At 66.2% G+C, this 54,435-nt stretch carries 58 protein-coding genes and 1 pseudogene (1 of these 59 only partly in view); 10 read left to right on the top strand and 49 right to left on the bottom strand.

Annotation, left to right across the window (positions count from 1 at the left end):
* The 8 genes and pseudogenes from IHV84_RS10575 to IHV84_RS10540 form a co-directional block, all read left to right on the top strand.
* Positions 1-168: the final stretch of a helix-turn-helix domain-containing protein gene (locus tag IHV84_RS10575; protein WP_003050245.1), read on the top strand. Its footprint begins 303 nt before the window's first position; the window shows 168 of its 471 coding nt (coding positions 304-471); its start codon lies off the left edge, out of view; the stop codon is at positions 166-168.
* Positions 165-740, top strand: a complete 576-nt coding sequence (locus tag IHV84_RS10570; protein WP_003109777.1) for a PIN domain-containing protein — start codon at positions 165-167, stop codon at positions 738-740. Before IHV84_RS10575 ends, IHV84_RS10570 begins: the two co-directional genes overlap by 4 nt.
* A 17-nt stretch (positions 741-757) precedes the next feature.
* Entirely contained in the window at positions 758-1,672 is a 915-nt protein-coding gene (locus IHV84_RS10565; protein WP_003105629.1) for an AAA family ATPase, read from the top strand.
* The gene (cap8, locus tag IHV84_RS10560) at positions 1,669-2,139 is read left to right on the top strand and encodes a type III CBASS phage resistance system CD-NTase-associated protein Cap8 (RefSeq protein ID WP_003105626.1); all 471 of its coding nucleotides are present in this window, start codon (positions 1,669-1,671) and stop codon (positions 2,137-2,139) included. Before IHV84_RS10565 ends, cap8 begins: the two co-directional genes overlap by 4 nt.
* A complete protein-coding gene (cap7, locus tag IHV84_RS10555) occupies positions 2,136-2,636 on the top strand; it encodes a type III CBASS phage resistance system CD-NTase-associated protein Cap7 (protein ID WP_003090159.1) in 501 nt (166 codons plus the stop codon). The genes cap8 and cap7 overlap by 4 nt, the downstream gene beginning before the upstream one ends.
* Positions 2,636-3,538, top strand: coding sequence for a CBASS oligonucleotide cyclase (locus IHV84_RS10550; RefSeq protein WP_198846824.1), 903 nt, complete (start codon positions 2,636-2,638; stop codon positions 3,536-3,538). The genes cap7 and IHV84_RS10550 overlap by 1 nt, the downstream gene beginning before the upstream one ends.
* A 38-nt stretch (positions 3,539-3,576) precedes the next feature.
* Positions 3,577-4,302: a CBASS effector endonuclease NucC gene (gene nucC, locus IHV84_RS10545; RefSeq protein ID WP_003050273.1), complete on the top strand. Its 726-nt coding sequence runs from the start codon at positions 3,577-3,579 to the stop codon at positions 4,300-4,302.
* Between the two features lie 9 nt (positions 4,303-4,311).
* Positions 4,312-6,936 (top strand): annotated as a pseudogene (locus IHV84_RS10540) (AAA family ATPase).
* A 40-nt stretch (positions 6,937-6,976) separates the two neighbouring features.
* Here IHV84_RS10540 and IHV84_RS10535 read toward each other — a convergent pair.
* From IHV84_RS10535 to IHV84_RS10505, 7 genes are read right to left on the bottom strand one after another with little or no spacing between them, the layout of a single operon-like run.
* Positions 6,977-7,726, bottom strand: coding sequence for a TIGR03747 family integrating conjugative element membrane protein (locus IHV84_RS10535; protein WP_003109778.1), 750 nt, complete (start codon positions 7,724-7,726; stop codon positions 6,977-6,979).
* Complete coding sequence (gene traD, locus IHV84_RS10530) at positions 7,723-9,915, bottom strand: type IV conjugative transfer system coupling protein TraD (protein ID WP_198846823.1); 2,193 nt, start codon at positions 9,913-9,915, stop codon at positions 7,723-7,725. Before traD ends, IHV84_RS10535 begins: the two co-directional genes overlap by 4 nt.
* 4 nt (positions 9,916-9,919) lie before the next feature.
* Positions 9,920-10,468 carry an integrating conjugative element protein gene (locus IHV84_RS10525; RefSeq protein ID WP_003050285.1) on the bottom strand — a complete coding sequence of 183 codons (549 nt, stop codon included), beginning with the start codon at positions 10,466-10,468 and terminating at the stop codon, positions 9,920-9,922.
* The gene (locus IHV84_RS10520; RefSeq protein ID WP_003109780.1) at positions 10,465-11,055 is read right to left on the bottom strand and encodes a transglycosylase SLT domain-containing protein; all 591 of its coding nucleotides are present in this window, start codon (positions 11,053-11,055) and stop codon (positions 10,465-10,467) included. Before IHV84_RS10520 ends, IHV84_RS10525 begins: the two co-directional genes overlap by 4 nt.
* Entirely contained in the window at positions 11,037-11,774 is a 738-nt protein-coding gene (locus IHV84_RS10515; RefSeq protein ID WP_042178587.1) for a TIGR03759 family integrating conjugative element protein, read from the bottom strand. Before IHV84_RS10515 ends, IHV84_RS10520 begins: the two co-directional genes overlap by 19 nt.
* A 12-nt stretch (positions 11,775-11,786) precedes the next feature.
* The gene (locus IHV84_RS10510) at positions 11,787-12,416 is read right to left on the bottom strand and encodes a hypothetical protein (protein ID WP_198846822.1); all 630 of its coding nucleotides are present in this window, start codon (positions 12,414-12,416) and stop codon (positions 11,787-11,789) included.
* Positions 12,413-12,979, bottom strand: coding sequence for a PilL N-terminal domain-containing protein (locus IHV84_RS10505; protein ID WP_198846821.1), 567 nt, complete (start codon positions 12,977-12,979; stop codon positions 12,413-12,415). Before IHV84_RS10505 ends, IHV84_RS10510 begins: the two co-directional genes overlap by 4 nt.
* Positions 12,980-13,344: 365 nt before the next feature.
* On the opposite strand from IHV84_RS10505, the gene IHV84_RS10500 reads away from it, so the two are divergent.
* Both IHV84_RS10500 and chrA read left to right on the top strand, forming a co-directional pair.
* The gene (locus IHV84_RS10500; protein WP_198846820.1) at positions 13,345-14,280 is read left to right on the top strand and encodes a chromate resistance protein ChrB domain-containing protein; all 936 of its coding nucleotides are present in this window, start codon (positions 13,345-13,347) and stop codon (positions 14,278-14,280) included.
* The gene (chrA, locus tag IHV84_RS10495) at positions 14,277-15,647 is read left to right on the top strand and encodes a chromate efflux transporter (protein ID WP_198846819.1); all 1,371 of its coding nucleotides are present in this window, start codon (positions 14,277-14,279) and stop codon (positions 15,645-15,647) included. The genes IHV84_RS10500 and chrA overlap by 4 nt, the downstream gene beginning before the upstream one ends.
* 93 nt (positions 15,648-15,740) lie before the next feature.
* Here chrA and IHV84_RS10490 read toward each other — a convergent pair whose 3' ends face one another.
* From IHV84_RS10490 to IHV84_RS10285, 42 genes are all read right to left on the bottom strand, one after another.
* On the bottom strand, positions 15,741-16,796 hold the full coding sequence (locus IHV84_RS10490; RefSeq protein ID WP_233099948.1) for a DMT family transporter: 1,056 nt from the start codon (positions 16,794-16,796) through the stop codon (positions 15,741-15,743).
* Between the two features lie 25 nt (positions 16,797-16,821).
* Positions 16,822-17,217: a hypothetical protein gene (locus IHV84_RS10485; RefSeq protein ID WP_198846818.1), complete on the bottom strand. Its 396-nt coding sequence runs from the start codon at positions 17,215-17,217 to the stop codon at positions 16,822-16,824.
* A 96-nt stretch (positions 17,218-17,313) separates the two neighbouring features.
* Entirely contained in the window at positions 17,314-20,475 is a 3,162-nt protein-coding gene (locus IHV84_RS10480) for an efflux RND transporter permease subunit (RefSeq protein ID WP_198846817.1), read from the bottom strand.
* Positions 20,476-20,485: 10 nt separating this feature from the next.
* A complete protein-coding gene (locus IHV84_RS10475) occupies positions 20,486-21,622 on the bottom strand; it encodes an efflux RND transporter periplasmic adaptor subunit (protein WP_198846816.1) in 1,137 nt (378 codons plus the stop codon).
* Positions 21,619-22,275, bottom strand: coding sequence for a hypothetical protein (locus IHV84_RS10470; protein WP_198846815.1), 657 nt, complete (start codon positions 22,273-22,275; stop codon positions 21,619-21,621). Before IHV84_RS10470 ends, IHV84_RS10475 begins: the two co-directional genes overlap by 4 nt.
* Entirely contained in the window at positions 22,272-23,543 is a 1,272-nt protein-coding gene (locus IHV84_RS10465; RefSeq protein WP_198846814.1) for a TolC family protein, read from the bottom strand. The genes IHV84_RS10470 and IHV84_RS10465 overlap by 4 nt, the downstream gene beginning before the upstream one ends.
* A 148-nt stretch (positions 23,544-23,691) precedes the next feature.
* A complete protein-coding gene (locus IHV84_RS10460) occupies positions 23,692-24,042 on the bottom strand; it encodes a hypothetical protein (RefSeq protein ID WP_043376303.1) in 351 nt (116 codons plus the stop codon).
* A 55-nt stretch (positions 24,043-24,097) separates the two neighbouring features.
* Positions 24,098-25,066, bottom strand: coding sequence for a CDF family Co(II)/Ni(II) efflux transporter DmeF (gene dmeF / locus IHV84_RS10455; protein ID WP_198846813.1), 969 nt, complete (start codon positions 25,064-25,066; stop codon positions 24,098-24,100).
* A gap of 37 nt (positions 25,067-25,103) precedes the next feature.
* Positions 25,104-25,376: a metal/formaldehyde-sensitive transcriptional repressor gene (locus IHV84_RS10450; protein ID WP_198846812.1), complete on the bottom strand. Its 273-nt coding sequence runs from the start codon at positions 25,374-25,376 to the stop codon at positions 25,104-25,106.
* Between the two features lie 194 nt (positions 25,377-25,570).
* Complete coding sequence (locus IHV84_RS10445; protein ID WP_198846811.1) at positions 25,571-27,850, bottom strand: helicase-related protein; 2,280 nt, start codon at positions 27,848-27,850, stop codon at positions 25,571-25,573.
* A gap of 103 nt (positions 27,851-27,953) precedes the next feature.
* On the bottom strand, positions 27,954-29,087 hold the full coding sequence (locus tag IHV84_RS10440; protein WP_370541250.1) for a DUF6094 domain-containing protein: 1,134 nt from the start codon (positions 29,085-29,087) through the stop codon (positions 27,954-27,956).
* 40 nt (positions 29,088-29,127) lie between these two features.
* Complete coding sequence (locus tag IHV84_RS10435; RefSeq protein WP_198846809.1) at positions 29,128-29,778, bottom strand: hypothetical protein; 651 nt, start codon at positions 29,776-29,778, stop codon at positions 29,128-29,130.
* Positions 29,779-29,854: 76 nt separating this feature from the next.
* A complete protein-coding gene (locus IHV84_RS10430) occupies positions 29,855-30,115 on the bottom strand; it encodes a hypothetical protein (RefSeq protein WP_198846808.1) in 261 nt (86 codons plus the stop codon).
* 16 nt (positions 30,116-30,131) lie between these two features.
* Positions 30,132-30,539, bottom strand: coding sequence for a hypothetical protein (locus IHV84_RS10425; protein WP_198846807.1), 408 nt, complete (start codon positions 30,537-30,539; stop codon positions 30,132-30,134).
* Between the two features lie 106 nt (positions 30,540-30,645).
* The gene (locus IHV84_RS10420; RefSeq protein ID WP_003050341.1) at positions 30,646-30,984 is read right to left on the bottom strand and encodes a hypothetical protein; all 339 of its coding nucleotides are present in this window, start codon (positions 30,982-30,984) and stop codon (positions 30,646-30,648) included.
* A gap of 94 nt (positions 30,985-31,078) precedes the next feature.
* The gene (locus IHV84_RS10415) at positions 31,079-31,768 is read right to left on the bottom strand and encodes a DUF3275 family protein (protein ID WP_198846806.1); all 690 of its coding nucleotides are present in this window, start codon (positions 31,766-31,768) and stop codon (positions 31,079-31,081) included.
* 56 nt (positions 31,769-31,824) lie between these two features.
* Positions 31,825-32,742, bottom strand: a complete 918-nt coding sequence (locus IHV84_RS10410; RefSeq protein WP_198846805.1) for a DUF3577 domain-containing protein — start codon at positions 32,740-32,742, stop codon at positions 31,825-31,827.
* Positions 32,743-32,804: 62 nt separating this feature from the next.
* On the bottom strand, positions 32,805-34,313 hold the full coding sequence (locus tag IHV84_RS10405; protein WP_370541249.1) for an IS66 family transposase: 1,509 nt from the start codon (positions 34,311-34,313) through the stop codon (positions 32,805-32,807).
* 71 nt (positions 34,314-34,384) lie between these two features.
* The gene (tnpB, locus tag IHV84_RS10400) at positions 34,385-34,717 is read right to left on the bottom strand and encodes an IS66 family insertion sequence element accessory protein TnpB (protein WP_157896472.1); all 333 of its coding nucleotides are present in this window, start codon (positions 34,715-34,717) and stop codon (positions 34,385-34,387) included.
* On the bottom strand, positions 34,714-35,109 hold the full coding sequence (locus IHV84_RS10395; RefSeq protein WP_094098297.1) for a transposase: 396 nt from the start codon (positions 35,107-35,109) through the stop codon (positions 34,714-34,716). The genes tnpB and IHV84_RS10395 overlap by 4 nt, the downstream gene beginning before the upstream one ends.
* Before the next feature lie 453 nt (positions 35,110-35,562).
* A complete protein-coding gene (dmeF, locus tag IHV84_RS10390; protein WP_198846803.1) occupies positions 35,563-36,513 on the bottom strand; it encodes a CDF family Co(II)/Ni(II) efflux transporter DmeF in 951 nt (316 codons plus the stop codon).
* 47 nt (positions 36,514-36,560) lie between these two features.
* The gene (locus IHV84_RS10385; RefSeq protein ID WP_198846802.1) at positions 36,561-36,833 is read right to left on the bottom strand and encodes a metal/formaldehyde-sensitive transcriptional repressor; all 273 of its coding nucleotides are present in this window, start codon (positions 36,831-36,833) and stop codon (positions 36,561-36,563) included.
* 317 nt (positions 36,834-37,150) lie between these two features.
* Positions 37,151-37,495: a DUF3085 domain-containing protein gene (locus IHV84_RS10380; RefSeq protein ID WP_198846801.1), complete on the bottom strand. Its 345-nt coding sequence runs from the start codon at positions 37,493-37,495 to the stop codon at positions 37,151-37,153.
* A gap of 94 nt (positions 37,496-37,589) precedes the next feature.
* Positions 37,590-37,808: a hypothetical protein gene (locus tag IHV84_RS10375; RefSeq protein ID WP_198846800.1), complete on the bottom strand. Its 219-nt coding sequence runs from the start codon at positions 37,806-37,808 to the stop codon at positions 37,590-37,592.
* Positions 37,805-38,617: a GTPase gene (locus tag IHV84_RS10370; RefSeq protein WP_198846799.1), complete on the bottom strand. Its 813-nt coding sequence runs from the start codon at positions 38,615-38,617 to the stop codon at positions 37,805-37,807. Before IHV84_RS10370 ends, IHV84_RS10375 begins: the two co-directional genes overlap by 4 nt.
* A 285-nt stretch (positions 38,618-38,902) precedes the next feature.
* On the bottom strand, positions 38,903-39,181 hold the full coding sequence (locus IHV84_RS10365) for a uridylate kinase (protein WP_198846798.1): 279 nt from the start codon (positions 39,179-39,181) through the stop codon (positions 38,903-38,905).
* Between the two features lie 90 nt (positions 39,182-39,271).
* On the bottom strand, positions 39,272-39,988 hold the full coding sequence (locus IHV84_RS10360) for an ABC transporter substrate-binding protein (protein ID WP_198846797.1): 717 nt from the start codon (positions 39,986-39,988) through the stop codon (positions 39,272-39,274).
* Positions 39,989-40,063: 75 nt separating this feature from the next.
* Positions 40,064-40,750 (bottom strand): hypothetical protein, encoded by a 687-nt coding sequence (locus IHV84_RS10355; protein WP_198846796.1) that lies wholly within the window; start codon positions 40,748-40,750, stop codon positions 40,064-40,066.
* Positions 40,751-40,921: 171 nt separating this feature from the next.
* Complete coding sequence (locus IHV84_RS10350) at positions 40,922-41,314, bottom strand: hypothetical protein (RefSeq protein ID WP_198846795.1); 393 nt, start codon at positions 41,312-41,314, stop codon at positions 40,922-40,924.
* Positions 41,315-41,336: 22 nt separating this feature from the next.
* Positions 41,337-41,558 carry a hypothetical protein gene (locus tag IHV84_RS10345; RefSeq protein ID WP_003120032.1) on the bottom strand — a complete coding sequence of 74 codons (222 nt, stop codon included), beginning with the start codon at positions 41,556-41,558 and terminating at the stop codon, positions 41,337-41,339.
* A 334-nt stretch (positions 41,559-41,892) separates the two neighbouring features.
* Positions 41,893-42,450 (bottom strand): hypothetical protein, encoded by a 558-nt coding sequence (locus IHV84_RS10340; protein ID WP_058160822.1) that lies wholly within the window; start codon positions 42,448-42,450, stop codon positions 41,893-41,895.
* Between the two features lie 243 nt (positions 42,451-42,693).
* Positions 42,694-44,304, bottom strand: a complete 1,611-nt coding sequence (locus IHV84_RS10335; RefSeq protein ID WP_198846794.1) for a DNA cytosine methyltransferase — start codon at positions 44,302-44,304, stop codon at positions 42,694-42,696.
* A gap of 531 nt (positions 44,305-44,835) precedes the next feature.
* On the bottom strand, positions 44,836-46,860 hold the full coding sequence (locus tag IHV84_RS10330) for a DNA topoisomerase III (protein ID WP_198846793.1): 2,025 nt from the start codon (positions 46,858-46,860) through the stop codon (positions 44,836-44,838).
* Between the two features lie 276 nt (positions 46,861-47,136).
* On the bottom strand, positions 47,137-47,589 hold the full coding sequence (locus IHV84_RS10325; RefSeq protein WP_003120036.1) for a single-stranded DNA-binding protein: 453 nt from the start codon (positions 47,587-47,589) through the stop codon (positions 47,137-47,139).
* Positions 47,590-47,662: 73 nt separating this feature from the next.
* Positions 47,663-48,190: a DUF3158 family protein gene (locus IHV84_RS10320; protein ID WP_198846792.1), complete on the bottom strand. Its 528-nt coding sequence runs from the start codon at positions 48,188-48,190 to the stop codon at positions 47,663-47,665.
* Positions 48,187-48,981, bottom strand: a complete 795-nt coding sequence (locus tag IHV84_RS10315; RefSeq protein ID WP_003090099.1) for a PFL_4669 family integrating conjugative element protein — start codon at positions 48,979-48,981, stop codon at positions 48,187-48,189. The genes IHV84_RS10320 and IHV84_RS10315 overlap by 4 nt, the downstream gene beginning before the upstream one ends.
* 312 nt (positions 48,982-49,293) lie before the next feature.
* Positions 49,294-50,532, bottom strand: a complete 1,239-nt coding sequence (locus tag IHV84_RS10310) for an STY4528 family pathogenicity island replication protein (protein ID WP_040277056.1) — start codon at positions 50,530-50,532, stop codon at positions 49,294-49,296.
* Between the two features lie 3 nt (positions 50,533-50,535).
* Positions 50,536-51,096, bottom strand: a complete 561-nt coding sequence (locus IHV84_RS10305) for a DUF2857 domain-containing protein (RefSeq protein WP_003090097.1) — start codon at positions 51,094-51,096, stop codon at positions 50,536-50,538.
* Between the two features lie 14 nt (positions 51,097-51,110).
* Entirely contained in the window at positions 51,111-52,790 is a 1,680-nt protein-coding gene (locus tag IHV84_RS10300) for a ParB family protein (RefSeq protein WP_198846791.1), read from the bottom strand.
* Positions 52,783-53,052, bottom strand: coding sequence for a hypothetical protein (locus tag IHV84_RS10295; RefSeq protein ID WP_040277058.1), 270 nt, complete (start codon positions 53,050-53,052; stop codon positions 52,783-52,785). Before IHV84_RS10295 ends, IHV84_RS10300 begins: the two co-directional genes overlap by 8 nt.
* On the bottom strand, positions 53,036-53,911 hold the full coding sequence (locus IHV84_RS10290) for a ParA family protein (protein ID WP_198846790.1): 876 nt from the start codon (positions 53,909-53,911) through the stop codon (positions 53,036-53,038). The genes IHV84_RS10295 and IHV84_RS10290 overlap by 17 nt, the downstream gene beginning before the upstream one ends.
* Positions 53,912-53,953: 42 nt before the next feature.
* Positions 53,954-54,166, bottom strand: a complete 213-nt coding sequence (locus tag IHV84_RS10285) for an AlpA family transcriptional regulator (RefSeq protein WP_003090093.1) — start codon at positions 54,164-54,166, stop codon at positions 53,954-53,956.
* Positions 54,167-54,435 lie beyond the last annotated feature (269 nt).

Genomic DNA, 54,435 nt, shown 5'->3' with positions numbered 1-54,435 from the left:
GTCAAGCTGCTCGAAGATGGGGTGTTGGCATTTCATCGCACCGGCAAGCACCGCAGGGTGAGGTTCGCCGATCTGATGCAGTACAAGGAAGCGCGCGAGCGCGCCAGTGAGCAGGCGATGGCCGAACTCGCTCAGCAGTCGCAAGAGTTGGGAATGGGATACGAATGAGGCATTCCCCATTCACCGCCGTCTACGACGCGTGCGTTCTATATCCCGCGCCACTGCGGGATTTCCTGATGTGGCTCGGCCTGTCTGGCCGCTTCCGGGCGCGGTGGAGCCAAGCCATTCATGAGGAGTGGAAACGCAACCTGTTGATCAACCGCCCCGATCTCACCCGGGTTCAGGTCGACAGGACGTCGGATCTCATGGACCGGGCAATTCCGGACGGCTTGGTGGAGGGCTACGAAGCGCTCGTGGCAGGCCTGACATTGCCCGATCCGGACGACCGGCACGTCCTGGCTGCGGCGATTCGCTGCGGTGCGAGCGTGATTGTGACGTTCAACGAACGGGATTTCCCGAACGATCTGCTGGCTCCGTACGGCATCGAATCGCAGCACCCCGATGAGTTTGTGGACAACCTACTGGATCTGGACGCGGCCGCCGTGGTGTCGGCTGCGCAGCGCCAGCGTGCCCAACTCAAGCATCCGCCGATCGAGGTGGACCGCTATCTCGAAATCCTGCTGCGCCAAGGCCTTGTGCAAACGACCAAGGTGCTGGCGACCTATCGCACCATTCTCTGACCCGCCGAGAGCCACGGATGACCAAGAATCCTTCATCAGACGCCACTTTGCCGAAAGGCATCCATCGAAGCTGGAAGCTGCCGGACACGTCGCTGGGCGCCCTGTGGGATTCCATCGTCATGGACGAAGCTCTCAAGAAGCAGTTGCTGTCACAGGCGATCGTCAACTTCACGGTGCGCCCCAAGGTGGAGCGCACGGTACTCCCCCTGCACGGCGTGATCTTGTTGGTCGGCCCGCCGGGGACTGGGAAGACCTCCTTGGCACGGGGCTTGGCGCATCGTGTGGCCGAATCTTTTTCTTCTGCGAAGTTTCGATTGCTGGAAGTAGAGCCTCACACGCTGACGAGCTCTGCAATGGGAAAGACTCAACGCGCCGTGGCAGACCTGTTCTCGCAATCGATCGCAGAATCCGCAGCGGCGGGCCCGACGATCGTCCTTCTGGACGAGGTCGAAACGCTTGCGGCTGATCGAGCCAAGCTCAGCCTGGAAGCCAACCCGGTTGATGTGCACCGGGCCACCGACGCGGTGTTGGTGCAGTTGGACATGTTGGCCGAACGCAACCCGCATCTGCTGTTCGTGGCCACCAGCAACTTCCCACAGGCCGTCGACAGTGCCTTCCTATCTCGTTGCGACATGGTGATGGAGGTGCCACTGCCCGGCAAGGATGCCTGCAAGCAGATCCTGGTGGACTGCCTGAATGGCCTGGCAAAGACATTTCCGGGGATTGGCAAGCTTTCCTCGGCTCACCAGTTCGACGCGTGCGCTGGCGAGTGCGTCGGATTGGATGGTCGGGCCATTCGCAAGGTCGTAGCCAACGCCCTCGCGGCCGACCCGCAAGTGGCTATCGATCCGAACAAGCTTTCCGTAGAGCACCTGCGCAGTGCGATACGACAGGCAACGCAAATGCGCCTTCAAGGAGGGAAGCAAAAATGACCACCGTTGTCAGCCGGACGTTTCGCAGCTCGCCGCACCGCGATGCGTTGCAGACGTGGGATGCCATTGTCGAACTGCTCACTCAGGGCAAGGACGGCACGGCTCGCTCTGAACTCAGGGCCGTGGCGGGCGTGGCCGCCAGCTTGATCGCCGACCAGGCACCCAAGAGCGCGCCCATCGTTGCGACATGCGATGGACCACGGACCAGGATCTACTGCCTCTTCGACGAAGACGCGATCGATGGTGATGATGCCAACGAAGAAGTCTTGGGGTTCGAGCCGTTGAAGGGAGACTGGGGAGTCTCGCTGCCGTGTCCGAAGGAGCAGCTCGGCTGGGTGCAAACCGCGCTCAAAAAGCACAGTTCTCGCATCATTGCACGGGACTTGAGCCAAGGAATTGCCACGCAGGCGCAGGCCGATGCTGGACAAGCGCTGTCGCTCGACCTCGGAGGTTTCCTCAAGTCATGAGCACCGTCGCCACCTACTCGTACACGCACTCGGTTACCTATGTGACCGACAACATCCTCAAGAGCTTGAAAGACATCATCCTGCTCAGTGGGCTGGACCCCGAGCACTTCGCGGATCGCTGGGAGAGCAATACCCGAGCCATCAAGACGTGGCTCGGGACCGGTGATCTGCGCAAGGTGATTCTGGAGATCTACAACCCGGCAACCGACAAACTCGTGACCCGATGGGATATCGACATCGTGTATGGGTGGTCCGATGGCGACGGCAGCTTCTGGACAGATACCGAGCAGTTGAAGTACGCGATCAAGAAAGCTGGGCTGCTGCCATCGCAGGCCAAGTACAAGTTAATGCTCGATACAAAGCCAGGGCGGCCTGATGTGGAGGGGTGGAGCAAAGGAAGTTATCGCTCGACGGATGGAATGGTCAAGCAGAGCCTAGGCTCGACTGTCGAACACAGCGGCCTGGCGGGTCAGGCCGGATATTGGAGGCAACGCTGATGCTGTCGATCGATGAAGCTTTTCGCAAGTTCAAGTCGCGTCTGGAACTCAACGAACGCGAACAGAAGAATGCCTCGCAACGCCAGAACGAAGTGCGGGACTACCTGCAGACCAAGTTCGGCATTGCGCGCAGCTTCCTGACCGGGTCCTATGCTCGATACACGAAGACGAAGCCGCTCAAGGATATCGACATCTTCTTCGTGCTGAAGGACTCGGAGAAGCATTACCACGGCAAGGCCGCATCGGTAGTGCTGGATGATTTCCACTCTGCATTGGTGGAGAAATACGGTTCGGCGGCCGTGCGCAAACAGGCGCGCTCGATCAACGTGGATTTCGGTGTTCACATCGACGCGGAGGACAACACGGACTACCGGGTGGTCAGCGTGGATGCGGTGCCCGCATTCGACACCGGCGACCAGTATGAGATCCCCGATACGGCGTCCGGAAAGTGGATCAAGACGGACCCGGAGATCCATAAGGACAAGGCGACCGCAGCGCACCAAGCCTATGGCAATGAGTGGAAAGGTCTCGTGCGCATGGTGAAGTACTGGAACAGCAATCCCAAGCACGGCGATCAGAAGCCGGTGAAGCCCTCGTTCCTGATCGAGGTAATGGCCCTTGAGTGTCTTTACGGCGGCTGGGGAGGATCGTTCGATCGCGAGATCCAGTCGTTCTTTGCCACGCTTGCCGATCGTGTTCATGACGAGTGGCCGGATCCCGCCGGACTTGGCCCGGCGATCAGCAACGATATGGATGCCGCGCGCAAGCAGCGCGCGCAGCAGCTGCTGTTCCAGGCGAGCCAGGACGCAAGCATCGCCATCGACCACGCGCGTCGTGGTCGCAATATCGAAGCGCTTCGCGCCTGGCGCGCACTGTTTGGCCCCAAGTTCCCACTGTCCTGATTCCATCGGCTTCCATACACGTCCCATCGAGGTACAGCATGTCCCAGTGGTCGCTTTCCCAGCTCCTGTCGTCCCTGCATGAAGACATCCAGCAGCGCTTGTCCGTAGTACGCAAGACCTTCGGTCACCCGGGTACGAAGGGGGATGCGAGCGAGAACGTCTGGATCGACATGCTGGATACCTATCTGCCCAAACGGTACCAGGCGGCGAAGGCGCATGTGGTGGACAGCCTGGGGAACTTCAGCCAGCAGATCGATGTGGTGGTGTTTGATCGGCAATATTCGCCTTTTATCTTCACCTACGAGAACGAGACGATCATTCCAGCCGAAAGCGTGTACGCCGTGTTCGAGGCCAAGCAGACGGCTGACGCGGGGCTTGTGGCCTATGCCCAGGAGAAGGTCGCCAGTGTGCGCAGGCTGCACCGCACGAGCCTGCCGATCCCGCACGCTGGCGGGACCTACCCAGCGAAGCCGTTGATTCCGATTCTGGGTGGCTTGCTCACCTTCGAGAGCGAATGGAGTCCTGCATTGGGCCCATCCATGGACAAGGCGCTGAACGCAAACCTCACCGAGGGGCGTCTGGACATCGGATGCGTTGCCGCCCACGGGCACTTTTTCTATGACCAAGCCAGCGGCGCGTACAGCTACACCAACGAAAACAAGCCGGCGACCGCGTTTCTTTTCAAGCTGATCGCGCAGCTTCAGTTCAGTGGAACGGTCCCCATGATCGATGTGGAGGCTTACGGTCAGTGGTTGACCAAGTGAGGGGTCGCTGTGGCAAGCATACGTTCGGAGTACCACCGGTTCCTGGCGCACTTGACGCAGCGGCACGTGCACGACGACGTGCGCCGGCTGGCGCACCTGGTGCTCGATCACCTGCAGCCACTGGCCGAGGTCGGTGCTGCACGCCGGGGGCGCTCCACGCGCTTGGCGCCGCTGGCCATCGCGCATCTGGCGCAGATGCCTGTCGCCTACGACGGGGACGCGCGCGGCCCCGAAAACGGGCCGGCGCTCGGGTGACTGCACCAGCTCGAAGTCGGGCCGTTTCGAGGATTCATGCGGCAGGAGACGTTCGACCTCAGCCATGACATCACCTTGGTCTACGGTGCCAACGGCACCGGCAAGAGCAGCTTCTGCGAAGCCTTGGAAGTGGCGATGCTCGGTTCGATCAGCGAAGCGCAGGCCAAGCGGGTCGACCAGCGGACGTACTGCAACAACGCTCGCCTGCGCCGCCACATCGCGCCAGTCCTGTCGTCTACGGCGGCGGGCGAGGCGCAGGCCGTCCAGCCCGACGAAGCTGAGTATCGCTTCTGCTTCATCGAGAAGAACCGCCTCGACGATTTCGCCCGAATCGCCGCGCGGACCCCGAGCGATCAGCGCCAGCTCATCGCCACCCTGTTCGGCGTGGACCAGTTCAGCGAGTTCGTGCGCGGCTTCAACCCCTCGCTCGATCAGGACCTGATGCTTGCCGGCGTGCAGGCGGCGCAGCTGGCGCAGCGTCGCCTGCAGTTGGCGAACTCCGAACAGACCATCGCCGCCTACCCGCAGAAGATCGCAGCGGTCGAGGGCCTGGAACAAGCTTTGGCGCAGCGCATGTCACCTGGCGCGACCTATCAAACCTGCGTGGACTGGCTGCTGGGTACGCCGCAGCAGCAAGGACGGCTACCGTATGTCCAGGCTCAGCTGGACGCCAACCCGCCTGCCATTCACGAGGTGACCCAGGCCCGCCTGCAAGCGTTGCTGGCAGAGGCCTACCGCGTCCAGGGACTGTGGCAAGCGTCTTCCGCGCAACTCGCGGCCCGCGCCGGCGAGGTGTCGTACGCGAAGCTCTACGAGGCCGTGCAAGCGTTGGCGGACGGGGCGACCGCGTGTCCGGCATGTGGAACCGAACTGGCCGCCGTGGCGCAGGACCCGTTCGCCAGGGCGCGAATGGGCCTGGAGCAGCTCGCGCAACTGGCCGTCCTGCAGCAGCAGGAGGCCGGGCATCGGACGCAGTTGAGCGAGGCGGTCCGAGCGCTGTGTGACGAAATGCGCCGCGTGGTGGCGGCGGCTGGGGTCGCTTGTCCTGCCGAATCGCAGGCCGCGGGCCTGCCACTGCTGCCTCCCACGTCGGCGGGCAATTGGCTCGGCGGCGGGGTGAATGGGGACCAGCGCGCCTGGCAAGCCCTCTTACGGATCGCACAGATCATCGAAGGCTTCGACGCGCAGGCGCGCGACGTGAATGCCCAGCGCGGCGCGATGGCCCAGGAGCGGGACCGCCTGCAACAGCATCAGCTGGAGATCGAACGGCTGCGGACCATGCGCACGACTGCGGATCAGGAGCTGGCGGCCGCCCGCCAAACCGTGGCCCAATTCGACGACGCGAACCGCGGCCTAATCCAGGCGGCCACGGACGAAATGCCGGTGGTGGTGCACCATCAGCGGGTCAAGGCCGCCTACGACGGCTTCCTGCCCGAGATTCAGGCATACCTAACCGCTCTGCCGGGGGTTCTGCTACAGGGGCTGGGAGACCAAGCCCGCCATCTCTACAACGCATTCAACCGGGCCGATCCGCCCGGCGATCTGCTGCACGCGCTGTGGTTGCCCGTGGCCGAGAACGGCAAGATCGAGGTGGAGTTCGCCGGCGAGCCGGGCGCGCGCTACGACGCGTTGATCGTCTTCAGCGAAGGGCACATCAAATGCCTGGGCCTGGCGATTCTGCTTGCCAAGAACCTCGCGCAGGGCTGCCCCGTGGTCATATTCGATGACGTCGTCAACGCGATCGACGACGACCATCGCGATGGCATCTGGCGTACCTTCTTCGAGGACGGTTTGCTCCACGGCAAGCAGGTTATCCTCACCTCGCACGCAGAGGAGTTCCTGCACCGCATCCAGCAGGAGTTGGGCGTGCGCCGCGCCGCGGCCATTAAGCGCTACAAGTTTCTCCCGCATCAGGGAGAGCACGAACTGCGGGCCGACAGCGACCCGCCAGCGAAGAACTATGTTCTTCTGGCCCAGCAGGCGTTGGCGGCTGACGAGAAACGCGAGGCACTGCGTCAGGCCCGGCCGGCGCTGGAGAGTCTGACGGACCGCCTGTGGACGTGGCTGGGTCGGCGGGCGGACGGCCGGATCGACATCAAGCTGAGCGGGCCCCGCGCGCCTTGGGAGCTGAACAATAAATGCACCAAGTTGCGGTCGGCCGTCGAGCGTATCGCGGCGCAACATGCGGGTGCGCCGGATGCCGTAGGGGCGTTGGTCCGGCTGCTCAATGTCAGCGGTACGAGTATTGAATGGGGTTACCTCAATAGCGGTGTGCACGACGCTCAGCGCGATCATGAGTTTGATCGGGCGACGGTAAGAACGGTCGTCGAGGCGGTTACGGCGTTGGATGCTGCTCTTGATACCCTGCAGAACCGATGAACGGCACACGGCTTTGCAGAGCCGTGCCGCCCGTGTCACCTCATAAGTACTTCTTGAAGCTGCCTGCGGTCAGGCTGACTGCCATCCCCAGCAACGCCGCGCTGGGCAGCAGGATGACCAGAGGATGCACCGATATGGGCAGAGCGAGATAGGTGACCCAAGGCAGCACGGCCAACGGCATCAGGCTGGCCTTCGCGCGGTGGTAGATGAAGCCGGATTCGCGGCCCGCGCCGAACCGGCGCACATCCCGTCGCACCAGGCCGTCAATCAGGCCGACGAATGCCGCCGTGAGGATCAGCGGCAGCGTGAGCACCAGGACCAGCAGGCGCACCAGGAAGGTGAGCGTCGTGAAGGCCGCAGCGATCAGGTAGCTTTCGGCCCAGACATAGACTTGGCTGATGTAGTAGCGGAAGTTGCGGCTCTGCCCGTGGCTGGGCGCGCGGACGCGCTCGGCGGTCTGGCTCATGCGCTCCAGCAACCCCGAGCGCACGAACACCCACTCGTACCCGGTATCCACCAACTCGTGCGCCGTGCGCCCGGGCTCCTGTACCACCACGCTGCGCGTGAAGTGGTTGGACAGGTGCCCGAGTTCGTACCGCAGCATCTGCTGGGAGTGGCGCCAGCCCTGGTCCTTCCAGAACAGGTGCATGCCGGCGCACTCCACCACGATCGAAAACAGCAGCGAGCCAATGAGCACCCCGAGCAGCCGGAACGGTAAGGTGATGGTGCCGACGATCAAGCCTTGGCGATGGTTCTGCTCCCGCTGCGCGGTCGAGGCGGCATCCTTCATGGCACGGCCTCGTTGCCCGCGCCATCGTCGGCGCCGGTGGCCACCGCGCCGGGCTCGGCCGCAGCGGCATCGTCCAGCAGGTCGTCGGGCAAGGCCGCATCCTGCAAGGCCGACGAGCTGGTGAACTCCCACCACTGCGTGGCCTCGCTGTAGCTCTGGCGCATGTACCCGGCCAGTTGCTGCAGGTCCGCCGGCATCACTTCATCCGGGTCCGGCGCCGGCAGCGGCATACGCACCTTCCAGAGCTGGCCGCCCTGCAGCAGCGCGAAGCACTGGCCCTTGGGCAGGCCGACGACGTGTGACGGCTCGATCATCGGCACGCTGGCCATGCTGATGCGGTCCTGGGTGTTCGACGTGAAATCCGTCGCGCCGCGGATGTCTGAGCTGTCCGTCGCGCCCGAGACGATGGTGGTTGTATAGACCTCGACCTTCGGCAACTGCCTCGTCAGCAGTTCCGCGGTGGCCGTCTCGCGCACGCGCAACATGAATAAATTGTTGAAATTCCCGATCACTTGGGCGGCCTTCGCGCGATTTCCGATGCGGGCCTCGATGTCCGAGAGCGTCTGCGTGTACGCCGTGACTTGCAGGCCGGCACCGCCGCCCTTGTTGATGAGCGGGATGAATTCATCGCCCATCAGTTCATTGAATTCGTCCGCGTGCACGTTGATCGGCACGCGAGCGCCAGCCACTGCGCCGGGCAGGCCATCGTCGATTCCGTGCTTGTAGATGTGTCCGGCCACCGAAACCAGGTCAGAGAACATCGAATTGCCGACCGCTGCGGCGACCTCGGCGTCAGACAACGCATCCAGACCCACATAGACGATGGCCCGCTTTCGGATGACCTGCATCCAGTCGAAGATCGGGCGCGGGTCGGCCAGGTCGGAGTAGTTCGGCGCCAGGAGCTGGGCGATCTTGCCGCTCGTGAGCTTCTCCAGCAGCGGCAGCAGCGATGCAACGATCTTGTCGAAGTAGGTCTTGTCGTAGCGCACCGCCGAGCGCAGGCCATCGAGCACAGGGTCGTAGTTGCGCGCCTGGGAGAGGTATTGCTCCAGCGCCACCACACGCTTCTCGCGCCCGATCATGTTCCTTGGGATGTTCTTCTCGTTGAGCTTGGCCTCGATCTGGACGATCACCTCCCAGGCCTTGGGCTCCGTCTTGGCAAAGTAGTGCTGGGCGTACTCAATGAACAGCGCGTCGATGTTGATGACGTGCCGCTGGATCAGCATGTAGTCCGGGCGCTGCCCCAGCTCCACCAGGGCGCGGGCAATGATGTTCACGAAGCGCCATGCGAACTCGCGGAACGCCGCGCTGTTGCCTTCGCCGGAGAGCTGCCCCGCCACCCGGGTCGCCACTTCGCTGATGCGGCCGAAGCGGCCCACCGCGTTGTAGCGCGCCGAAATGTCCGGCCAGCCCAAGTGGAAGACGTAAAACTCGCCTTCACGGCCCGCGCGCTGGGCCTCGGCATACATCCGCTTGAGCAGGTCCGCGTCCCCCTTGGGGTCGATGACGATCACGACCTCGTGCTCGCCTGCGGCGTTCTTGCGGCGGATGTCCTGCGTGACGAACAACTCGGCCAGCCGCGTCTTGCCCACCCGCGTGGTGCCCAACACCAGCGAGTGTCCGACGCGCTCCCCCAGCGGCAGGCTGACGTCCACCTCGTCGGGCTCGATGCCATGCAGGCGCGGCAGGCCGCCGACAGGCGGCAACGGGCGCACGGGGTTGAAAGGCACGTCCCAGCCCGTGAGCGCGGGCAGCCGGGACAGCGGGAACGGCGCGAACTCCAGCCGTTCCTCCAGGCGCCTGGCCAGCCGGTAGGCCGGCGTCGGCTCGACGTAGCGGCGAAACTCCGGCCGGTACGTCTGCATCAGCCTATGGGTGTGCTTCTGCTCCCAGAGAAACCCGCGCCCCACGAACAAGCGCTGCTGGCTGACCGGCACGTCCTTGCTCGTCATCACGTACCGCGGCAGGCGGCGGATGTTGTGCCGGTAGCGCAGAATGACGCGGGCATCGCGGTAGCGGATCGCGCCGTAGGCACCGAATGCCAAGGCGCTGCCGACGCCCATCGAAGGGCTCAGCGCGAGCGACCATGGGGCCACCAGGCACAGAAACGCGGCGCCTGCACACGCCGCGATGGTGTATAGCTCCACCGCTGGGCGTAGCAGAACCTCGACCGGCTGTTTCCCCGACATGGCTTCATTGCTCGATGCCAGTGGCCGTGATCAGCGCCGGGTAGTGCCGCAGGCCCAGGCGATCGGCCAGGTCGTCGCTGGCAACGGGGGCGAGCGGCAAGCCTGGCGCCAGCGCGCGCAGCCGCGCCAGGCCCTGCGCGGTCTCGACGTTGACCACCAGGCCGACCGCGCCACGTTCGCGCAAAGCGGCGGCGCGGCGCTGCAACCAGGCCCGGGAAGCCTCGTCGTCGCCGATGACCACGAACGGCCGCAGGCCGGGCGCTTCAATCACACGCCGCGCGACGGTGCCAGGCGTGAGCTTGGCGCTGCGCACCGGCAGCATCGCGGCTTCGTCCGCCGGTGTGGCAGGAAGCTGGGGCGTCGGGATGGACGGCCGCGCCGGTGCGTTGGCGCGCGGCTGGAGATTCAGGGCTTCGTAGTACGGCAATGCCGACGTGCCGCCACGGTCCTCGACAACGATCAGTGGCTCGCCGGCACGCGAGGCCAGCGGCAGGCCTGACAGCAGCATGAGTAGGCCCGTGAACGCGAGATGGGCGGGATGGGGTTTCGTCATGGGGAGGTCTCCTGGCGCGCCGCGAGGACCGCGGCGGCTGGTCGCGTGCCCTGCACGCGGGCAAGGTGGCGCGACACGCTGCGCCGATAGCGGGCGGCGGGCTCGCCGCCTGCGGGGCGGTGGTAGCGGCCGATCGCCAGCAGCCAGTCCTCGCCGGGGGTGTGCTGCTCCTTCAGGATCTCGGCGGCAACGGCCAGGTTGCGATACGGATCCAGCAGGTCGCACGCGCCGGTAAAGCGGTGCTTGTGGTAACCGAGGTTGATCTGGCCCAGGCCCGCATCAATGCGCGTGTGCGGCGTGGCGCGCATCGCCTGCTGCAGGCCAGCGCAGGCGTCGGCGCGCGTGGCGAAGCGGCGCGACTGGCCGGCGACGTTGAGGGACCACGGCCACGGCACCAGGCGCCCGTTGCGCCGGATGCCGCTCTCCTGCAAGGCCACGGCGTAGAGCACGGTCGAGGGGATGCCTGCGCGCTGGGCGGCAAGCTGGTAAGCCGGTGGCGGAACCTCCTGGGCCAGGGCGGCAACGGCATACAGGCCGGCAGTGAGCACCAGTGCGCGCAGGGGCATGGCTACGGCTGGCGCTGCCATTGGCCGTTCACTTCGCGCACGGCGGCGGGCAGATCGCCGGGCAGGCCCAGCGACAGCCAGCGGCCGCCGTCGTGGTTGAGCGTGATGCTGCCGGCGCGCACGCGCGCCGGGTCGATCTGCGCGCGCTTGGCCCAGTCGCGGATGCGCGCGTCATCCTGGCGGCTGCCCACCATGTACAGGTCGAACTCCGCGCCCGAGGATTGCAGGCGCTGCACGAGCTGTCCGCAGGCTGCGCAGCCGTCCTTGACGAACACCGCCATGCGGCCGCTGCCGCGCAAGGGACTGCTGGATGTGCCGGCGCCCGGCTTGTCGTCGGGCAGGTTCACGCGCTGCATCCCCGGATTCAGGCGCTGCCAGGCCTCGTCGTAGGCGCGCTGGTAGGCGAGCAGCTTCTCGACGCGGCGCGCTTCCACCTGCACCTGCAGTTCCGCATAGCGGCGCCGTTCTTCGTCCGTGCGAGCTTCGATGCCCAGGGCGGACAGCGGGTCCAGGTTGGGCGAGTAGATACCCAGCGGCCCATCCATCAGCTCGCGGTAGCGTGCCCATTCTTGTGGCTGCAAGCCCCATTCGGTTGCCACCCGGTCGTCCAGCACGCGGGCGGCCAGCGGGCGCTCCTGGCTCTGTGCGTTGCGCGCCGAGGTCGTTGCGGGCTGCTGCGCCCAGGCGGGCCATTGCGACGACGCCACCAGGACCGCGAAAAGGAGGATCGACGGCTTCATGGGGTGCTCCGGTCAGGGAATCGTCACGCGGCGGGTCTGGTTGCCGGCCTGGAACACTGCGGTGTTGCCCTCGATCGCCTGCAGGCGCCACGGGCCGACCGCATCCCCGGGCAGCAGCACCTGAAGTTGGGCGGGCGTGAAGTCCCCGATGCTCGGCGCGACGGACACGCTGCGCTGGCCGGCGCGCAGTTCGGCCCCGACAACGCGGAATGGCAGCGGCGGCGGTTCGGGCTTGCTTGGTGTGCGCGGCTGGGCGGGTGCTGCGGCACGCGCAGCGGTCTGGCGTGCCTTGATTTGCTCGACCTTCGCGCGCAGCGCCTGAAGGTCGTCGGCAGTTGCATGGCCGCCTAGCGCCTGCTCGAATTGGGCAATGCGGGCCTCCAGAGCCTGACGGACGTCTTGCAGGCCTGTGGCGGTCGCGGCTGCGGGCCGCTGCTGCAAGGCCTGGGTGGTTTCGGCCAGACCGGCTACCTGCGCTTCGACGCGTTGCAGGCGGGTATCGAGCCGCTCCTGGTCGGCCAGGTCGCTCATCGTCTGATAGCCTAGGGCCACGAGGACGCTGAGGCAGATCAGCCAAAGCCAGAGCAGGCACTGCACCACCACGGCGGCGGCCGGGCGCCGGGAAGACTGCGAAGCGTTCATGGCTGGCCTCCCGCGAGCGGGAACGTCTGCGCCGCGTCGGCGGCGGGCGGTTGAAGAATCGGGTCGGTCCCATCGGGTTCGCCGATCCGCTCGAAGCAGACTTGGCGCGTGCGGTCATTCGCGTGCGGTCCCCAGGCCGGTCCGACCAGGGTGAGCAACGCATCGCGCAGGCTCATGGGACCCAGATGCAGGTGCGCGGCTGGCAGCGGCAGCGCGTACAACTCGATCACGGCATGCGCCGTCTCGCAAAGCTGATAGCCGCTGCGCTTGAGCACATGCCGCAGCCCGTCGCCAACCGTGGCGCGGGCATCCTCGGGCATGGACACGTCGATCGTTTGCAATAGCAGGTCGCGCTGCGCCGACGTCGGTGCCAGTTCAACGAGGGTGTAGCGGCCATAGCGCACGACTGGAATGAACACGGGCGTTGCGGGCCCGAGCGCAGGCGAGACTTCGTCGGCGGCTTCGGGTGCGAGCGGCGCCATGGTGGTCGCGCAGCCGCTGGCCAAGGCTGCGGCCAGGAGGCTTGCGCCGACCAGACGCCGGTATGAGTGGTTTGCGGACATGGCTCGGCTCTTCTGTTGCGATAAGCCGATACCTTGGGCGCGCGCTGCAGCGCGGTCAGCCAAGAATGAGAACTGCGGGTTGCCCGTTTCTTGCGAGGCAACAAGGCAAAAAAATTAGCTCCGAGCGGAGCCTATGAGAGTGGATGAGCCGCACTCGCTGTATCGCCTGTTGAAGGCCGGGATCGACCCTGTGCCAACGGGGATGTGCCCAGCAAGGATCAAGTCCTCTTGCCGGCCAATGCGGGCGTGCAAATGGGCACGCCAGGGATACCGGCAAGCTGTCGCTACCCCATTCTCCAAGACGTTGGACATCGCACGATGGATGAAGCATATATTTCTTATGTTGTAGTGTATGATTCATGCTTATGTGGTCCATCCTGATCGTCACGCTCCCCACCCAGCCCAACGCCGTGCGCCTGCGCATCTGGCGTGCCCTCAAGGCGCTGGGCTGTGCAGCCCTGCGCGATGGCGCCTACCTGCTGCCCGATGAACATGCCTCGGTGCTGGAATCCCTGGCCGCAGAGGTCCGGGAGCACGGAGGCACCGCCTCTGTACTGACCCTGTCGCCACGCGACGAGGCCCAGCGCGCCGAGGTGCTCGCGCAGTTCGACCGGACCGAGGTCTACGCGCAATGGCGCGACACCGCGACGGCGCTCCAGGCCGAGTTAGAGAAGCTCGGCGAAACCGAGGCACGGCGCCGCCTGCGCGGCGTGGCGGATGCCCTGCAGACGCTGCGACGCATCGACTACTACCCCGGCCCCGCCGCGCAGCAGGCCGACTCGGACCTCCTGGTGCTGCGGCGCGCTTTCGACAACCATTTCTCCAAGGGCGAGCCACAGCCGCGCGCCGACGATGGCATCGAGCGGCTCGACCCCGCCAAGTTCAAGGGCAAGGCCTGGGCGACCCGGGCAAGGCCCTGGGTGGACCGGCTGGCCTGCGCCTGGCTGGTCCGGCGCTTCATCGACCCCAAGGCCAAGTTCACCTGGCTGAGCGATGCCAGGAAGGCGCCGCGCGGCGCCATCGGCTTCGACTACGACGGCGCCCGCTTCACCCACGTCGGCGCACGCGTGACCTTCGAGGTGATGGCCGCGAGCTTCGGCCTGGACGCTGATCCGAAGCTGCAGCGCATCGCCGGGGCCGTGCATTACCTCGACGTCGGCGGCATTCCCGTGGCCGAAGCGGCTGGGCTGGAAGCCGTGCTCGGCGGCCTGCGCGAAGTGCATGCCGACGACGATCGACTGGTCCTCGCCGCATCCGCGGTCTTCGATGCGCTCTACGCGGCGCCGGGAGCATCTTCATGAGTGCCGTTCTCCAACGCCCGCAGCAGCAGGATGCAGCGCCCGCGCCCGTGAGTTTTCGGGAGGCCTTCTGGTTCTGGCTCAAGCTCGGCTTCATCAGCTTCGGCGGGCCGGCCGGGCAGATCGCGATCATGCACACCGAACTGGTGGAGCGGCGGCGCTGGATCAGCGAGAAGCGCTTCCTGCATGCGCTGAACTACTGCATGCTGCTGCCCGGCCCGGAGGCGCAGCAGCTCGCCACCTACATCGGCTGGCTGATGCACCGCACCTGGGGCGGCATGGTGGCCGGCGCACTGTTCGTGCTGCCCTCGCTGTTCATCCTGATCGCGCTGTCGTGGATCTACCTGCGCTTTGGCGACGTGCCGGTGGTGGCGGGCATCTTCTACGGCATCAAGCCGGCCGTCACGGCGCTGGTGCTGCATGCCGCGCACCGCATCGGCAGCCGGGCGCTCAAGAACGGCTGGATGTGGGGCATCGCGGCGCTGGCCTTCGTTGCGATCTTCGCTTTCGGCACACCCTTCCCGGCAATCGTCCTGGCCGCCGCGTTGATCGGCTACTTCGGTGCCCGTTGGGCGCCGGGCGTGTTCGCACTCGGCGGCGGCCATGGCGGTGCCCAGCAAGGCTATGGCCCGGCCCTGATCGACGACGACACGCCGACGCCGGCGCACGCGCGCTTCTCGCGCAGCCACCTGGCCAAGGTTCTCGCCGCCGGGTTGGGGCTGTGGGCGCTCGCGATGGGTACGCTCGTCGCGGTACAGGGGCTGCAGGGCACGCTGACCCAGATGGGCTGGTTCTTCACCAAGGCCGCGCTGATGACCTTCGGCGGCGCCTACGCGGTGCTGCCCTACGTGTACCAGGGCGCGGTGGAGCATCACCAGTGGCTCTCGGGCGCGCAGATGATCGACGGTCTGGCCTTGGGCGAGACCACCCCGGGGCCGCTGATCATGGTGGTGGCCTTCGTCGGCTTCGTCGGCGGCTGGCTCAAGCAGGTGCTTGGCCCCGATGCGCTGTTTCTCGGCGGCGCACTGGCCGCTGCCGTGGTGACCTTCTTCACCTTCCTGCCGTCCTTCGTCTTCATCCTGGCGGGCGGCCCGGCCATCGAGGCCACGCACGGCAAACTCGGCTTCACCGCACCGCTGTCGGCGATCACGGCGGCCGTCGTGGGCGTGATCCTCAACCTGGCGTTGTTCTTCGCGTACCACGTGCTGTGGCCTCAGGGCTTCAGCGGCGCCTTCGACTGGCTTTCGGCCCTGATCGCACTGGGCGCAGCGGTGGCGCTGTTCCGTTTCAAGCTGGGCGTGATGCCACTGCTGGGTGCGTGCGCAGTGATCGGCCTCGCGGCCACCTTGGCGCGTCCGCTGGTAGCTTGAGCCCTATGTGGCGGCCAAACGGGCGCTTGAGCGTGCACCGAGACATGCTTTCGCATTTCGATCCAGCCCGTTCAAGGTCATCCTGAGCAAATGTCAGTGCTCGTGTCGATGGTGCGCATCCGGCACATGCGGGTGCGCATGCACCATCGGCTCGTGTACGTGGGCATGGCTGTGCGCCCCAACCGGCATCGGATCGTGCGTGTGGTCGTGGTGGCCGTCGTCGTGGCTGTGTGCGTGCTCGTGTTCCAGCCGCTCATGCGCATGCTCGTGCCCGTGCGACTCCGCCAGGTGCAGCACCATCCCCAGCACCATCAGCAGGCCCCCCACCGCCATGATCCACGTGCCGCTGCGGTCTCCCAGCGCCATGGCGATCGCGGCGCCGATGAAGGGCGCGAAGGCGAACACCGAACCCGTGCGCGCCGCGCCGAAGGCCCGCTGGGCCAGCAGGTAAAAGCGCAGGCTCAGGCCGTAGCCCGTGGCCCCCACGGCCATCAGGCCCAGGGCCGCGCCCAGCGTCGGCAACGGATCACCCGCCAAAACGGCCAGCAGGGCCGTGGCCGAAGTCCCCAGGACGGCCTTGCCCAGCACCACCTGGCCGGGATCACGCTCGGCCAGCGCGCGCGACAAGGTGTTGTCCGTGCCCCAGGCCATCGTGGCGACGAGCACGGCGAGCAACCCCCAAAGCTGGCTGCCGCCCTCGCGCCCCTGATCGAGCACCAGGGCCATGCCTCCGGCCAGCAGCAGGAGCATGGCGGCCCAGACGCGCCGGTCCATGGTCTCGCCATACAGCAGCCTCGCCAGCAACGCGGTGAACAGGGCTTCGAGGGTCAGCATCAGCGAAGCGCCTGTGCCGCTGGTGTGCTGCAAACCCCAGGCCAGCGCGACCGGCCCCAGAACCGCCCCAAAGGCGGCCATGGCCAGCAGGCGCGGAAAGTCGCCGCGCACCAGCCGCGCTTCCTTGTCCACCCGCTGACGCGAGAGCACGCCCACGATGGCTGCGCCTGCGTAAAGCAGCGCCGCCGTCGAGAACGCGCCCACGCCCGCGCCGATGCGCTGCACCAGTGGCGTGCTGATACCAAACAGGGCCGCGGCCAGCAAGGCCAACAGGCCGCCCCGCAGGGCGGGCCAAGGCATGGAAGCGTGTTTCATGGTGCGCCAGCGTATTCCTGATGCGTTACTTGACAGTAAAGCGAACCGTCACGGTCTTCTTGTCGGCGGTCTGCAGTGCGGCCACGACCTTGGCACCCGCGCCCAGCTTCACGCCCTTGGCCTCCAGCTTGTTGCCACCGGCGGGTTGGAGGTCAGCCTCGGACTTGTCCGCGCCGTTGAGCACCGTGAGCTTGCCGCTCGCGCCGGCGGTGTCGTAGTCCTTGCCGTGGTCAAGGATGTAGAGGGCAGCGCCATCGGCAGCGGCCACCAGCTCGAAGGACAGGTCGCTGGCGGTGCGCACGATGCCGCCATGCTGTGGCTTGGCATCGCCATGCGCGAAGACAGTGGGAGCAGCCAGCAGAGAAGCCGCGCACAAGGCAGAAGCGGACAGCAGGCGCAGGGAAGCAGGTTTGAAGTTCATGGAAATATCCTTTCAGGGTGCAGCGCGCTTGCAAAAAAGGCGGCGCCGCAAAGCCTTGTCGAAACAGCATTCAGGCGGGGTGTGCGTCACCCCGCATCAGTACGCCTCCTGCGACACTGGCACCTGGCCTGCGGCCTCCGGCTCCGCCTGCAGCAGCCGCTCGGTGGGCTTGCGGCCCAGCAGCCAATACAGCACCGGCGTGAGCAGGGTGTCCAGCACGGTCGAGCTGACCAGCCCACCGAAGATCACCACCGCCACCGGGTGCAGGATTTCCTTGCCGGGCGCATCGGCGGCCAGCAGCAGCGGGGTCAGCGCGAAGGCGGCCACCAGCGCCGTCATCAGCACCGGCGTCAACCGCTCCAGCGAGCCGCGCACGATCATCGGCATGCCAAAGGTCTCCCCCTCGAACTTGCACAGGTTGATGTAGTGGCTGATCTTCAGGATGCCGTTGCGCGTGGCGATGCCCGCCAGGGTGATGAAGCCCACCATCGAGGCCACCGACAGGCTCACGCCCGCGATCCACATCGCCACCACGCTGCCGATCAGCGCCAACGGGATGTTGGCCATCACGATGCCGGCCAGCACCGCCGAGCGGTAGCGCGCGTACAGCACCAGGAAGATCATCGCCAGCGAGACCAGCGACAACGCGCCGATCAACTGCGCCGCCTGCTCCTGGGCCTGAAACTGGCCCTCCAGGCTGATGAAGTAGCCCGGCGGCAACGGCGTCTCGCCGATGGCCTGGCGGATCTGCGCGACGATGGCGCTCATGTCGCGGCCATCGGTATTGGCATAGACCACGATGCGCCGGCGTCCGTTCTCGCGGCCGATCTGGTTGGGGCCGTCCTCTTCCGCCACCGTGGCGAAGGCGGAGACCGGCAGACGCCCGGCCGGCGTGTCGATCAGTGTTGCGGCCAGATCCTGCGGGCTGCGCCGCTGGTCGGGCAGTCGCAGCACCAGGTCGTAGCGGCGCGGGCCGTCCACGATCTCGGCGCTGTGCGCGCCGTCGGTCAGTGCCCTGAGCAGCCGCACCGCCTCGCCAGGCGCCAGGCCCGTCTGCGCCAGCTTGCGCGGGTCGATGCGCACGGTGATCTGCGGGATCAGTACCTGCTTTTCCACCGTGAGATCCACCAGGCCCGGAATGCCAGCCAGGCGGCCGCGCAACTGCTCGGCCAGTCCCCGCAGCGCATCCGTGTCGTCGCCGAAGACCTTGAGCGCGATCTGCGCCCGCACGCCCGAGAGCAAATGATCCAGGCGGTGCGAGATCGGCTGACCGATGGTGGCTTGCGCCGGCAGCAGGGCCAGGCGTTCGCGGATGTGGGCCATGATGGCCTCGCGGCTGCGCGATGATGGCTTGAGGTCCACGTCGATCTCGGCCGCATGCACGCCCTCGGCATGCTCGTCCAGCTCGGCGCGGCCGGTGCGCCGGCCGACCTGCCGCACTTCGGGCACCTCGGCGATCAGCCGCTCGGCCTCGGCGCCGATGCGGTTGGCCTGTTCCAGCGAGGTGCCCGGAGAGAGCACCAGCCCAAGTACCAGCGAACCCTCGTTGAACGCGGGCAGGAAAGCGCGCGGGAAGAACGGCACGCTGGCCCCGGCCAGCAGCACCGCCACGGCGGCGCAAGCCACCAGCGCCCGTGCCCGTGGGAAAGACCAAGCCAGCACCCTCGTATCCAGTCGCTTGAGCCACGCGACCAGCGGGCTGTCGCCGTGGGCTATGCGCTTCATGCGCGGCAGCAGGTAGTAGGCCAGTACCGGCGTCACCGTCATCGACACCAGCATGGAGGCCAGAATGGAGACGATGTAGGCCACGCCCAGCGGTGCGAACAGCCGCCCCTCGATGCCCGGCAGCGCGAACAGCGGCACGAACACCAGCACCACGACCAGCGTGGCGTAAACGATGCCCGAGCGCACCTCCACGCTGGCGCGGCGCACCACCTCCAGCACCGACAGGGGGTCGCCCGCCGTGCGGTTCTGCCGGTTCTGCTTCAAGCGGCGCAGGATGTTCTCCACGTCCACCACGGCGTCGTCCACCAGCTCGCCGATGGCGATGGCCAGACCGCCCAGCGTCATCACGTTGATCGACAGGCCGAAGGCGCGGAAGGCCAGCGCCGCCACCGCCAGCGACAGCGGGATGGCCAGCAGCGAGATCAGCGTGGTGCGCGCCGACAGCAGGAAAGCGAACAGGATGACCGCGACCATCACGGCGCCGTCGCGCAGCGCCTCGCCCACGTTGCCCACCGAAGCCTGGATGAAGTCGGCCTGGCGGAACAGCACCTGCGGCTGGGCCAGGCCCTTGGGCAGGCCGGGCACCAGCTCCTGCAGCGCCGCCTCCACGGCGGCGGTGAGCTTCACGGTGTCGGCACCGGGCTGCTTCTGCACGCTGGCGATCACGGCGGGGCCGCCGTTGTAGCCGCCATCGCCGCGCTTGAGGCCCGGCGCGAAACCGACCTGCGCCACCTGCTCCAGCAGCACGGGACGGCCGTCCTTCCAGGCGACGGCCACGCCGGCCAGGTCGCCGCCCAGCGCATCACGGTCGGCCGTACGGCCGACGTGGCGAATCAGGTACTCGCGCCCATTCAGGTCGATGAAGCCGCCACCCGCATTGGAGGCATAGCCCTTCATGGCCTGCTCCACCTGATTGAGCGAGACGCCGAACTGCGCCATGCGCGCCGTGTCCGGTGCGACGCGCAGCGTGCGCACGTCACCGCCGATCGGAATCACCTGCGACACGCCGGGAATGGACAGCAGGCGCGGGCGCAGCACGAAGTCCGCGTACTCGCGCGCCTGCATGGGCGAAGCGCCGTCCTGGGCCTGCGCGGTGATCGGCAGCGCGATCAGCATGATCTCGCCCATGATCGAGGACACGGGTCCCATCGTCGGCTCGATGCCGGCGGGCAACTGCGCGCGCGCCAGCGCCAGGCGCTCGGCGACGAGCTGGCGGTTGCGGTAGATGTCGGTGCCCCAGTCGAACTCGGCGTAGACGATGGACAGGCCCACGCCTGACATCGAGCGCACGCGGGTGACGCCCGGCATGCCGTTGAGCGCGGTCTCCAGCGGGAAGGTGACGAGCTGCTCCACCTCCTGCGGCGCCATGCCGCCGGCCTCCGTCAGCACGGTGACCAGGGGCTTGTCCAGGTTAGGGAACACGTCCACGGGGGTGCGCCAGGCGCTGACGGCACCCCACACCAGCAGAAACGCCGCAATGGCGAGCACGAACAAGCGATTGCGCAGGCTGCTGCGCACGATCCAGTTGAACATGGCGTGCTCCTTACCGGATCTGCGCCAGCAGCGCGGCGCCTTCGACCACGACGCGGTTGTCCGCGCCCAGGCCCTGCACGACCACCACCGTGGCCGCGTCCAGCGTCCGCACGCGCACCGGCTGCGGGATGTAGCGCTCGGCTCCTGACTTGATCCACACCACCTGCTCGTTGGCGGCATTGCGCACCACGGCCTGGGCTGGCAACGCGAAGCCTTCGATGCGCTCGGCAAGCTGGGCGATCAGCGTCACGGGCTGGCCCACCGCGAGCGGCAGGGCTTGCCCCGCGCCACCGGTTTGCAGACGGAAGTTGACCGGCATCACGCCATCGCGCAACGCGCCGCCCGCGCCCACCAGTTGCAGGCGTGCGCCGGGCGCCTCGCGCAGCGAAGCGCCGGCCATGCGGGCCGGCAGCGCCGCGTCCGCGGTCGTGGCCTCGACCATCAGCCGGGAGGGATCGACAATCTCGAACAACAGTTCGCGGTCGTTGGCCACCTGGCCAATCACCGCCTGCGCACGGGCGATCACGCCCGAGACCGGGGCCACCAGTGCTTCGCGCGCGCCCAAGCTGGCGCCAATGCTTTTTTCTCGTGCGGACAGGCTTTGCAGCTCGGCTTTCGCGGCCTCGATGTCCTTGCGTGGCACCGTGCCTTCCAGCGACTGCAGGCGTTCGACGCGCTGGGCGGCAAGCTGGCGGCTGCTGCGCAGTTCGGCCAGTTGCGCCTCCTGGTTGGCCTGGGCATAGGGTTCGGCATGGTGGCGGATATAGGCCAGCACCTCGCCTTTTCGCACGGCCTGTCCGGCGACGGGCAGGCCACGTGGGCCAGCCTCGACGCGGCCGCCATGCACCGCCTGCACGCGGCCACCGGCATTCGGGTCCATGACCACGCGGCCCGCCAGCTCCACCGTGGCCTGTGCCTGCGAGGCGGCCACGATCTGCGTGCGGATGCCCATGCGCCGCTGCGCGAGCATCGGCACGTTGACGCTGCCGTCGGGCAGGCGCATCAGCCCGTTGGCATTCACGGCCTGCGGCGCATCGAGGTGTTCGCCGTTGGGGCCATGCGCGCCAGGGGCCGACCAGGCATTCCCAGCCGCCAGCATGTGGAGGGTTGCCACAAGAATCGACACAGAAATCAGACGGGTGTTCATTGGGCGCCTCCTTGGGCCTTGCGGGAGCGGCGGGTCATCCAGGCGCTGGCCGCTGCCAGCAACAGCATCACGAGCACCACCCAGACCACGTTGGGAATACCGTGCCAGCCGCTGTGTCCATCGCCATCGTGTGCATGTCCGTGCTCATCGCCACGGGCCGCGGTTGCCGGGCCTGTTTGCAGCGTCCCCTCCAGCAGGTCCGACTCCTCGCCGGCCAGGATCGTGACCACCAGCGGATGCGACCCCGGGGCCTTCAGCGCCTTGAGGAAAGCCGGGTCATCGACGGCGTAGTCGCCCATGTCCTCGTGGAACTTGGCGGCCGCCTTCGCCGTGCCGGATTCGACCTCGACCTTGGCTTTGAGCACCGGCTCATTGGTCTCGAAGCGGTTGATGAGCATCGACAGCTCCTCGCCCCGGAGGTGGGCGACCAGCTCGAAGCTCTCGGAGCGGGCCTCCATGCGCGGCGCGGTGCTGGCGCTGCCTGCCGCCGCCGAGGGGGCGTCCAGGTGTTCGCCATTGGGGCCGTGGGCGCCGGGCGCAGCCCAGGCGCCTGCGCTGGAAAGAATCAGCAGGAAGGCCAGCGCGGCGCCGGACAGCCATTGCTGCCAGCCACCAGACCAAGGGCCACGTCGGGAAAGGGAGAGGGAATTCATGGAAGGAGTCCGAGGGTTTGTTGCAGTTGGGCCTGGCTCAGGCCCAGCGCCGCTTGTTGGCGCGCCAGGGCGGCATCCGCCTGTGCGGCGGCATTGGCTGCGCGCAGCAGCTCGGGCAGCGGGGCTTCTCCGGCCTGGAACGATTTGGCTATGAGCTGGGTGCGCTCGCGCAGCAGCGCGGCGCGGTCGCGGGCGTCTTCCAGTTGGCGGGCAGCGTTGCGCATGGCCGAGCGGGCCAGGCCGAGGTCGGCTTCCTGGCGCTCGCGCAGTCGCAGTTCGGTGGTTTCCGCGACATCCAGTTCGCCCAGGGCGGCGGCTTGCAGCGGCGCATTGCGGCCATCGGTGCCAAAGGGGATGCGCACGCCAATGCCGATGCTGCGCTGAGTCGTCTGGCCGGTGCCCGGCGATTCTTCACGGTAGCGCAGCAGCAGCTCGGGCGGATCACGCCGGGATGTGTTGACCACGCCCACCCGCTTGCGCGCCCGCTCCACGGCCTGCGCGGCCAGTCGCAGTTCGGGGTGCACGTCACTGGTCGCAACGTCGAGTCCCGCCGATGGCGTGGATGGAGGTGCCATCTCCGGCATCGCCTCCAGGCCGGTCAGATTGCGCCACTGCGCCTGCGCACTCTGGCGCTTCTGGCGCACCTCGCCCGCCAGGGATTGGGCGTCCAGCAGCTCGGCCCGCGCCGCCAGGGCATCGGCGCGCGCCAGGTCGCCGGCGCGGACACGGCGCTGTACGTCGTCGGACAGGCGCTGCAGGTATTGCACCTGGGCTTCGGCCGCATCGGCTTCGGCCTGGGCCGCCGACCAGCGCCAGGCCGCCTCGCGCACCAGGCCCGCCACCCGCAGGCGTGCGGCCTGGGTTTGCGCATCGGCAAGCTGGCGTTCGGCATCAGCCGCAGCGGAACGGGCATCGCGCTGGCCCGGCAGCCACAGCGGCAAGGCAACGCCGATCTCGTTCTCGCGCCGCCCGGCATGGGTTTGCCAGCGGTCGTTGCGGTGGTTGAGTTCGAGCGCCGGTGGCGCGGCCCAGAGGCTGGAGGCGGCGGTCTGCTCGGCCTGGGCGCGCCGGCCCTGGGCCTGGGCTTCGCGTGCCTGCACGGCGCGCTGCCATGCGGCCTCCACGGCTTCGGCCAGGGTGTCACGGCGGTTGTCAGCCGGAGCGGCTGGGAGAGTTGGCGAAGGGGTTTGCGCAGCGGCGGGCAAGGCGCCCCCCACAGCCGCGCAGCCTGCGATGGCGCAGGCCACGAACCAAGGAACGGGTTTCACGAAAGTCCTGACTCATTCGATGGCGATCCACAGGCACGCGATGCCTGCCCACATGGACATGCACGGGCGGGCAAAGAGATGAGGGAATCGCCGGCTTGAAAACAGCCCGGCCGAGCGAAAGCGCAGCGGGGGGAGGGTTTTCAGAAGGTCAGGACAGCCGGGGGGGTCTTCGCGGGCCGTCGAGCACAGGCGGCGGCAGGGGCCACTCGTCCATCATGGGCGGACGCGCGGAACCGGTGGGAATGAGCGAGAAGGATGTCACCGCCCATAGGAAGGGGCTGCTCACGCCGCCATCGGCAACGACATGCTGCCGGGACTCGTCGGAGTCGTCCTGGACGACCGAGCCATCGTCATGGTGGTGGTGCGCCTCGCTCAGCGAGTGCATCGCCATATGCGCCACTTCGTGAACATCCGCGAATGCCGCAGCTTGCCCTCCGATGGCAAGGGACTGCCACAGCATGGAGAGCAACATCAGGGCAAGGGCGAACTTGCGGCGCATCATGCGATTCTAGTTTGCCAATGAATGCCAGAATGATTGAGGGGGAGGTGCATCGTCATGTGGTGGCCCGCTGCACCTCGACCGTGACATGCGACAGCTCGTGGATATGCGCCAGCAGCGCCTTGTAGTGCACGGGCTCCTTCGGTTCCCGGGCCATCAACGAAACGATGGCCGCGAAATGTCCCGGCCCCACCTGCCAGACATGCAGATCGGTGACCTGGCTTCCGGTGGGCTCCATCGCCTCCCGAATCTCCTGCCGCACTTCCTGCCCCTCGGCGGCGGCTTCCAGCAGCACGCTGCCGGAGTCCTGGATCAGCCCCCATGACCAGCGGGCAATCACCAGCGCGCCAATCACGCCCATGAGCGGATCGGCCCAGAGCCAGCCATAGCTGCGGCCCAGCAGCAGCGCGACGATGGCCAGGATAGAGGTCAGGGCATCGGCCAGCACATGCACATAGGCCGCACGCAGGTTGTTGTCCCGTCCCTTGCCCGGCGCATGGTGATCGTCGTCGTGATCGTGGTGATGCCCATGCCCATGCGCATGACCGTGATGGGCATGGTGCGCGTGGTCATCCTTCAGCAGCCAGGCGCAGACCAGGTTGATGAGCAGCCCCACGACGGCCACGGCGATCGCCTGGTTGAAGTCGATCTGGATTGGCTGGGTCAGGCGCACCAGGCTTTCCCAGCCAATCATCAAGGCGATCAGGGCCAGCACCACCGCGCTGGCAAATCCCGCCAAGTCTCCGAGCTTGCCCGTGCCGAAGGTGAAACGCGGATTGCTGGCATGCCGGCGCGCGAAACGGTAGGCCAGCGCGGTGATCAGCATCGCACCCGCATGGGTGGACATGTGCCAGCCGTCCGCCACCAACGCCATCGAGCCATAGACGGTGCCCGCAACGATTTCGACCAGCATCATGCTGGCCGTGAGCGCAATCACCAGCCATACCTTGCTCTCGTTGCGCTGGTGGTCAGCGCCGAGGAAGAAATGGTCGTGTGCGAGCGTGGTGGGGACGTGGAGATTCATGGCTGAATTTCTGCAATGGAAGGCGCGGGCAACAAGGTCATTTCATGTAGGCCCGAATGACTTCGATCATTTCCTCGCCGCCCTGGTGGCGTTCCTTGTCGGTCGATGGCGTGATGACGTGCTCGCGCAGATGGTCTTCCATCACCTCCGCAGTCAGGCCGTTGACCGCGCCACGCACGGACGCGATCTGGCGCAGCACCTCGACACAGGCTGCATCTGCTTCCAGGGCGCGCTCGATGCCTTCGAGTTGACCCTTGATGCGGCGCACGCGCGCGATCAGCTTGGCTTTTTCTCGGGAGGTGTGGGACATGGCGAGGTCAGTCAATATAGTCTAGGGGGCTATATTACAATGGCCGCCCCAAAACTCTGAAAGAAAATCCGGAAACTAGTGAAGTGAGTGCAAAAAAAATGGGCGTGTGGATGGATTCTGGGCGGATCTCCTGCCTATGACCAGAAAAACTAGAAAAGGGGGCCGACGCTCGTAGAGCGTCGGCGGAGTGATCATCAAGCGGCGACAAGCTGCCGGGCCAGTGCGACCTCGACGGAATCACCATCCTGGTTCAGAACATCCAACCCGGACTCAGGTACATCGCCCGACGTGGACTGCGAGACCATGATCTTGCGGGCCATCAGCCCGAGGCAGGTCATCTGCGACGAGTCGGCGTAGCCGAGGTAGATCACGCGCACGGGCTGCTTCTGCCCGATGCGCCAGGAGCGGCGTGCCGCCTGCTGGAGCGAGTACACGTTGTAGCCCGACTGCATGAACACGATCGTCGGGAACTCCAACAGGTCCAGCCCCGTCTTGACCAACTCGGGGTTGGTGATGAGCACGTCGATGCCACGGTCCAGTTGCTCGGCGATCCAGTCTTCGCGGCGGCTGGCATCCACGCTCGCGCGCAGCACCGCCACCTTGAAGCCTTCCTGCTCCAGCAACACCTTCAGGCGCGACGTGGTGTCGCGCGTGCCGGTATAGACCGTGTAGGCCAGGACCTTGCGGCCCTGCGCCTTCTCCTCTTTGCAGATGTCGATCAGCTCACGCTCCTTGGGGCTGATCTCGAACTCGTTGAACTGAGCCGGGACAAACGCCAAGGTGTTGCGCGTGCGCGGATGCACCACGGTCTCCGACCGGAAGCAGCAATCCGGCCAGGCCAGCAGCACGTTGAGGACCACACCCAGCAAGGTCGTATCGCGTCGCGCCAGAGCCTGTTTCAGCTCGGCGGTCAGCCGACCCGCCAGATCGCGGTAGGCCGCGGCTTGCGCCGTGTCCATCGCGACTTCACGGAACTCCTCGTCATACGGCGGCAGGACGTTGCCGCCGATGTCCTTGAGCTTGAGGAAGATCGTGAATGGCAGGATGCAGCGCAAGACGCCCTTGGGGCCGAAGCCCGGGGCCTTGACCGTGCGCACCGATACCTTGGTGCCCTTGGCCGTCTTGTGCGCCGTGCCGGTGCTCTCGGAGTAGATGTCCTTCAACACCCCGTGATCGCGCATGAACGCCATCGCAGCCGAGGTCATGCTGCCGCTCGTGGTCGGGCGGTAGCCGTCTTCGATCATCCGCCCCGGAAGGGCTCGGAACAGCAGATGAAAGAGATCGTCGCCGTAGCCGCCCATCAACGTGCCAGTTAGCAGCAAGGTCTTGCGAGCCTTCGCCGCCAGCACGCCCATGGCCTGGCCCTGTGCGGAACCGCCGTTCTTGTACTCATGCGCTTCATCAGCGATGAGCAGATCGAACGTGCCTTGCGGCAAGTACCGCTTGATGAACTCGGACGGCTGATAGCCGCCCTCGCCAAAGCCGAACTCCATGTTGGCCATCGCACGTTCCATGCGCGTGGCCTGACGGTCGGAAAACACCAGCTCGCCGTTGCCATCCATGAGGTTGATGAACTCGTGGATGTTGTCGCCCAGCATCGACGCGAGGAACCCGTCGCCGAACTTCTGCATCAGCTTCTGCGCGGTGACTTCCCCGATGGTCGGGATGCGCTTCAAGGCTTTCAGCACGGCCGAGGACTGGTCGCTGCCGGACAGGCTGCGCGGGCGGATCAGTGTCCACAGGGGCGCGGCGCAGTGGCCGCACTTCCTGCGAGACTCCTCGGCTTGGAGCGCGACCGGGTTGACCGGCTCGCCGTCGAGGTCGGTAATGACCGTGCCGCAGTCCGGGCACGCTGCCACGTCGCCATGGCGGGTGCGCCGCGTTGTGAAGACAGGCTTCCAGTGGAATCCCATCCTCATCCTGACGCGCCCCAGGACAAAGAACTCCTGGCCCGTGGGCTGCACACCCAACTGCTCGCGCAGCTTGATGAGCTTGACGAGCGTATCCGGGCCGTTGAGCACCCAGACCTTGGCGCCTGCCACCGTCTCCTGGATCTCCCGCCGCCACTTGTAAACCAGGTGCGGTGGCGACAGGACCAGAGTGCGGCGGTAGCCTTCGGCGTTGAGCACGGCGGCCGCGGCGATGCCGACGGTCGTCTTGCCGCAGCCCATCTCGCCATTGACGATCGCGGCGCGTTCGCCACGATCGACCAGCAGCTCGGCTGCGGCATGGACGACTTCGGCCTGGGCCGGGAACAGCTTGCGCTTGAGGCTGGCGACGATGAGCTGCCGGTGCGCCTGCGGTTGGCCGGTATAGACCGGCGGATTAGCGCTGTTGAGGGCGTCGAGCAGTTCGTCGCCGAACTCGCCGACGAAATCCTGAAGGCTCAGGGTCAGAGGGGAAGATTCCGCATCGAGCAGTTCGCCCTGTACGGACGTGGCTTCGGCGGTGGTGGTTTCGAGATCGAGGGACATGGTGATGCTCCAAAGAAAATGGGGCATGCACCACCCCCAGCGGGGCGATGGCATGCCCCGTGGTGGGAAGAGAGACGGCGAACCGTCTGCGGCGGAAAAGCGATCAGCGGATGGTCAACACCTCGCCCCGTGTCGGGGAGCCAGGGGTCATGTCCCACGCGCGAATAACGGGAACGAACTTGTCGGTGAGGATGCGGGTCTCGGCGATGGAGCCGTCTTCGCGCTCGGTGAATTCCCTCTGGAGCGTCTTGTCCTTGTGGGTGTCACCTTTGACGACGAGCACGCGCCCGGTCTTGGAGCGCACAACCCCCGAGATCGCGCCCGCGGCCAGGGCCAGGGCGAGATGCCAGTGGGACAAGGCACGCGCCGGCGGACGCAGCGACTGCTGCGCGGCCCCCAGGTGCGTGTCCAGCGACGGCCAGAGACCTTGCAGCCTGCCAACCTCGTCGGCGAACTGTTCGGGCTCCATCGTCACGCGGAAGAAACGCTCCGGCTCGGCCGGACTGGCGGGGACGATGTACGGCAGGAACGGCCATTCGCTCGGCAACTCCTCGGCTTCGACTTCGCCTTGCCCAACCTGCAGCAGCAGATTGCGCACGGCCTTGACGCCATCGGGCACCTGCTCGCGCTGGCGCACCCGGCGGCCGAAGATCACCACCTGCTTGAACTGCGTTTCCACCGCTCGGTAGATGCGCAGATCGGTGTAGTGGCGCGTCAGCCAGCCGACCAGCTCCGCGTCGAGCACGTAGTCGGGGACGATGAAGACCAGCACGCCGCCGTACTGCAACAGCGATAGGCTGCGCTGGTAGAAGAGCTTTTCGAGGCGGGCACGGCCCTGGCCCTGATAACCGATGTTGCCGTTGACGTCCTTGGACAGGTCGCCATACGGCGGGTTGAGCCAGAGCAGCCCGAACGACTGCTTGGAGACCATCGTGTCCATCAGGTCCGCGTGCAGGCAGTGATCGACCAGGCCGCGGGCATGGCGTGCCCGCTCCGCGTCGAACTCGACCGCGAACGCCTTGACCTGCTCGCGCCCGAGGGCATGGGCGGCTTCGGCGATCGCCACGCCTTCGCCGGCGCAGGGATCAAGGATGCACATCGGCCCGTCGCTGGGCATCAGTGCGTTGAGCGCTCTTTCGAGCGTGGGTTCGTCGGTCGGGTAGTACCCGTTCTTGGCGAAATTGCGGGCGAGCCGCGGGAACATGAGAGCCATGGAAGTCTCCTGGTTGGCGGGGATGAAGGACGCAGGCACGCCAAGGCGTGCCTCCGAGGGTGGGTCAAGCTGCTACCGCTTCCGGCGTCCAAATCTTGGCCGGATACGGATAGGCGGTGAGCACGTCACTGCGGATCAGGGAGCCCAGCGCCAGGCTCAGCGCCGGCACGTCGATGGTGAGCCGATGACCTTCCAACGGCCCGAGGGCGAACGGAAGACGGCCCAGCATCCCGCGGGTTTGCAGCAGTTCCAGCACGGTCTCGCGCCAGTGATCGAGCAGCGGCAACGGGCCGGTGTCCCGCACCAGCATCCACAGGCGGTCAAGCCTGTGGGCGCTGTCGCGTGGCAGCAGTGCCAATGCGCTGGCGTTGGCCTTGTCGGGCTTGACGCAGCGCCGGTCGAACAGCCACACGTTGGACAGCGAACCGAACAGCGTTCGCCGGTAGGCGCGCGTGATGCGCTTTTCCAGGCGATCGACGTTGCCGATGAATACCGGGACGCTGCCGCCCTGGTCGGTGATGACGTGGAACTGGTCCAGTCCCTGCTCGTCGCGCCCGAGGGTCAGGCGTGCAAGGAACTGCTGGACGGCGGTGTCCCGCGCCCAGATGGACAGGAAGATCAGGTTGCCCTGGTCATCGCCGACGCAGGCGTCGGCCATCACGTCGGGGCATTCGTCGATGCGGTACAGCGTGGTGGATGAAGTGTGTGCAGTCATGGTGGTGTCCTCGGATAAGCGGGAACAGCACCGCCCCCAGGGGGAGGTACCGCCCCAGGGGGTGGAAGAAATCCGCTCAGTCCGGCTCGAACTGCCGGGTGTGCGGGTTGAAGTGAAGCGGCTCGTCCGCCGAAGTGATCGGCGTGAAGCCTTCCAGGTAGATGTTGTTGAGGTACTGATCGCGGTAGGTCAGCGCCTGCCGCGCCTGCTCCTCGGTGAGGCCGTTGTCGATGAAGTACGCCAGCATTTCCTCGTCGGAGGACACCTCGTCGTTGGACAAGCTGCCTTCAACGAGTGCCAGCAGCGAGGGCGGAAGCGTTGCCAGGATCGGGTCCATGTCGATTCCTCCTGACTCAGACCATCGGCGTCGCGGCGGGAGCCGTGACAGCCGTGGGTGTGCGCCGCCGGGCGTGGTAGGCGCGAACGCCTGCACGCCAGTCGGCGGACTGCTCCGGTGCGAGGTCCAGATAGGACAGCGGGCACGAGTAATAGTACGGATGCATGGACTCTTCCAGCGGTTTATAGCCCCACTGGTTGCCGCTGCGCTCAAGCAGATCGCAGCGGATGTAGCGCAGGGACTGGCCCGGCGCGAGATCACGATGCACACCTTCGACCTTGGCGGTCAGTTCGACCACGGACCACAGCACGTTGCCGCGCAATGCGTGAGCGATAACCTTCGCGCTGACGCGCTCGGTCTGCTGTGGTGCGATCAGTTCCGTGATCAGTTCAGACCGCGATTGGGGAGAGAAATACCAGCCCATGAGAGGCCTCCTCGAAAAGTTGAGCTGGAGGCCTCCCCGTGGGGAAGAACCCCCAGTGGGTGATGGAATGCCGCAGGTGCAGCGAAGGAAAACCTATGCCTTACCCTTAGTCCCAGTCGTCATCGTCGCGATCACAACCGGCCGGGCAGCAGCCGAACTCGATCCCATGCGAGCAATAGCCATGCTCCGCATTCCAGTCCTGGGTTTCCTGCCGTTCGGCCGGTGTTGCGTAGTCCCATTCCTGTGCGATCTTCAGCGCCTGTGCGCGCTGTTCTTCGGGCAATCGACCGAGTTGCGCGTCGATCGCCGAACTGAAGCGTTCGACGTAGTAGTCGTGAGACAGTCCGCAACCCTTGGTGGCTTGTGCGGCTGCCGTCTCGCAGAGAGCCCGCCACGCGGGTTCATCCAGCGCGGAGCGGGGGATATCGCAAGCGATGGTGGACATGATGAAGACCTCCAGAAGATGGTCAGTGCCTCCCCCGCATGGGGAAGGAACCCCGGCGGGTGGATGAAGAACACCGCGCATGCGGCGTCTGCGATCACGCGGGTTGTGGTTCGACCTGACGGCTCCACTCCTGCGTCTTGAAGTCCAGCGCGTAGCCCAGCTCGCCCAGGCGGGCGATCTGCGCGCGCAGGGTGCGGCGGTCGATGGTCGAATCCAGTTTCACGGACTCGCCCAGCGGCCACAGCAGGCCGAACATTGCAGTGTCACCGTCGTCGGTACTGCCAAGGGCAGAAGCCGCAGCAGGTGGCGGCGCATCCACGCCAAAGGGCGTGGTATCGACCATCGGGTCCGCGGACGCCTGCACGGGTGCAGGCTTGGCGGGCCTCGATGCCTTGGCGGTCTTGGCCGGCGTTGCGGCGGGCTGCGCCCCCAGCTCTTCATCGAGCGGATCGACGTCCTGGCTGGCGAAGCTGCGCGCCTCGTCACGGCTCAGCTTGTCGATGCCGTTGAGCGTCATCCCGTCGAGGCTGGCGCGGATCTCGAACCGCATGCCGCCGCCCACGGGGTAGGACTTCGGGAAGATGTAGCGGATGACGAATTCCCCGTCGTACTTGCCTTCGGGGTACTGTTCCAGTTCGGGATCCTTGACCTCGAACACACCGAGGTGCGTGTTGAGGCGGCCGACCGTGAACGGGCCGTTTCTGCCGCGGATGGTGCGCAGCGTGAGCTGGCCGGGGACGATGATGGGCGAGACAGATTTCTCGGGTGCCGATGTGGCTGCCATGATGGTTCTCCTTGCGAATAGGAAAAAGGCAAGGCCCCTCGCGGGGCCATGCCGGATCAGAGCGAACCAGCCAACGCCGGCTCGTGCTGCTCGACGCCATCTGCGGGTTCGCGCTCGGCGGGTTCGGCAGGCAGGTCGGCGGCTTTGCCGGTGGAGTCCCCGGCTTCGGGCGTGGATGAGTCCTGGGCCTTCGGCGCCTCGGCTTGTGCCTGGCTCGCCGGGTAGACCTGGGTGCCGTCGATCTTGATCAGACCGATGTGGACCAGCGTCGATTCCAGGCTCGCTCCCGGTTCCCCGGCGCGCTCGCCCTTGGTGCGGATGTACGGATCGACCTTCATGTCGTTCAGACCGAATGCGATCAGCACCTTGCGGTCCCCTTCGATCGCCTGCACGCACCGGCGAACCAGGTGCCCGGCTTCAGGGGTGGCGACGATGGTGTCGAAGTACCGGTACTCCGGCTCACCGACAGGCCCGGCCAGTGCCGCGATGCAGCACGACAGGAACGGATCGCCATCCTTGGGGGTGACGTCCTTCGGACGGCTGAGGTAGCCGATGCCGCGGGTGATCAGTTCGTGCGTCCCGATCGAAGCCAGTTCGGCCCGGTCGATGAGCTCGGCCTTGAGCAGCCGCGCCTTGAGGGACGCGGCGGCCTGGCCTTTCTGCTCGCCCTTGTCGCGGATGTACGCATCGGCCCAAAGGTCGCCGAGGCGAAAGCGCACCAGCGGGCGCTGCTTGGGATCGTCAATGCCGATGTAGCGCTCGACCAGCTTCTTGGCCTCGGCGCCCGAGACCTTGACGTCGAAGTAGCGGTAGCTGGGGTCCCTGGCGGGGCCGACCAGCGCGGCGATGGTGCATGCCAGGAATGGCTGCGCACGGCGGCCGCCCCGGACGGGAACCTCGCGGGCTCGCTGGAGGTAGCCGATGCCCGAGGTGTGGAGGTCGAAATACGATTTCTCGTTGGACGTGGTGTTCATGGTGAATCTCCGTAAGCACGCGGCGATCCCAGGTTGACCTTTGCTGGTCTCGCCGTTATTGATCAGGCGCTCACAGCTTGCCAGCGATGCGGCAGCAATTCCTCGATTCGGCTGGCCTTGTGCGTGGGCAGTCGTGTCAGCACATCCTGGAGATAGGCATAGGGGTCATGCCCATTCATGCGCGCCGACTGGACCAGACTCATCACGGCCGCCGCGCGCTGGCCCGCGCGCAGGCTGCCGGCGAACAGCCAGTTGGCTCTGCCAATGGCAATCGGACGGATCTGGTTCTCGATCCAGTTGTTGTCCACGGGCAATTGCCCGTCGCCTGTGAAGCGCGTCAGCGCGCTCCAGCGCCTGAGGCTGTAATCCAGGGCCCTGGCAGTCGCCGAGCTGTCCGGCAGCTTCTGCCGCTGCAATGTCATCCAATCGTGCAGTGCATCGAGCACCGGCTTGGTGTGCTGCTGCCGGATGACCTGGCGCTGATCCGTGTTCAACTCCTTGACCTCGCGCTCGATGTCGTAGACCTTGGCGAACTGCTCCAGCGCGAACCCGGCAATCTGGCTTTTGTCCGCCGCATGCAGCTCAAAGAATTTGCGCCGCGCATGCGCCAGGCAGCCCGCTTCGGTCATGCCTTGTGCAAACCCTGCTTTGTACCCGCCGAAGTCATCGCATACCAGGCTGCCGCGCCAGTCTCCGAGGAAGCGGCGGGCGTGCTCGCCGGCCCTGGACTCGCAGAAGTCGTACACCACGGCCTTGATGTTTTCGAAGGAGCCTGGTGCGTAAGCCCACAGGTAGGCGCGATGCGTTGTACCTTTGCCAGGCTTGAGCATTTGCACCGGCGTCTCGTCGGCATGCAGCACGCGGTGGCTGAGTATTTCAGCCTTCAGCGCATCGACCAGTGGCTGCAGTCGCACGCCGCAGGTGCCGACCCACTGCGCCAGGGTGGAGCGAGGAATGGCCAGACCAGCGCGAGCAAAGATGGCTTCCTGACGGTACAGCGGCAGGTGGTCGGCGTACTTGGCCACCAGCACCTGGGCCAGCAGGCCTGTGGTGGGGATGCCCTTGTCGATCACATGCGCTTCGACCGGTGTCTGGGTGAGGGTCTCGCACTTCGCGCAGGCCCATTTGCCACGCACGTGGCGCTCCACGGTGAACACGCCGGGCACATAGTCCAGCTTCTCGGCCACGTCTTCACCGATGCGTTGCATCCGGCAGCCACAGGCGCAGGTGGTTGACTCGGGCTCGTGGCGGATCTCGCGCCGCGGCAGATTGGCTGGCAGGGGCTGGCGTTTGGGCTGCTGCTTGGCCTCGGGGGCCGCTGCTGGCGGCTGCAGGTGCTCGATCTCGACAGCGACCGCCGCCAGGTCGGCCTCGATCTCGTCTTCGAGCAGGCTGCGCTGCTCGGGGTTGAAGCGCTCGGACTGGGCCGCGAACTTCATGCGCTTGAGCAGCGCGTTCTCATGGGTGAGCTTGGCGTTGAGCGCCTGGCTGTGGCGCAGCTCGGTGCGCAGGCGCGTGGTCATCTCGCGCAGCTGCTCGGCGCTCAGATCATCCAGGGATTGCGGCTGCATCAACATGGCAGGCAGTGTGCCAAGGAAGGCCCTGCGCTGTCATGCGCAGATCCACGGATTGCGCGCCGGCTTTAGACCATGGTGATGATGCCGGCGTCTCCCATTCGTTGCCATGGCAGTCCTAGCACCAGGGCGTCGAGTTGGGAGCGCTCCAGCTGCCAATGGACATCCACCGGCGCAGGCCAGGCGAACTTGCCCTGGTGCAAGCGCCGAGCCGCCAGCCAGATGCCGATGCCGTCGTGCACCAGCACCTTCATGCGGTTGGCGCGCTTGTTGGCGAACAGATAGGCGTGGTGGGGATGGGCAGCACCGAACACAGTGACCACCCGGGCCAGCGCCGTGTCGGTGCCGGCGCGCATGTCCAGCGGAGCAGTGGCCAGCCAGGCGGCGTCGATGCGGATCATCGCAGCCACTCGCGCAGCCAGGCGGCACACGACGGGGCGTCTTCCAGTGGCCAGTTCACCGTGATCGTGCTGCTATTGCGACGGACCTCTACACGGATGTCGCGTGGTAAGCCCGCATGCTCGGACGCGGGTGCAGATTGTGGCTGGGCAGCGCGTGTCAAGGGTAAGGCGACGAATTCGTTGCCAACCGCTGGCTTGCACTGGGCAAACTGCTCACGCAGCCAGCGATGAACAATGTTGGCATTGATGCCGTGCGCCAGGGCTACGCCGGCGACAGATGCGCCGCTGACTTGGCATTGCGCCACGACCTGGGTTTTGAGTTCTGGGTTGTAGTAACGCCGCTTGGGGCGTTGGGCGATCGCCTCGTTCGCCATGGTGTGCATGATTTCCATCGTGCACACGATGCCCGCTCAGTGAGGCTATCTCAAGATGGGATTGCCGGACGCATACGAATCTCCATGGGGATGAAGCGGAGACACACCGGCCCACGCATGCGGGGAAGGGTGCGTAACCCCGCGGTGGGTTGATAAGGCGAAAGCATCCGCCACCAGAGACTGGTGGCCGCTCGCGGACGGATGCGGTGCGAGCTGGCTCGGTCACGCAGTGGGAACTGCGCGGCAACCTCGAAGACCGATGGTTGCAGGGCATGTCGCTGACAACGTCAGCAGGCATGGGGTCAGCATGGACGGACCTCTCGCGCGCGGCTGCAATCAATTGGCATTCGGGCGCTTCCCTTTTCCACGCAGCCGTGCTTGGGCCGGTGGATCACCCAAAGCTTGCAGGCGGCAATAGATCGGGTTCATGACCTAGCCTACCAGGCGATGGCCTAGTTGGAACGCAGACGATCATGCAGCCGCTCCGCGCTGCACCTCGATGGTGACGTGCGCTAACTCGTGGATATGGCCGAGCAGCGCCTTGTAGTGCGCCGGCTCCTGGGGGTCTCCGACCACCAGCGAGACGATGGCCGCGAATTGGCCGGGACCTACTTGCCACACATGCAAATCCGTGACTTTGCTGCCTGTGGGCGCGATCGCCTCCCGGATCTCCTGGCGCACTTCCTCTCCCTCGGCCGCTGCGTCAAGCAGCACGCTGCCGGTGTCCCGGATCAGACTCCATGACCACCGCGCGATCACCAGCGCGCCGACCACACCCATGACCGGATCGGCCCACGTCCAGCCATAGCTGCGCCCAAGCAATAGCGCAACGATGGCCAGCACGGAAGTCATGGCGTCGGCCACGACATGCAGATAGGCCGCGCGCAGGTTGTTGTCGCGGGCGTCTCCGTGGTCATGATCGTCATGGTGGTGGTCATGGGCATGATGGTGATGATGCCCGTGATGGGCATCATCATCTTTGAGCAGCCAGGCGCAGATCAGATTGACGGCCAGCCCCATCACGGCCACTGCGATCGCCTGTTTGAAATCGATGGGGATGGGTTGGGTTAGCCGCACCAGGCTCTCCCAGCCGATCAGCAACGCCACCAATGCCAGCAGCACCGCGCTGGCAAAGCCTGCGAGGTCGCCGAGCTTGCCTGTGCCGAAAGTGAAACGCGGATTGCCTGCGTGCTTGAGTGCAAAGCGGTAGGCCAGCGCGGCAATAAGCATGGCGCCCGCGTGTGTGGACATATGCCAGCCATCGGCCACCAGCGCCATCGAGCCAAAGACAGTGCCTGCAACAATCTCCACCAGCATCATGCAGGTCGTGAGGCCAATCACCAGCCAAACCTTGCGCTCGTTGCGCTGGTGGTCATTGCCGAGTAAATAGTGGTCGTGGCCCAGTGCCGGGGTGTTGGTCATCTGCCTGTCCTGGTCGTTGGATTGGGAGCCGTTTGCGGGCGGCCGGGCTATTTCATGTAGGCGCGAATGACCTCGATCATTTCCTCGCCGCCCTGGCGCCGTTCCTTGTCGCTCGGCGCGTCCATGACGTGCTCGCGCAGGTGGTCTTCCATCACCTCGGCCGTCAGGCCATTGAACGCGCCACGCACCGATGCGATCTGGCGCAGCACCTCAACGCAAGTGGCCTCCGCCTCAAGGGCGCGTTCAATACCTTCCATCTGCCCCTTGATGCGGCGCACACGGGCAAGCAGCTTGTCTTTCTGGCGAGTGGTATGTGACATGAAAGTCTGCCGTTTTATATAGCCTAGGGGACTATATTATCATCACCACTTGCAATGCACCCTTCCCCATAAGTCGTGCACCCCCTGGCCACCGGATTGGGCAGGTACTGGCGTTTGCGGATCCGTGTCTCGAACGGTTCACCCTGCCGGCTGGTTCGGTGAAATCGAACAGCATGAAGCCATATGCATATCGGCGGGCCGACAACTGCTGCAGGCTAAGGTGACTGGAGATGAGCGCGCACGCGGTAGCGGCCGCGATGCGAAGAAAAGAAAGCACCCGATGCGGGGGCTGCGTGGGCCGGGCGGCGCTTGCCGCTCTATTCCGGAGGAACCGCGTCCATCAGCAGGTGCGTGGCGGTGGCGGTCAGCAGCAGGTCGTGCGTGCTGTGGCGGATGTGTGAGAAGGCGGGGAACATCGGGTCGAAATCCGCCTCGAAGTCCCTGTAGCCCATCTCGGCGTGGACCAGATCCCACCAGTCGTCGGTATCCGGGTTGCAGCCGACGGCATAGGCCAGCCGTTTGAAACTCAAGTCAGGGTGGCGCTCACCTTCCGCGGCGAAGATGCACACGCCACGATCCTTGGCGAGGATGACACGGCATTGTTTGGCGACCGCCTCGTTCAGCACCGGGCGCAGGTCGGAACCTCTGAATCGCAGTGACATGGTTGAAATCTCCTGTGTGGATGAAGAAAAAGAGAAGCCCCCCACCCGAAAGGGTGGAAGGCAAGCAGGGGGAAGTTCTCGGCAGGCTGCGAACTCAGCGGTAGTACCGCTGGGCTTCCTGCCACGGGATGAAACCGGCGTCGTTGCCAGACGAGATCGGAAGATGCAAGCGCCGGGTCTCTTCCATCGAGAAGCGCGTCGCCTGGTCGAACTCGACCCAACAAAACTCGTTGGACCAGAAACCCGCGCCGTCGTTGAGGGCTGACTCGGTGGGTGAATACACCACCCAGCAGTCGCTCGACTCGCCCGTCATGCCGCAACCGCCTGGCGTTGCCGCGCAGCCTTGGCGTCGATCACGTTCACGGCGATCTGGTGCCAGCGGCCGTCGTCGATGAGCTGTTCCAGCACCTCGCCGAGCGAGTCGAAATACACCTCGCCGCGACGGTCAACCAGTTCACCATCACGGCGCAGCTCCACCGCGTAGGAGTCGCCCGCGCGGTCGTACAGGATCGTCACCCGACCCTCGAACTTCGCGGTCGAGACCGTGAAGCTGATCGCTGGAGGCGTGTCAATGATCTTTGCGGGTTCGGGATCGACCCATGTGAAATCGCGGGCACCTGCATCGACCAACATGTGGGCGATACGGCGGAACCGGTCGGGTGCCGGCAGTTCTTCCAGCTGCTGGATGAGCTCGCCAAGCTCCTGGCACTGCGGTGCGGGAATGGGCAGCTTGGCTGGCGCGGAACCGAGGATGTGCCTGGTGATGGTGTAGGGGCGGCCATCCGGGCCCGTCTCTGTGACCACTTCCGGGGTATCCGCGCGCAGGCCATCGAAACGGCGCCGTGCATAGGGCACCACGTGCACTTTGGCACCTTCGCAGGGAACGGTGGTCACCAGGTGGGGATCAAGCACCGCGAACTCGCTGGGCTTGATCTTGACGACGATGGCATCGTCGTTGGCTGCGACCACCTTGCCGTCGAAGGGCTTGGGATCGACGGCGAAGCCCAGTGCCGAGGACTGCGGCTGATCATCGTACACGCGGTATTTGAACGACCGCACGTTGCGGGGCACATGGCCTGCGACAAGCGAAGGCAGCACGGATTGGATGAGGGAACGGTCCATGGGACTCTCCTTGGGAAGAACAAGGGAGTTCCCGCCCAAAAGGGAGGGATCCCTTGTGGGTGGCGTGGATGGACGCAGTGCGTCCGTGAATGAATGCGACCGGCGCGGTTTCCCGCACTTGCAGCCTTGAAGGTCTCGGCTGCCTGGGCATGTGTCGGCAACGCCGACGGACATGGCGACAAGAATGACCCCGGAATGTTTGGCCCGCCTGCAGGAAACGGCAGTGCGCCGCACCCGCTTTCCAGCAGACAGAAAAACCGCCCTCGGATTGAGGGGCTGGTGGGGTCAGGCGTCGTACACAAAGCAGTGCGCGCGCTGGCGCGGGAAGAAGACGTGCTTCCACGAGTCGCCGCTGGTGCTGCCACCATCGAAGACGACCATTTCGTAGTTATCGATATCGGTGTCCGCCAGGTCGGCACTGTCGATTGGGTGCATGCGCAGCGTGCCGTGCATGCGCTCGAATACCAGGATCTGGCCGATGGCGTCGTCTTGGCTCATGGCGTTGACGCAGGCTCCGAGCTGGTGCTCGAAGTCGGCGGTGGGCGAGATGAGATCGGGGAACATGGAGTTACTCCTATGAGAATGGATCAGCCCGACTCCCATGGGCGCGGGCTGCATGTGGGAATCAAGAAAGATTGGCGTGTCGCGCGGCTGCTAGGACTCGATCAGCGGCAGGCCCGGCAGCAAGGGCGCGTCGCCATCGAAGATGAGGATGCGCACATCGGCCTGACCGGCCAGTTCAAGGACGTTCGCCAGATCGTCCGGCATGCCCTTGTTCCGGTGCTCTTGCCGGAGCTGCGCAGCACTGATGCCCTCGGAAAGCGCTAGGTTCTCGTCCGTCCAGGGCGTGGAGATCAGCTTGACACCGATCGCCGGGCTGTACGGCACCCGGAAGGCGATGAACAGAAAGGCCGAAGGGGTGGCGAGATCGGCCAGATTGGCGAGGTAGTGCCAGGCTTCGGTGCTGATGTGCTGGGCACTGACTTCCCAGCACCGGCTGTAGACACCCGTCTCGAACGCCACCCGCTGAATCACCTCACGGGCCGCTTCCTCGGAATAGGTGTCGCCCACGTGCGCGGGTTTCCCATCGAAATCCTGCCCTTCGATGGCATAGACCACCGAGCGCACGATGCCGTCCGTCTGGTGTTGAGCCTCCAGCTCCGGCGGCACGTCCTGGCCCTCGGTGATCAGCGCATGGTCGGCGCCGAACAGACAAGGGAATCGCGCCACCTCGTCATCGGGCAGGTGGGCCCGGCAGGGATGCAAAGGCCGCCAGACGGGCGGGCTATCGTCTTCCCAGGTGATGAGCAGCGTGCGAACGAATCGCAGGTTCCGGTAGCCGCGAACAAAGGGGTTGTGAAACTCGGACATGGAATGCCTCCTTGGAGAGGTCACCGAGGCCACTCCCCGCCGGGGACGCCCCGGTGGGTGGAAGGAAAAAATGCGTCAGCGAGAAGTGCTCGCTGGCGTCTGGGCCAGCCGTTCGGCGACCCGACGGCGCACCGTCATGCGAAACGGCTCGTCGCGGATGCCTGCGAGCAGGCTGGCGGCTTCCAGCGCGATCAGGGCCGAAGCCTCTTCGGCGTCGGCGGCCAGAATGGCCTTGCGCAGTTGCTCGCCCAGCTGGAGCTCCTGTGTGGATGACCTGGAGACCTTGAGCTCCCGGCTCAGGTAGCAACCATCGCCGCCGAACTCGAACAGCTTGGGCTTGCTGCAGTGCCAGCAGCCCTCGAACTGGATGGCGACCAGGTTGTGCCCGTCGTTGAGGCAGGTAGCAATCAGAAGCAAGGCTTCCAGGTCGGTGCTGTCCTCGAACCGGTGGTGCTCGATCAGGTTCTCCAGTTCCTCGTCCTGGTCGGTGCCGAAGTGCACGGCCATCCGCTCCAGCAGAGGCGCAAGCATCGGCTCGTCGCCATCGGGCATGGGGATGCCGAGCTGCTTGGCCAGGGCTTCGAGCCCATCCTGCACATCCGACCATTGCGGATCATTGGTTTCGGCGATCCGGGCGATGTAGGCCAGCCCGTCGCCAGGGTAGTTCTCGTCCAGTGCGAAGGCACCGAACAGCGCCTTGATGACGGGGGTCACGCGGTCGAGCATGAGAACGCCGGTGCCTTCGTAGTAGTTGTTTGCCATGGTGGCTCCTTCGAGATACGAGCGGAGCCAGCCCGTGCGGACGGCGGCATCCGCAGGGAATAGCCCAAGGCCGGTGGCCGGGGCGGTGGAGAAGAAATCGAGGGACATGGCCTTGTGGGCGCATGTCCCTCACGGGGGAGAACGTAAAGCGGTGGTATGCCGGAGACCGGCTCACCAGCCGTTGTAGTTCAGCAGCAGATCGGCGATGACCCTGCGGCGTGGCAGATCGAGACCGTCGAAGTCCGCCAGCCCGTGGAAGTGGCAGCGCTTGAGCATGGCACCACCCTCGCGGGCGTCGTAGAAGCTGAACATGGCCGACAGGAACATGCGTTCCCCGCTGCTCAGGACGCCGAGCGCGTCGATGGCCCGCAGCAGGTTGGGACGCAGGTCCCACTTGCTCTTGGCCTGGTTCAAGCCCTCACGGGTGCCGTCGCCGAACCATTGCGGGCCAGCGATCTCGACACCGCGCTTCCAGGCCTCGAAGAAGGCTTGTGGCGCGGCAGCGAAATGCTGCTCTTCCCGCTGGATCTGGTCGACGATGTCCTGTGGCAGTAGCTGGTTCATGGCGTGATTCCTTGCAGATGGATCAGGGAATGGCGAGCTGGGACCAGCCGCCTCTTTCGAGGGCACGTTGAGCCGCGGCATGGCTGCGGAAGTACTCACGAGATTCCCGCGAGACGGGACCTTCGGTATCGCGCGTGCCGATGTAGTGGCCGGCGGCGCTGTGCAGGACTTCGAGCGGCAGGAACTTGCCGCAGTAGGTCAAGGCCAATTGACCGAATCGGCCGAAAGAGGCTTGCTGGGACATGGATGGGCTCCTTGGAAAAGCGGGGCCCTGTCCCTCACGGGATGGCAGCTCCCGCACGCGGTTGAAAAAAAAGCATCAGCGTCTTGGGAACGCGCGTCCGCGCAATGGATGCGATGCGGACTGGTGGGTTGCGCGGAGAGAACCCCGCGGCAGCCTGAAACCCTGGCTGCTGGCATGTGCTGACGAATCAGCGAACATGCGAGCAGCTTCGTGAGGGTGCCGCGCCACGTCAGTTGGAAATCGGCATCTGGTCCAGCCCCGATTGATGTGCGCAGGGACAAAGAAAAGCCCCGCAACGAGTGCGGGGCGGTCATGACGGTGCGGTGAGGCTGGATCAGCGGGGCTTGTCGCCCAGGACATGCTGCTTCCAGATGGCGAATGCCTCGTTCGCTGGCAGCTCGGCCAGGATGACGATGGGCTGGTCCTGTCGGCTGCGCAGCTTTGCGAAATATGCCGCGCGTTCGGCAATGGCCTTGAGCTTGATGCCCTTGAGGAACAGCAGCCGGCCGTCCTTGATGAACAGCACCTTGTTGCCGATGTCGCGGTTGAACGCGGTGCGCAGCTTGCGCTCTGCGTGCATGGCATCGGCCAACTGGTCCACGAGGAAGTCGAGCGTCATGTCGATGAGAAGTGGCTCGTCGTCCTCGCGCTCGACGTCGAGCGATGCCGGCGGCAGGCTCTTGGCAAATTCCTCGGCTTGGGCCAGCAGCGCGGCCTGGCCTTGCAACGCGCGCACGAACGTCGAGCCGCCGTGTCCGTCATTGCGGGCTTCGGCGATGGGCCTGCCGTCGAACATGACGGTGGCGGTGAAGCACAGCGTTTCCTCGCTCGCGAAATCCGCGACCTTGAGGTTCTTGAGCGTGATGCGGTCTTGTCGGGTGATGGTGTCCATGGAAAGTCCTGATATCGACCGGGTTGACGACACGCCCCTGACGGGACGCGGCATACATCCCGTGGGTTGGAGGAAGGTGGCATCGATGCCCGGTGGGCAGCGTTCGCCGGAGAGATGCCGGGGCGAACTGGCGGGTGGCGTGGGAGGAACCCACGGCAGCCTTGACACCCTGGCTGCTGGCTGTTGCCGATGCGTCGGCAATGCAGGAGGGAGGATCACGCGGCCCGCCGGCCGCGTCGTGCATCAATCCGAAGCGCTCGATCCCGTCTTGTGCAGGCACTGCACCAGCCGCTGGCCCAGCCACGCGACGCACGGCACGGCCATGGAGTTGCCGATCGCCTTGTAGCGCGGCGCGTCGGCGGAGGGCCTGCCGCGGTACGGCACCAGCGTGTAGTCGTCGGGCATGCCTTGAAGCCGCTCGCATTCGACCGGCATCAGCCGACGCACCCGCCACTGCGACCAGTCGCCCGGACCGGGGTTATTCCAGTCGTAGCGGAAATGTGCCTCGAAGTCCGGTGCCAGCACATGGGGCTTGTCGGCACCGCCGCTGCTGGTGCGCAGCGCGGTCGAGACGCCATCGCCCAGTTCAGCGGCCAGGCCTTCGGTGCGACCGCGCAGCGCCACGCCGATCACCATCGGCCGGCCTTGGCCCGGCTTGCCGCCACCCGTGGAGAGCGTCCCGGCAAGCTGGCCGTGGCCGGATTCCAGCCGCAGCTCGCCGCGCGAGTTCTGCGCGAACGCGATGGCCGGCACCACGCCGGCGTTCGCGTGGCTGAGGCGATGTCCGCCGGCACGCAGCGTCGGTGCATGGTTCGTCGTCGCGTCCGCCCCGCAGCCCTGTGCGGTGAAGGCGATGATCGGCACGCCCTTGCCGGTGCCGTCCTCGCTGCAGCCCTTGCCGCCGTTGGCGGTGCTGAGCGTGTGGCTGATGCTGCCCGCGATGGACTGCGCCACTAAGGTCTCGACCTCGAAGTCGTTCTTCGGGCCGGGCGCCGCGGTCAGGCAGGCCGCGACGTCGATGGGTCCTGCGGTGTTGCCCCCACCGAATCCGAACGTCACCGTGGCCTTGCCGTAGGGCTGCTTCAGTCCTGCATATCCAGAATACCCGCCTGCTGCCGCAGCGCCCGATCCAGCAGCGCCGGCAGCGTCTTGCCACGGCGCGAAGCCCGGCGAAGAATCCCAGCGCACGCCGTCGCACTCAAAAAGTACCTCGGCGGGATCGACGCCACCTCCACCACTTGCCACAAGAAACACGCGACGGCGCCGTTGGGCGACGCCGAAATGTTGAGCATCGAGCAAGCGCCAGGCGATGCGGCGCCGGGGTCCAGACACACAACCTGCGTGCGCCCATTTTTGCCCTGGCGGTTCGAGCGCACGGCTTTCTCCGGCCAGTGCTCCCAGGAAGTGCCCGAAGGCGTTGCTGCGGTCGCTGAGGACGCCGGGGACGTTTTCCCAGACGAGCGTTGCCGCCGGGCGGCGGTCTTGGTGGCGGGTTTGGTCGATGGCATTTGCAAGCTCCACATAGGCAAGGGTCAAGGCACCACGGGGGTCGTTCAGCCCCTGGCGCGCGCCGGCCACGCTGAACGACTGGCACGGCGTGCCGCCGACCAGGATGTCGGGCGCAGGAACGGTGCCGGCGCGGACCTGGCGGGCGATCGCGGTCATGTCGCCCAGGTTGGGCACGCGGGGGTAACGGTGGGCGAGCACAGCGCTCGGGAACGGCTCGATCTCGGCGAACCACGCGGCTTCGAGGCCGAGCGGTTGCCAGGCGAGGCTCACGGCCTCGATGCCGCTGCAGACGCTGCCGTAGAGCAGCGGCGTATTGCGCGGCGGTGCGCAAAGATTCGGGTGCATGTCGGTCTCCTGTTCGTATGGCGCAGGGCCATCGCCCTGGCCGGGGCGTTGAAAGGCAGGAGAAAGGCGCCGAAGGCCCCAGGGGCCTTCGGCTCGGGAGGAAAGAAGAACCACCCGTGGGCTGATTGGCAGGCCCGGTCGTCGCTAGAACCGTCTGCTCATCCAGCAATCACACCCGGCCCATGTCGTGGCTGGGGCCGGCATCGTCTGGCGCACATCCGCGCACAAAGGGAGCCCGTTTTTGCGCCGGCGGGCACCGGCACCGAATACCGCTGACCGCGAAGGGTCTCCGGGTGGCTCGCACAGGCAAGCCATCGGGGGACCCTTCGCAGAGGGCGGAAGGAATGCAGACGAGGAGAACGCGCGGGGTGCGGTTCGCGGAGAAGCCACCTTCAGGTCCCACGGCCGGGGACGGCCGGACGGGACGCGCACACGGATCAAGAAGGCGTTGCGCGCTGGGCGTCCCGCAGGGCATGCGGGACACGGGCCACGCCGCCGATGGCGGGCACGGCTCACGGGGAACGGGGTCGGTCAGGCGCCCTTGCGGCCGCTCTTGCGTGGACGCGAGGCACCACGCCTGGACGTGCCGGTCTCCACCGGCAGCGTGCCTTTGCAGTCGGGGTAGTGACTGCACGACCAGAACGGGCCGCTCTTGCCGGTGCGCTGGCGCGTGGGTGCGCCGCACTGCGGACAAGCCGGCCCGTGGGGAATCTTGATGGACAGGGACGTGGTGCTGTACTGCGCGATCAACTGCGAAATCCAGGCGGCCTGCTTGCTGATGAACACGTCCAGGGTGAGTTGTCCGCCCTCGATCATGTCCAGCGCCTGTTCCCAGACGGCGGTGGTGCCGGGGTCGGCAATCGCCGCGGGCACGGCGTCGATCAGCGTGAACGCCGCATCCGATGCGCGGATGGAGCGCCCCTTCTTCACGATATAGCCGCGGGCGATCAGCCCGCTGATGATGTTGGCCCGCGTCGCCTCGGTACCGATGCCCGTCGTGTCCTTCAGCTTCTGCTTCAGGCGCGGGTCAGTCACGAAACGCGCAACACCCTTCATCGCCTTGACCAGTTCGCCCTGGGTATAGGGCTTGGGTGGCATCGTCTTGAGTGCCTTGATGTCGGCCCCGGCGATCTGGCATGCCATCCCTTCGCGCAACGCGGGTAGTACCTGGCTGCGTGCAGAGGCGTCGCCGTCCTCATCAGCTCCGCCTTCAAGTTCGGGCTCGGCCAGCACCAGGCGCCAGCCCTTGACGACGACCTGCTTGCCCGTGGCCACCAGCTTCTGCTGGCCGCAGGAGAGATCCGCCACGGTGCGGTCGAACCCGTGGTGCGGGAGGAACTGGGCCAGGTAATGTGCCCGGATCAGCCGGTACACCGCCCGTTCCTTCTCGCTCATGGCGGAGAGATTCGCGGGTTCGAGCGTCGGGATGATGCCGTGGTGCGCCGTCATCTTGCCGTTGTTCCAGGCGCGCGAGCGCTGGGTGCGGTCGAGCTGGCCCATGATCTGGGCCAGCGTGGGATCGGTCTTGAGCAGGCTGTCAAGGACCGTGGGCACTTCGGCGAACATGCTTTCGGGCAGGTAGCCCGAATCCGAGCGCGGGTACGTCGTGGCCTTGTGCGTCTCGTACAGGGCCTGGGCGATCTCCAAGGTTTCCTGCACGTCCAGCCCAAGCTGCTTGGAACAGACTTCCTGCAAGGTGCCCAGGTCGAACAGCAGCGGCGGGCCTTCGCGCACGCGCTCGGTCTCGACCGACACCACCTGGGCACTGCCCGCGGCGCGGATCTGCTGCGCGGCCTGCTGTGCGACGGGCTGCTGCAGGCAGCGGCCGGCGGCGTCGGTGCTGGCATCGGGTGCCACCCACTGCGCGGTGAACGTCTGACCGCCTGCGGACAGGGACACGTCGATGGCCCAGTACGGCACGGACACGAAGGCCGCGATCTCTCGGTCGCGGTCCACCACGAGTTTGAGCGTCGGGGTCTGCACACGCCCGACCGACAGCACGCCGTCGTAGCCGGCCTGCCGCCCGAGCACGGTGAACAGCCGGCTGAGGTTCATGCCCACAAGCCAGTCGGCGCGCGAGCGCGCCAGCGCCGAGTAATACATCGGCAGCGTCTCGGCCGAGGGCCGCAGCTTGGCGAGCGCGGTGCGGATGGACGCATCGTTGAGCGCCGACAGCCACAGCCGTTCGATGGGGCCGCGGTATCCGCACAGGTCGATGATCTCGCGGGCGATCAGTTCGCCCTCGCGGTCGGCATCGGTGGCAATGACGAGATGGGTCGCCTTCGCCAGAAGCGCTTTGACAACCTTGAATTGCATGGCGGTCTTCGGCTTGACCTCGACCCGCCACTGCTGGGGAATGATGGGCAACTGCTCCAGCGACCAGCGCTTAAGCGCCGCGTCATAGACCTCGGGTGCTGCCGCTTCGACGAGATGGCCGATGCACCAGGTAACCGTGACGCCGGAACCGTTGAGGCAGCCTTCACCGCGCTGCGTGGCGCCGAGAATCCGGCCGATGTCTTTGCCCTGGGAGGGCTTCTCGCACAGAAACAGCCGCATGTCCGTCCATCCGCTTCCCGTTGTTCATGGAGTTGCTGGGATCGAGGATGCCGAGCGCCTGTTGGGGCAGCAGCAAACAAGCCGCATGCGGCGGCGACCGCTTTCACGAGATGGGATGGCTGCGGCGGGGATGGCGTGCGGCCGGCGATGTGCGAGTCGGGAGCCGCGATGTTCGGGAGCGCGTGGAAGCCGGTGGACGCTGGTGGCGCTATCCCCTGGGGATAGCTCGCGAGGACATGGGGGGCGGCAACGTACTGCGGCCGCCCCCCCGCCGGATCACTTCCTGCGCTTGGGCTCCTTCGGCGCAGCCGGTTCCTGGGCGGCCTGGGGCTTGGGCTGCGCGTCCTGTGCGGTCTCCTGCGATTTGGGGCTCAGGACGACGGACTCGATGCGGAACGGCAGGATGCCGACGCTGCGTGCGTTGATCTGCCAGGTCTCGCGCGGCTGATCCTCGTTGTCCGTCCAGGGTTCGCGCTCCATGCGGCCGACAACCAGCACGCGCATGCCTTTCTGGTAGAGGTCCTTCCAGTGCGCGGCGTCGCGGTGCCAGATTTCCACCGGCGCCCAGAAGCCGCCGCGATCCTCATAGTCGCCGCCCTTGGTGGGAACGGGGTTGTCGAAATACACGTTCAGCCGCAACAAGCGCCGCGGTTCGTCGTTGCCGTTGGGGAACTCCCGGTACTCGGGGGGCGAGCCGATGTTGCCTTCGCCCGAAAAATGCGTGCTCATGTTGCAATCTCCTTGGTGGTTGAAATACCCGCACCTGGTCGGCGCCGGGCGCGTGCTGGGATGCCCGGCGCAATCACCGATCGCGCATTGCGGCGGGAAAGGACGTGAGCCGGCGCAGGTAGGCGTCTTCCGCCTCGGCGGCCTTGCTGGCGCACTCCTGTGCCTGCTTGCCCAGGGTGTGCAACAGGCTGATCTGCATGTTCAGCGTGATGCGCTGCAGCTCGATCGCGTGCAGGTCGGCCAGCAGGTTGACCGGCGTGCTGGTGCTCGCCATCAGCTCCTGCCACAGGGCCACGCCCATGGCCGAGCGGTCGTGCCTGCGCCAGCGCAGGAACGTCGTTCCCGAGCCAGTGGTCTGCTGGGCCAGTTCCACGGGCAGCAGGTGGAAGGGATGCCCACTGGCCTGTTGCAGCACTTGTCGCTGCGCCAAGCCGATCAACTCGTCGCGCATGGCGAAGCACTGGCTGGCCCAGGCCTCCAAGTCCCCTTTACCTTTAAAAGGCTTTAAAAGGCCTTTTAGAGAGGCCGCGTGTTCCAGGCGCATGAAGGCTCCCTGTTGCAGGCCCCGGAAGTAGCGGGTCGGCTGGTTCAGATCGCTCATGCGGATTCGTCCTCGCCGGCAGTGGCTGCGTTTTCGGATGGGTCGGCAGCAGCGGCCGCATCACCATCGACGCTGGTAGCGGCTGCGGCAGGACTCTCACCGCGCTGTTGCAGACCACGGCGCACGATGGGTGGCGCAAACTTCGAGCGGCGCGTGCCTTCGAGCACGTCCTGCGGCAACTCGCCGAACTTCTCCAGCGCGGCCCGCGCTGCGGCATTCTTCGCCGCGAAATCGTCGCGGGTGCAGCCCGAATAGCGATACTGCTGGGCCAGCGAGAACAGGCTGCGCAGCGCGTGCGCGCCCTCGTTGAGCCAGCGCTCTAAGGTGCTGCGGTCGATCAGCGCGGTGTGGTGGGCGAGGATCAGCTTGCGCGCGATGTCGTCGTAGTCGGCCAGGAGATAGACAGCGGCAAAGCCCAACTGCGCATTGACGAACAGCGGCAGCTTGACGGGCTGCACGTTGAGGTTCTCGCCCAGGGTCAACGCGGCGGGCACGCCGGCCAGGGCCTGGTCCACCTGTTCGCGCAGCGTCTGCAGCGTGGTCTTGGTCTGGTCGAGCTTGTCCTCGATGCGCAGCATCCACCAGTCGCTGTACGGGTCGTCCTGCTCCGAGCCGCGCTTCATTTTGTTCATGACGGCGATGTAGCCGTTCAGGCCGACGATGCCCGGTCGCCCCTCGGCGGCGGCGCGGCCATGCCAGATGCGCGAGGCGTGGTGGGTGTGCAGCGTCAGCGACATTGCGCTGCGCAGGGAGCCGAGGTTGAGCTGCAATGGTTCGTTGCTGGTTGCCATGGTGATCGCTCGCTGGTGGACAGGGAGCCGCCAGCATCCGCATGCGGCGGAAGGCAGTCAGTCAACAAACCGAAATGAGCCGGCCCCCGGTTCTGTGCGCGCTGGCGGCGCAGCGCGCAACGGTCCCCTGGGGACCGCTCCGCAGATGGGCATTCACGTCGGCGCTCCGGGCCTCGGTCGTCGACGGGTTGCGTGCTGCACCGCACGTCGCGCTGCCGTTCGATGCCATCCTTCGCAGCACGGCCGTCCCCAGGGGACCGTTTCTGCCGACCGCCATGGAGATCTACTTCACGGCTTTGACAAGCCCTGTGCTCAGGTCTTGCGCAGCAGGTCGCGCAGGCGCTCGATGTGCTGCCGGGCCACCTCGGGCGGTACGACGTTGCGCGGCGGCTCGGGTGGTGGCGCTCGCGCCGCCGATGGTGTTGGCGCTGCCGGGCCGGTCTGCTTGGCCCACGCATTGAACTCGCCTCGCATGGCGCGCTGGATGATGCCGAACAGGTACCCGGCGGGGTTGCGGATGCCATGCTTGCCGCACCGTGTGACCCATTCGTCCAGCACGGCCTGCCGCAGGGCAGCGTCCACCTGCTGCAACGCCATCCTGGCTCCGGCCTGCTGTTCCGCCTTCAGTTCCGCGAAGCGCTTGGGCCATTGCAGGTCGCCCAGCGCACGCGCCTGCGCGGAAGTACGTACTTCATTTATACGACTACTACGTACTGTACGGTCCTGCTTCGGATTCCGAAGAGCGCCGTCTGGCGCGGGTTTCGGCCCTGCTTCGGACTCCGAAGAGGGGCGTTCGCCATTCCGAAGAAGGCTCGCAGGCCCTTCTTCGGAATCGTGGATCGCATCCTCCTGTGGATAACTTTCGGAGGCGGTGATGCCCTGGGCGGCCAGGCGCTCGGCGAGCACTTGCAGCCGCGACGGCAAGGTGCGTCCGGACAACATCGGGTCGTCCGCGATCTCTTGGAGGGTGTTGAGTCCCACCACCTGAACGGCCTTGGCCGAATGCCCCAGCGACTGGCTGACCAGGGCCAGGTAGTCGGCGTCGAGCTGCATGGCCTCAAACGGTGTCAGGGGTTCGTCGTGCAGGACATAGAGGTTTCCGAGGATGCGGCCGGTCTTGGGGTCGCGCCGTCGTCGCACGAGGCTCAGCCAGCGCGTCAGGCGCAGCAGCGTCAGCGCCCGCGCGACGGTCTCGTGGGAGGCCTGGCCTGCGCAGGGCATCGACGCCAGCCACGGCCGCAACTGCTCATAGGTCGGGAACGCCGTGACGCCATCGTCGTTGAGCATCAATCGGAACACCTGCCAGGCGTTGCGCTCCAGCGGCGTCAGGCGGCGGTCGAGGAACAGCCGCCGCGGCACGCTCTCGTGCCGATTGCCACTGAACAGGAAGGCGTCGCCGGACGTGGGAGGCTTGGGCGTTGGAGCAGGCAGGGACGCGGGAGCGCCAGAGCTGGGCTTGGGCGCGAGGTCCTTCAGCGCAGCGTCGAACAGGTCGGCGAGTGCGATGGGGCCAGGGCGCTGGGCTCGTGGGGCAGTGTCGTCCACGGCCATGGCCTAGCCCAATCCCTGATCGACCCAGTTCCTGATCGCGGCCCAGACCACCGAGAGCGGCAGTGACATGCCCTCGGCCAGGTCCATGGCCGCATCGAGAATCGAGGTCTCGTCCTCCAGATCGACGTTCCTGCTGCTGGTCACCGCCTTCCATTGCCGCCACAGTTCGGTGTCCTGGGTCTCGTCCAGGACGGGGTGGCGCCCCTTGCGCTTGGGCAGGCCGAGGATCTCCCGCCGCAGGGCGACTTCCTGATGGGTCAGGCCATAGAAGCGGCTGACCATCTCCGTGCTGGCGCCCAGCCGCAGCATGCGATCGACTGTGGCGATTTCCTTCTCCACGTCCTGCGCCTGGTTGAGCAGGCGCTGCAGCACTTCGCGGTTGACCGTGACCGAGCACCACGAGACGCTGGCGTTGGCCAGCACGCTGATCAGCGCGGGGTGCTTGAGCGCATCCAGCTCGGCCTCGCCGAAGCCCATGGCCTTGCAGCGGCGCAGTTGGCCGTTGCGAAGGTCATACAGCGCCTGGGCGATCACGGCCTGGTTGAGCGGATGCGATGTGGACATGCGGCCTCCCTAGCTCACGTCCCGGGCGCCGTGGTGCCGGCTTCCAGGTCCAGCAGACGCCGGGCCAGGCGCAGCAGCCGAAAGAGCTTGACCAACGCCGCGTCGCTCAAGCGCCTTGCGCCGCTGCCCTGGCCTTGACTCTGGCCGTGCAACAGGGTCGGCAGGTCGGCGGCGAGCTGCGCGCCGTCCAGGCCCGCTTCGGCGACGGGCTGACCCGTCAGGGAAGCGAGCAGCGTCAGCACCGCGCGGCCGAGCGGCGACGGGGCTTGGCCGCGGGCGCGGCACGCAAACCCGATGCCATCGGCGCGATCCTCGATGCACTCGTCCAAGCCTGCCTCCTCGGCGATCTCGCGCGCGAACTGCGCGATGTGGATGCGCAGCCGATCGGTCGTGTCCAGGCCGGCGTCGATGTACCAGACGTCGGAGATCGGATAGAGCCCGCCGGCTTGCACCGGGATGGACTGCAGCACGCTCGCCGAGAAGTCGGGCGGCAATGCATCGCCCAACTGGTCGGCGACCATGCGCTGGATCGACTGCAGCCGTTCGGTCGTCGGTGCCGGCGAGACGATGTGCTCGCGAAGCAGATCGCTCGGTGCAGCCGCCGGGCTTCCCGTGGCCGCTTCGCCAGCCGCCGTGTCGTCGTGGCGCAAGGTGGGCTCGGACGCCGGAGGGCTGGCGGGAGGAGGACCGGCCGCCGCTGCAGGCGTGGCGATGGACGATGCTGCGCCCGGGGGAGTCGGCGTGCTGGCGGTGGGCGAAGGCAACGCCGGCGGCGCCGCAGGTGGCATCGGGTCGCTGACCAGCGCCCGGTGGCGGCTTTCCGATTCGGTCAGGTCCAGCGCCAACACATCGTAGCCGACGCCCAGCAGCTCGGACATCTGGCCGATCAGCTCGTCCTGCACGCGCTGCGGCGCGAACTCGTCGCCCTGCGTGTCGAACTGCGCCAGCACCTCCTGAAAGAAGCTGTCAAATTCCAGCGGCAGCGTGCGGTTCTTGGCATAGTGCTCCCAGGTGCGTTTGCAGGCCGTGCGCATGACCGATAGCCGCTCGACCTGGTGGCGCCCCAGGCCGCCATAGAGCACAGTGGGAATGGCGGGCAGCAGGTAGCGCACCGCGTCGGCCATGCGGGTGATGTGTGACCGCTGGACGGGGAAGCCATCAGCCGCCAAGCGGCGGGCCAGTTCCGACTGGCTCAGGGCGGCGCTGCTCTCCTGCTCGTAGAACTCGCGTGCCTTCTCGACGCCGAGCGCGCGCTCGATGAATGTGAGGCCGCCGCGCAGTTCGTTCTCGGCAAGATGCCCGGTCAGCGCGACGATTTCACCGCGCTGGGGCCATGGCCGGAACAGGCACGATATGCGGAAGAAGCGTTCTTCCTTGGTCTCCGACCAGAGTTCGCGCAGGATCGCCAGCCGCGTGTTGCCGCCGTTGCGGATGATGTAGTGGTCCTCGCCGGGCCGGCGCGTGATGGCCGGCGCCGCGTCCAGGCCGCGCACGCGGATGGACGCCTTGATTTCCTCGTAAGCCGGGTTGCGCTTCATGCGCGGGTCATGGTCGTAGGGCCGCAACTGGTCCAGCGTCACGACCATGGGCGTGTCCGCGATCGGGTCGCTCAAGGCCGTAGCCGCTGGGCTGCTGCGCTCGAAGCCGGCCGCGAGCAGCTTGCTGGCCATGTCCTGCGAGGTCATGTCAGCCATGGCCGCACCCCTCGCAGTCCCCGCGACCGCCGGCCGGCGCCGTGCGGGCCTCTCGCTCGGCGCGGCGGATCTGCGCACGGGCGTTCAGTTCGGCCCGGTGGTCACTCGCGGTCGAGCTGGTGTAGATCGCCGCGCAGCCGGCCTTGGTGAACTTGAGGTGCCCGCCCGGCGTGCGCTTGACGTGCCAGCCTTCACCGACCGCGAACTCGATCAGGGAACGCAGCCGCTTGTGGCCGCGGGCCAGCTCATGTGCGTTCGCCATGGGGCCTCCCAGGATCAAGAGGTCGCTGCGGGCGGCCGGATACTTGAGCCAGTCGGTCCTGCCATTGCGGGAACAACTCGCTGGCGAGCGCGCGCATCGTGTCGAGCGCGGCAGGGGCGACTCTGCCGGCCGGCTGGCGGTGCTCGACCCGATGCACCGGCAGGCCGCGCGTCGCGGCCCGCGGATAGGCTTCGATCGCGGGCACGTCGGTGGCGAGTACACGGATACCGGCATGGTCCTGGAACAGGTCGCGCAGGGCCTGCTGGATCAGTCGGGCGTTCGCCGACACCGGGTGGACGCGGTTGATGAGCAGGTGCAGCGGCGGCGGTTCGATGCCCAGGTGCCGGTACGGCGCAATGTCTTCGAGCAACTGAATGGTGCCGCGTCGAAGCTCCCGGGCCGCGAGTATTTCCGGCGTGACGGGCGACAGCGCAAGGTCGGAGGCGAGCACCGCCATCTCCAGCAGCACGGAACGCGCGCCCTGGGTGTCGATCAGCACCAGGTCGTAGAGGGGAGCAAGCGCTGGCAGCAGATGCCGCAGCCGCAGGCGGCCATCCGGCGCATGCAGCAACAAGGTGTTCAGCTCGCCCCGATGGTCGTTGGACAGCACTAGGTCCAGGCCCGCGATGATCGTGCCGGACACGAGCTGGTCGAGGTCGCGCTCGTTGAAGGCCAACAGCTCATAGATGCCGCCCGGCGCACGCTGGGTCAGCTCGTAGTAGGAGGACAAAGTGGGCTGCACGTCGAGATCGAGCAGCAGTACGCGCAGGCCCGCGTCCGCGGCGAGCCCGCCCAGGTTGGCGGCCGTCGTGGTCTTGCCGACGCCGCCCTTCGTTGAAATGATGGACACGACCTGCATGGCGCTCTCCGGCTAGGAATGGGAAGTCCGCGGGAGAGCGGGTCAGGTCCGGTGGTTGAGGCGCTCGGCGATCCACTGGTCGATTTCGATCGAATCCCAGCCCACAGCGCGCACGCCCAGGCGCAGCGCCTGGGGGAACTGGCGCTTCTTCATCAGGTTGTAGATGTGGGCGCGTTTGAAGCCGGACTTCGCTTCGACCTCATCGAGGCGCAGGATGCGGCGCTCGTTCGGCGGGAGTACAGGTGTCTGCGACATGGCGGTCACTCCTGAACGCTCGGTGGCGTTTGTTGGCGTGACCTCTATTCAATAGACATGGCTGCGGAAAGACATTGCAAATGCAATCTCCGCGATTGCACATACAAGCTGGAAAAACTTCAGAGGGATGCGCTACGCAGCCGGCGCCTTGCAGTGGCGAACTTGCCGTTCAACGTCCGCTCCGCGATACCCATGGCGCCGCCGTGATGAGCAACTAGTGTCCTGAGTTAAAAATTCATTGAATTATTTTCCCTAACGGTGATCAGTCG

Source organism: Acidovorax sp. IB03, from assembly GCF_016406015.1.
GTDB classification, from domain to species: Bacteria; Pseudomonadota; Gammaproteobacteria; order Burkholderiales; family Burkholderiaceae_C; genus Acidovorax; species Acidovorax temperans.
Note: the sequence above shows the minus strand (reverse complement) of the source record. Positions and strands in the feature narration are given on the sequence as shown.

Bases quoted from the DNA above. Each gene is read 5' to 3' on its own strand.
- IHV84_RS10295 (WP_040277058.1), bottom strand. From the start codon at position 53,052: ATGGCGAACGCACATGAGCTGGCCCGCGGCCACAAGCGGCTGCGTTCC.
- IHV84_RS10435 (WP_198846809.1), bottom strand. From the start codon at position 29,778: ATGACTGCACACACTTCATCCACCACGCTGTACCGCATCGACGAATGC.
- IHV84_RS10430 (WP_198846808.1), bottom strand. From the start codon at position 30,115: ATGGACCCGATCCTGGCAACGCTTCCGCCCTCGCTGCTGGCACTCGTT.
- IHV84_RS10535 (WP_003109778.1), bottom strand. From the start codon at position 7,726: ATGAAGGATGCCGCCTCGACCGCGCAGCGGGAGCAGAACCATCGCCAA.
- IHV84_RS10420 (WP_003050341.1), bottom strand. From the start codon at position 30,984: ATGTCCACCATCGCTTGCGATATCCCCCGCTCCGCGCTGGATGAACCC.
- IHV84_RS10525 (WP_003050285.1), bottom strand. From the start codon at position 10,468: ATGACGAAACCCCATCCCGCCCATCTCGCGTTCACGGGCCTACTCATG.
- IHV84_RS10550 (WP_198846824.1), top strand. From the start codon at position 2,636: ATGCTGTCGATCGATGAAGCTTTTCGCAAGTTCAAGTCGCGTCTGGAA.
- IHV84_RS10325 (WP_003120036.1), bottom strand. From the start codon at position 47,589: ATGAGCACGCATTTTTCGGGCGAAGGCAACATCGGCTCGCCCCCCGAG.
- tnpB (WP_157896472.1), bottom strand. From the start codon at position 34,717: ATGATCCGCATCGACGCCGCCTGGCTGGCCACTGCTCCGCTGGACATG.
- IHV84_RS10370 (WP_198846799.1), bottom strand. From the start codon at position 38,617: ATGGACCGTTCCCTCATCCAATCCGTGCTGCCTTCGCTTGTCGCAGGC.
- IHV84_RS10490 (WP_233099948.1), bottom strand. From the start codon at position 16,796: ATGAAACACGCTTCCATGCCTTGGCCCGCCCTGCGGGGCGGCCTGTTG.
- nucC (WP_003050273.1), top strand. From the start codon at position 3,577: ATGTCCCAGTGGTCGCTTTCCCAGCTCCTGTCGTCCCTGCATGAAGAC.
- IHV84_RS10520 (WP_003109780.1), bottom strand. From the start codon at position 11,055: ATGGCAGCGCCAGCCGTAGCCATGCCCCTGCGCGCACTGGTGCTCACT.
- IHV84_RS10565 (WP_003105629.1), top strand. From the start codon at position 758: ATGACCAAGAATCCTTCATCAGACGCCACTTTGCCGAAAGGCATCCAT.
- IHV84_RS10375 (WP_198846800.1), bottom strand. From the start codon at position 37,808: ATGACGGGCGAGTCGAGCGACTGCTGGGTGGTGTATTCACCCACCGAG.
- IHV84_RS10460 (WP_043376303.1), bottom strand. From the start codon at position 24,042: ATGCGCCGCAAGTTCGCCCTTGCCCTGATGTTGCTCTCCATGCTGTGG.
- chrA (WP_198846819.1), top strand. From the start codon at position 14,277: ATGAGTGCCGTTCTCCAACGCCCGCAGCAGCAGGATGCAGCGCCCGCG.
- IHV84_RS10300 (WP_198846791.1), bottom strand. From the start codon at position 52,790: ATGGCTGACATGACCTCGCAGGACATGGCCAGCAAGCTGCTCGCGGCC.
- IHV84_RS10410 (WP_198846805.1), bottom strand. From the start codon at position 32,742: ATGAACACCACGTCCAACGAGAAATCGTATTTCGACCTCCACACCTCG.
- IHV84_RS10365 (WP_198846798.1), bottom strand. From the start codon at position 39,181: ATGTTCCCCGATCTCATCTCGCCCACCGCCGACTTCGAGCACCAGCTC.
- IHV84_RS10470 (WP_198846815.1), bottom strand. From the start codon at position 22,275: ATGAATTCCCTCTCCCTTTCCCGACGTGGCCCTTGGTCTGGTGGCTGG.
- cap8 (WP_003105626.1), top strand. From the start codon at position 1,669: ATGACCACCGTTGTCAGCCGGACGTTTCGCAGCTCGCCGCACCGCGAT.
- IHV84_RS10405 (WP_370541249.1), bottom strand. From the start codon at position 34,313: ATGCAGCCGCAATCCCTGGATGATCTGAGCGCCGAGCAGCTGCGCGAG.
- dmeF (WP_198846813.1), bottom strand. From the start codon at position 25,066: ATGAATCTCCACGTCCCCACCACGCTCGCACACGACCATTTCTTCCTC.
- IHV84_RS10330 (WP_198846793.1), bottom strand. From the start codon at position 46,860: ATGCGGCTGTTTCTGTGCGAGAAGCCCTCCCAGGGCAAAGACATCGGC.
- IHV84_RS10445 (WP_198846811.1), bottom strand. From the start codon at position 27,850: ATGTCCCTCGATCTCGAAACCACCACCGCCGAAGCCACGTCCGTACAG.
- IHV84_RS10355 (WP_198846796.1), bottom strand. From the start codon at position 40,750: ATGGCAAACAACTACTACGAAGGCACCGGCGTTCTCATGCTCGACCGC.
- IHV84_RS10340 (WP_058160822.1), bottom strand. From the start codon at position 42,450: ATGGACACCATCACCCGACAAGACCGCATCACGCTCAAGAACCTCAAG.
- dmeF (WP_198846803.1), bottom strand. From the start codon at position 36,513: ATGACCAACACCCCGGCACTGGGCCACGACCACTATTTACTCGGCAAT.
- IHV84_RS10510 (WP_198846822.1), bottom strand. From the start codon at position 12,416: ATGAACGCTTCGCAGTCTTCCCGGCGCCCGGCCGCCGCCGTGGTGGTG.
- IHV84_RS10395 (WP_094098297.1), bottom strand. From the start codon at position 35,109: ATGGAAATCATGCACACCATGGCGAACGAGGCGATCGCCCAACGCCCC.
- IHV84_RS10480 (WP_198846817.1), bottom strand. From the start codon at position 20,475: ATGTTCAACTGGATCGTGCGCAGCAGCCTGCGCAATCGCTTGTTCGTG.
- IHV84_RS10305 (WP_003090097.1), bottom strand. From the start codon at position 51,096: ATGTCCACATCGCATCCGCTCAACCAGGCCGTGATCGCCCAGGCGCTG.
- IHV84_RS10380 (WP_198846801.1), bottom strand. From the start codon at position 37,495: ATGTCACTGCGATTCAGAGGTTCCGACCTGCGCCCGGTGCTGAACGAG.
- IHV84_RS10425 (WP_198846807.1), bottom strand. From the start codon at position 30,539: ATGGGCTGGTATTTCTCTCCCCAATCGCGGTCTGAACTGATCACGGAA.
- IHV84_RS10475 (WP_198846816.1), bottom strand. From the start codon at position 21,622: ATGAACACCCGTCTGATTTCTGTGTCGATTCTTGTGGCAACCCTCCAC.
- IHV84_RS10500 (WP_198846820.1), top strand. From the start codon at position 13,345: ATGTGGTCCATCCTGATCGTCACGCTCCCCACCCAGCCCAACGCCGTG.
- IHV84_RS10485 (WP_198846818.1), bottom strand. From the start codon at position 17,217: ATGAACTTCAAACCTGCTTCCCTGCGCCTGCTGTCCGCTTCTGCCTTG.
- IHV84_RS10320 (WP_198846792.1), bottom strand. From the start codon at position 48,190: ATGAGCGATCTGAACCAGCCGACCCGCTACTTCCGGGGCCTGCAACAG.
- IHV84_RS10290 (WP_198846790.1), bottom strand. From the start codon at position 53,911: ATGCAGGTCGTGTCCATCATTTCAACGAAGGGCGGCGTCGGCAAGACC.
- traD (WP_198846823.1), bottom strand. From the start codon at position 9,915: ATGTCGGGGAAACAGCCGGTCGAGGTTCTGCTACGCCCAGCGGTGGAG.
- IHV84_RS10450 (WP_198846812.1), bottom strand. From the start codon at position 25,376: ATGTCCCACACCTCCCGAGAAAAAGCCAAGCTGATCGCGCGCGTGCGC.
- IHV84_RS10285 (WP_003090093.1), bottom strand. From the start codon at position 54,166: ATGTCGCAGACACCTGTACTCCCGCCGAACGAGCGCCGCATCCTGCGC.
- IHV84_RS10385 (WP_198846802.1), bottom strand. From the start codon at position 36,833: ATGTCACATACCACTCGCCAGAAAGACAAGCTGCTTGCCCGTGTGCGC.
- IHV84_RS10310 (WP_040277056.1), bottom strand. From the start codon at position 50,532: ATGGCCGTGGACGACACTGCCCCACGAGCCCAGCGCCCTGGCCCCATC.
- IHV84_RS10350 (WP_198846795.1), bottom strand. From the start codon at position 41,314: ATGAACCAGCTACTGCCACAGGACATCGTCGACCAGATCCAGCGGGAA.
- IHV84_RS10345 (WP_003120032.1), bottom strand. From the start codon at position 41,558: ATGTCCCAGCAAGCCTCTTTCGGCCGATTCGGTCAATTGGCCTTGACC.
- IHV84_RS10515 (WP_042178587.1), bottom strand. From the start codon at position 11,774: ATGAAGCCGTCGATCCTCCTTTTCGCGGTCCTGGTGGCGTCGTCGCAA.
- IHV84_RS10315 (WP_003090099.1), bottom strand. From the start codon at position 48,981: ATGGCAACCAGCAACGAACCATTGCAGCTCAACCTCGGCTCCCTGCGC.
- IHV84_RS10360 (WP_198846797.1), bottom strand. From the start codon at position 39,988: ATGTCCGAGTTTCACAACCCCTTTGTTCGCGGCTACCGGAACCTGCGA.
- IHV84_RS10505 (WP_198846821.1), bottom strand. From the start codon at position 12,979: ATGTCCGCAAACCACTCATACCGGCGTCTGGTCGGCGCAAGCCTCCTG.
- cap7 (WP_003090159.1), top strand. From the start codon at position 2,136: ATGAGCACCGTCGCCACCTACTCGTACACGCACTCGGTTACCTATGTG.
- IHV84_RS10335 (WP_198846794.1), bottom strand. From the start codon at position 44,304: ATGCACCCGAATCTTTGCGCACCGCCGCGCAATACGCCGCTGCTCTAC.
- IHV84_RS10570 (WP_003109777.1), top strand. From the start codon at position 165: ATGAGGCATTCCCCATTCACCGCCGTCTACGACGCGTGCGTTCTATAT.
- IHV84_RS10415 (WP_198846806.1), bottom strand. From the start codon at position 31,768: ATGGCAGCCACATCGGCACCCGAGAAATCTGTCTCGCCCATCATCGTC.